General features: G+C 64.3%; 59 protein-coding genes (1 of these 59 running past the window's edge). 31 read left to right on the top strand and 28 right to left on the bottom strand.

The annotated features are described in order from the left end of the window. Window positions 1-303: 303 nt before the first annotated feature. A complete protein-coding gene (locus AC4D2R_RS07975) occupies window positions 304-1,113 on the top strand; it encodes a GAF domain-containing protein (RefSeq protein ID WP_490939091.1) in 810 nt (269 codons plus the stop codon). A 52-nt stretch (window positions 1,114-1,165) separates the two neighbouring features. Here the strand turns inward: AC4D2R_RS07975 and AC4D2R_RS07980 are convergent, their stop codons facing one another. Beyond that, the gene (locus AC4D2R_RS07980; protein ID WP_490939093.1) at window positions 1,166-1,552 is read right to left on the bottom strand and encodes a VOC family protein; all 387 of its coding nucleotides are present in this window, start codon (window positions 1,550-1,552) and stop codon (window positions 1,166-1,168) included. Window positions 1,553-2,391: 839 nt separating this feature from the next. On the opposite strand from AC4D2R_RS07980, the gene AC4D2R_RS07985 reads away from it, so the two are divergent. From AC4D2R_RS07985 to AC4D2R_RS08005, 5 genes are all read left to right on the top strand, one after another. Then, complete coding sequence (locus tag AC4D2R_RS07985) at window positions 2,392-2,604, top strand: hypothetical protein (RefSeq protein ID WP_490939095.1); 213 nt, start codon at window positions 2,392-2,394, stop codon at window positions 2,602-2,604. A gap of 209 nt (window positions 2,605-2,813) precedes the next feature. Beyond that, the gene (locus AC4D2R_RS07990; protein WP_490939097.1) at window positions 2,814-3,746 is read left to right on the top strand and encodes a glycosyltransferase family 2 protein; all 933 of its coding nucleotides are present in this window, start codon (window positions 2,814-2,816) and stop codon (window positions 3,744-3,746) included. A 441-nt stretch (window positions 3,747-4,187) separates the two neighbouring features. Beyond that, window positions 4,188-4,391 (top strand): hypothetical protein, encoded by a 204-nt coding sequence (locus AC4D2R_RS07995; protein ID WP_490939099.1) that lies wholly within the window; start codon window positions 4,188-4,190, stop codon window positions 4,389-4,391. Between the two features lie 386 nt (window positions 4,392-4,777). Next, window positions 4,778-4,963 carry a hypothetical protein gene (locus AC4D2R_RS08000; RefSeq protein WP_490939101.1) on the top strand — a complete coding sequence of 62 codons (186 nt, stop codon included), beginning with the start codon at window positions 4,778-4,780 and terminating at the stop codon, window positions 4,961-4,963. A 26-nt stretch (window positions 4,964-4,989) separates the two neighbouring features. Then, a complete protein-coding gene (locus AC4D2R_RS08005; protein ID WP_490939103.1) occupies window positions 4,990-5,187 on the top strand; it encodes a Mu transposase domain-containing protein in 198 nt (65 codons plus the stop codon). On the opposite strand, the gene AC4D2R_RS08010 is transcribed toward AC4D2R_RS08005, so the two are convergent. The 3 genes from AC4D2R_RS08010 to AC4D2R_RS08020 all read right to left on the bottom strand — a co-directional run bounded on the left by AC4D2R_RS08010 (window position 5,180) and on the right by AC4D2R_RS08020 (window position 8,747). Beyond that, entirely contained in the window at window positions 5,180-5,671 is a 492-nt protein-coding gene (locus tag AC4D2R_RS08010) for a class F sortase (protein WP_490939105.1), read from the bottom strand. The two genes, AC4D2R_RS08005 and AC4D2R_RS08010, sit on opposite strands and share 8 nt — an antisense overlap. Window positions 5,672-6,465: 794 nt before the next feature. Next, on the bottom strand, window positions 6,466-7,236 hold the full coding sequence (locus AC4D2R_RS08015) for a hypothetical protein (protein ID WP_490939107.1): 771 nt from the start codon (window positions 7,234-7,236) through the stop codon (window positions 6,466-6,468). 863 nt (window positions 7,237-8,099) lie between these two features. Then, window positions 8,100-8,747 carry a polysaccharide deacetylase family protein gene (locus AC4D2R_RS08020; RefSeq protein WP_490939109.1) on the bottom strand — a complete coding sequence of 216 codons (648 nt, stop codon included), beginning with the start codon at window positions 8,745-8,747 and terminating at the stop codon, window positions 8,100-8,102. Window positions 8,748-9,230: 483 nt separating this feature from the next. Here AC4D2R_RS08020 and AC4D2R_RS08025 point away from each other — a divergent pair, with 483 nt between their 5' ends. From AC4D2R_RS08025 to AC4D2R_RS08035, 3 genes are all read left to right on the top strand, one after another. Beyond that, window positions 9,231-9,878: a cupredoxin domain-containing protein gene (locus AC4D2R_RS08025; RefSeq protein WP_490939111.1), complete on the top strand. Its 648-nt coding sequence runs from the start codon at window positions 9,231-9,233 to the stop codon at window positions 9,876-9,878. Between the two features lie 269 nt (window positions 9,879-10,147). Continuing rightward, window positions 10,148-10,597: a cupredoxin domain-containing protein gene (locus tag AC4D2R_RS08030; RefSeq protein WP_490939112.1), complete on the top strand. Its 450-nt coding sequence runs from the start codon at window positions 10,148-10,150 to the stop codon at window positions 10,595-10,597. Further along, a complete protein-coding gene (locus AC4D2R_RS08035) occupies window positions 10,594-11,085 on the top strand; it encodes a hypothetical protein (protein ID WP_490939114.1) in 492 nt (163 codons plus the stop codon). The genes AC4D2R_RS08030 and AC4D2R_RS08035 overlap by 4 nt, the downstream gene beginning before the upstream one ends. A gap of 124 nt (window positions 11,086-11,209) precedes the next feature. On the opposite strand, the gene AC4D2R_RS08040 is transcribed toward AC4D2R_RS08035, so the two are convergent. The 3 genes from AC4D2R_RS08040 to AC4D2R_RS08050 all read right to left on the bottom strand — a co-directional run bounded on the left by AC4D2R_RS08040 (window position 11,210) and on the right by AC4D2R_RS08050 (window position 13,122). Continuing rightward, window positions 11,210-11,524: a winged helix-turn-helix domain-containing protein gene (locus AC4D2R_RS08040; protein WP_490939116.1), complete on the bottom strand. Its 315-nt coding sequence runs from the start codon at window positions 11,522-11,524 to the stop codon at window positions 11,210-11,212. Next, window positions 11,521-11,976 (bottom strand): hypothetical protein, encoded by a 456-nt coding sequence (locus AC4D2R_RS08045; protein WP_490939118.1) that lies wholly within the window; start codon window positions 11,974-11,976, stop codon window positions 11,521-11,523. Before AC4D2R_RS08045 ends, AC4D2R_RS08040 begins: the two co-directional genes overlap by 4 nt. Window positions 11,977-12,879: 903 nt before the next feature. After that, entirely contained in the window at window positions 12,880-13,122 is a 243-nt protein-coding gene (locus tag AC4D2R_RS08050; protein ID WP_490939120.1) for a hypothetical protein, read from the bottom strand. 29 nt (window positions 13,123-13,151) lie between these two features. Here AC4D2R_RS08050 and AC4D2R_RS08055 point away from each other — a divergent pair, with 29 nt between their 5' ends. The 6 genes from AC4D2R_RS08055 to AC4D2R_RS08080 all read left to right on the top strand — a co-directional run bounded on the left by AC4D2R_RS08055 (window position 13,152) and on the right by AC4D2R_RS08080 (window position 21,445). After that, window positions 13,152-14,567: a hypothetical protein gene (locus tag AC4D2R_RS08055; protein WP_490939122.1), complete on the top strand. Its 1,416-nt coding sequence runs from the start codon at window positions 13,152-13,154 to the stop codon at window positions 14,565-14,567. A gap of 1,070 nt (window positions 14,568-15,637) precedes the next feature. Then, entirely contained in the window at window positions 15,638-18,379 is a 2,742-nt protein-coding gene (locus AC4D2R_RS08060) for a winged helix-turn-helix domain-containing protein (protein WP_490939124.1), read from the top strand. Between the two features lie 128 nt (window positions 18,380-18,507). Next, window positions 18,508-19,185: a hypothetical protein gene (locus AC4D2R_RS08065; RefSeq protein WP_490939126.1), complete on the top strand. Its 678-nt coding sequence runs from the start codon at window positions 18,508-18,510 to the stop codon at window positions 19,183-19,185. Between the two features lie 22 nt (window positions 19,186-19,207). Then, the gene (locus AC4D2R_RS08070; protein WP_490939129.1) at window positions 19,208-19,930 is read left to right on the top strand and encodes a DUF2306 domain-containing protein; all 723 of its coding nucleotides are present in this window, start codon (window positions 19,208-19,210) and stop codon (window positions 19,928-19,930) included. Continuing rightward, window positions 19,927-20,184, top strand: a complete 258-nt coding sequence (locus tag AC4D2R_RS08075) for a DUF8691 family protein (RefSeq protein WP_490939131.1) — start codon at window positions 19,927-19,929, stop codon at window positions 20,182-20,184. The genes AC4D2R_RS08070 and AC4D2R_RS08075 overlap by 4 nt, the downstream gene beginning before the upstream one ends. Before the next feature lie 130 nt (window positions 20,185-20,314). After that, the gene (locus AC4D2R_RS08080) at window positions 20,315-21,445 is read left to right on the top strand and encodes an SDR family oxidoreductase (RefSeq protein ID WP_490939133.1); all 1,131 of its coding nucleotides are present in this window, start codon (window positions 20,315-20,317) and stop codon (window positions 21,443-21,445) included. Here AC4D2R_RS08080 and AC4D2R_RS08085 read toward each other — a convergent pair. Then, window positions 21,384-22,610 carry an ROK family protein gene (locus AC4D2R_RS08085; protein ID WP_490939135.1) on the bottom strand — a complete coding sequence of 409 codons (1,227 nt, stop codon included), beginning with the start codon at window positions 22,608-22,610 and terminating at the stop codon, window positions 21,384-21,386. The genes AC4D2R_RS08080 and AC4D2R_RS08085 overlap by 62 nt on opposite strands. Window positions 22,611-22,753: 143 nt before the next feature. On the opposite strand from AC4D2R_RS08085, the gene AC4D2R_RS08090 reads away from it, so the two are divergent. The 5 genes from AC4D2R_RS08090 to AC4D2R_RS08110 are packed head-to-tail and all read left to right on the top strand — an operon-like array spanning window position 22,754 to window position 27,137. Further along, complete coding sequence (locus AC4D2R_RS08090; protein ID WP_490939137.1) at window positions 22,754-23,761, top strand: substrate-binding domain-containing protein; 1,008 nt, start codon at window positions 22,754-22,756, stop codon at window positions 23,759-23,761. 32 nt (window positions 23,762-23,793) lie between these two features. Further along, complete coding sequence (locus tag AC4D2R_RS08095; RefSeq protein ID WP_490939139.1) at window positions 23,794-24,831, top strand: ABC transporter permease; 1,038 nt, start codon at window positions 23,794-23,796, stop codon at window positions 24,829-24,831. Next, window positions 24,828-25,586 (top strand): ATP-binding cassette domain-containing protein, encoded by a 759-nt coding sequence (locus tag AC4D2R_RS08100; protein WP_490939141.1) that lies wholly within the window; start codon window positions 24,828-24,830, stop codon window positions 25,584-25,586. The genes AC4D2R_RS08095 and AC4D2R_RS08100 overlap by 4 nt, the downstream gene beginning before the upstream one ends. A 19-nt stretch (window positions 25,587-25,605) precedes the next feature. Then, entirely contained in the window at window positions 25,606-26,484 is an 879-nt protein-coding gene (locus AC4D2R_RS08105; protein ID WP_490939143.1) for a sugar phosphate isomerase/epimerase family protein, read from the top strand. After that, entirely contained in the window at window positions 26,481-27,137 is a 657-nt protein-coding gene (locus AC4D2R_RS08110) for a nucleoside/nucleotide kinase family protein (protein ID WP_490939145.1), read from the top strand. Before AC4D2R_RS08105 ends, AC4D2R_RS08110 begins: the two co-directional genes overlap by 4 nt. 96 nt (window positions 27,138-27,233) lie before the next feature. On the opposite strand, the gene AC4D2R_RS08115 is transcribed toward AC4D2R_RS08110, so the two are convergent. Then, window positions 27,234-27,695, bottom strand: a complete 462-nt coding sequence (locus tag AC4D2R_RS08115; protein ID WP_490939147.1) for an iron chaperone — start codon at window positions 27,693-27,695, stop codon at window positions 27,234-27,236. A 168-nt stretch (window positions 27,696-27,863) separates the two neighbouring features. Between AC4D2R_RS08115 and AC4D2R_RS08120 the strand changes: the two genes are divergently transcribed. Next, window positions 27,864-28,082 (top strand): three-helix bundle dimerization domain-containing protein, encoded by a 219-nt coding sequence (locus AC4D2R_RS08120; RefSeq protein WP_490900138.1) that lies wholly within the window; start codon window positions 27,864-27,866, stop codon window positions 28,080-28,082. A 980-nt stretch (window positions 28,083-29,062) separates the two neighbouring features. Here the strand turns inward: AC4D2R_RS08120 and AC4D2R_RS08125 are convergent. The 8 genes from AC4D2R_RS08125 to AC4D2R_RS08160 form a co-directional block, all read right to left on the bottom strand. Continuing rightward, complete coding sequence (locus tag AC4D2R_RS08125) at window positions 29,063-29,485, bottom strand: hypothetical protein (protein WP_490939149.1); 423 nt, start codon at window positions 29,483-29,485, stop codon at window positions 29,063-29,065. A 389-nt stretch (window positions 29,486-29,874) separates the two neighbouring features. Then, the gene (locus AC4D2R_RS08130; protein WP_490939151.1) at window positions 29,875-30,942 is read right to left on the bottom strand and encodes an LLM class flavin-dependent oxidoreductase; all 1,068 of its coding nucleotides are present in this window, start codon (window positions 30,940-30,942) and stop codon (window positions 29,875-29,877) included. Between the two features lie 122 nt (window positions 30,943-31,064). After that, window positions 31,065-31,268: a 2-hydroxymuconate tautomerase gene (gene thmT / locus AC4D2R_RS08135; protein ID WP_490939153.1), complete on the bottom strand. Its 204-nt coding sequence runs from the start codon at window positions 31,266-31,268 to the stop codon at window positions 31,065-31,067. Between the two features lie 3 nt (window positions 31,269-31,271). Further along, window positions 31,272-32,759, bottom strand: a complete 1,488-nt coding sequence (locus AC4D2R_RS08140; protein WP_490939155.1) for an aldehyde dehydrogenase — start codon at window positions 32,757-32,759, stop codon at window positions 31,272-31,274. Continuing rightward, the gene (locus tag AC4D2R_RS08145; RefSeq protein WP_490939157.1) at window positions 32,749-33,489 is read right to left on the bottom strand and encodes an alpha/beta fold hydrolase; all 741 of its coding nucleotides are present in this window, start codon (window positions 33,487-33,489) and stop codon (window positions 32,749-32,751) included. The genes AC4D2R_RS08140 and AC4D2R_RS08145 overlap by 11 nt, the downstream gene beginning before the upstream one ends. 11 nt (window positions 33,490-33,500) lie before the next feature. Further along, window positions 33,501-34,055: an amino acid synthesis family protein gene (locus AC4D2R_RS08150; RefSeq protein WP_490939159.1), complete on the bottom strand. Its 555-nt coding sequence runs from the start codon at window positions 34,053-34,055 to the stop codon at window positions 33,501-33,503. Beyond that, complete coding sequence (locus tag AC4D2R_RS08155; protein ID WP_490939161.1) at window positions 34,052-34,660, bottom strand: amino acid synthesis family protein; 609 nt, start codon at window positions 34,658-34,660, stop codon at window positions 34,052-34,054. Before AC4D2R_RS08155 ends, AC4D2R_RS08150 begins: the two co-directional genes overlap by 4 nt. A gap of 80 nt (window positions 34,661-34,740) precedes the next feature. Then, window positions 34,741-35,433 (bottom strand): GntR family transcriptional regulator, encoded by a 693-nt coding sequence (locus AC4D2R_RS08160; RefSeq protein ID WP_490939163.1) that lies wholly within the window; start codon window positions 35,431-35,433, stop codon window positions 34,741-34,743. A 186-nt stretch (window positions 35,434-35,619) separates the two neighbouring features. On the opposite strand from AC4D2R_RS08160, the gene AC4D2R_RS08165 reads away from it, so the two are divergent. The 4 genes from AC4D2R_RS08165 (at window position 35,620) to AC4D2R_RS08180 (ending at window position 39,751) form a co-directional block, all read left to right on the top strand. Continuing rightward, the gene (locus AC4D2R_RS08165) at window positions 35,620-37,248 is read left to right on the top strand and encodes a BCCT family transporter (RefSeq protein WP_490939165.1); all 1,629 of its coding nucleotides are present in this window, start codon (window positions 35,620-35,622) and stop codon (window positions 37,246-37,248) included. Beyond that, window positions 37,245-37,688, top strand: coding sequence for an ester cyclase (locus tag AC4D2R_RS08170; RefSeq protein ID WP_490939167.1), 444 nt, complete (start codon window positions 37,245-37,247; stop codon window positions 37,686-37,688). Before AC4D2R_RS08165 ends, AC4D2R_RS08170 begins: the two co-directional genes overlap by 4 nt. Then, window positions 37,685-38,200: a flavin reductase family protein gene (locus AC4D2R_RS08175; RefSeq protein WP_490939169.1), complete on the top strand. Its 516-nt coding sequence runs from the start codon at window positions 37,685-37,687 to the stop codon at window positions 38,198-38,200. Before AC4D2R_RS08170 ends, AC4D2R_RS08175 begins: the two co-directional genes overlap by 4 nt. Window positions 38,201-38,269: 69 nt before the next feature. Continuing rightward, window positions 38,270-39,751 (top strand): NAD-dependent succinate-semialdehyde dehydrogenase, encoded by a 1,482-nt coding sequence (locus tag AC4D2R_RS08180; RefSeq protein WP_490939171.1) that lies wholly within the window; start codon window positions 38,270-38,272, stop codon window positions 39,749-39,751. Between the two features lie 56 nt (window positions 39,752-39,807). On the opposite strand, the gene AC4D2R_RS08185 is transcribed toward AC4D2R_RS08180, so the two are convergent. Further along, window positions 39,808-40,194, bottom strand: coding sequence for a VOC family protein (locus AC4D2R_RS08185; protein WP_490939173.1), 387 nt, complete (start codon window positions 40,192-40,194; stop codon window positions 39,808-39,810). Between the two features lie 291 nt (window positions 40,195-40,485). On the opposite strand from AC4D2R_RS08185, the gene AC4D2R_RS08190 reads away from it, so the two are divergent. Together AC4D2R_RS08190 and AC4D2R_RS08195 are read left to right on the top strand one after the other, a co-directional pair. Continuing rightward, window positions 40,486-41,877: a glycosyltransferase family 2 protein gene (locus tag AC4D2R_RS08190; RefSeq protein ID WP_490939175.1), complete on the top strand. Its 1,392-nt coding sequence runs from the start codon at window positions 40,486-40,488 to the stop codon at window positions 41,875-41,877. Continuing rightward, window positions 41,874-42,095, top strand: a complete 222-nt coding sequence (locus tag AC4D2R_RS08195) for a hypothetical protein (protein ID WP_490900142.1) — start codon at window positions 41,874-41,876, stop codon at window positions 42,093-42,095. Before AC4D2R_RS08190 ends, AC4D2R_RS08195 begins: the two co-directional genes overlap by 4 nt. A 46-nt stretch (window positions 42,096-42,141) precedes the next feature. On the opposite strand, the gene AC4D2R_RS08200 is transcribed toward AC4D2R_RS08195, so the two are convergent. The 5 genes from AC4D2R_RS08200 to AC4D2R_RS08220 form a co-directional block, all read right to left on the bottom strand. Continuing rightward, complete coding sequence (locus AC4D2R_RS08200; RefSeq protein ID WP_490939177.1) at window positions 42,142-42,345, bottom strand: hypothetical protein; 204 nt, start codon at window positions 42,343-42,345, stop codon at window positions 42,142-42,144. Between the two features lie 97 nt (window positions 42,346-42,442). Next, the gene (locus AC4D2R_RS08205; protein WP_490939180.1) at window positions 42,443-43,309 is read right to left on the bottom strand and encodes a phytanoyl-CoA dioxygenase family protein; all 867 of its coding nucleotides are present in this window, start codon (window positions 43,307-43,309) and stop codon (window positions 42,443-42,445) included. A 219-nt stretch (window positions 43,310-43,528) separates the two neighbouring features. After that, window positions 43,529-44,011, bottom strand: a complete 483-nt coding sequence (locus tag AC4D2R_RS08210) for an immunity protein CdiI family protein (RefSeq protein WP_490939182.1) — start codon at window positions 44,009-44,011, stop codon at window positions 43,529-43,531. Between the two features lie 57 nt (window positions 44,012-44,068). After that, a complete protein-coding gene (gene erm, locus AC4D2R_RS08215) occupies window positions 44,069-44,884 on the bottom strand; it encodes a 23S ribosomal RNA methyltransferase Erm (RefSeq protein WP_490939184.1) in 816 nt (271 codons plus the stop codon). Between the two features lie 204 nt (window positions 44,885-45,088). After that, window positions 45,089-45,877 carry an SDR family NAD(P)-dependent oxidoreductase gene (locus tag AC4D2R_RS08220; RefSeq protein WP_490939186.1) on the bottom strand — a complete coding sequence of 263 codons (789 nt, stop codon included), beginning with the start codon at window positions 45,875-45,877 and terminating at the stop codon, window positions 45,089-45,091. Between the two features lie 288 nt (window positions 45,878-46,165). Here AC4D2R_RS08220 and AC4D2R_RS08225 point away from each other — a divergent pair, with 288 nt between their 5' ends. Further along, complete coding sequence (locus AC4D2R_RS08225; protein ID WP_490939188.1) at window positions 46,166-46,621, top strand: hypothetical protein; 456 nt, start codon at window positions 46,166-46,168, stop codon at window positions 46,619-46,621. 58 nt (window positions 46,622-46,679) lie between these two features. Here the strand turns inward: AC4D2R_RS08225 and AC4D2R_RS08230 are convergent, their stop codons facing one another. From AC4D2R_RS08230 to AC4D2R_RS08250, 5 genes are all read right to left on the bottom strand, one after another. After that, window positions 46,680-47,246, bottom strand: a complete 567-nt coding sequence (locus AC4D2R_RS08230) for a hypothetical protein (protein WP_490939190.1) — start codon at window positions 47,244-47,246, stop codon at window positions 46,680-46,682. 148 nt (window positions 47,247-47,394) lie between these two features. After that, window positions 47,395-48,474 (bottom strand): glycosyltransferase family 4 protein, encoded by a 1,080-nt coding sequence (locus tag AC4D2R_RS08235; RefSeq protein WP_490939192.1) that lies wholly within the window; start codon window positions 48,472-48,474, stop codon window positions 47,395-47,397. Next, complete coding sequence (locus tag AC4D2R_RS08240; protein WP_490939194.1) at window positions 48,471-49,409, bottom strand: alpha/beta fold hydrolase; 939 nt, start codon at window positions 49,407-49,409, stop codon at window positions 48,471-48,473. Before AC4D2R_RS08240 ends, AC4D2R_RS08235 begins: the two co-directional genes overlap by 4 nt. After that, window positions 49,406-50,245 carry an aldo/keto reductase gene (locus AC4D2R_RS08245; protein ID WP_490939196.1) on the bottom strand — a complete coding sequence of 280 codons (840 nt, stop codon included), beginning with the start codon at window positions 50,243-50,245 and terminating at the stop codon, window positions 49,406-49,408. The genes AC4D2R_RS08240 and AC4D2R_RS08245 overlap by 4 nt, the downstream gene beginning before the upstream one ends. 67 nt (window positions 50,246-50,312) lie before the next feature. Then, on the bottom strand, window positions 50,313-51,230 hold the full coding sequence (locus AC4D2R_RS08250) for a sugar-binding transcriptional regulator (protein WP_490939811.1): 918 nt from the start codon (window positions 51,228-51,230) through the stop codon (window positions 50,313-50,315). A gap of 213 nt (window positions 51,231-51,443) precedes the next feature. Between AC4D2R_RS08250 and AC4D2R_RS08255 the strand changes: the two genes are divergently transcribed. The 3 genes from AC4D2R_RS08255 to glpK all read left to right on the top strand — a co-directional run. After that, window positions 51,444-53,192, top strand: a complete 1,749-nt coding sequence (locus tag AC4D2R_RS08255) for a glycerol-3-phosphate dehydrogenase/oxidase (protein WP_490939199.1) — start codon at window positions 51,444-51,446, stop codon at window positions 53,190-53,192. Between the two features lie 135 nt (window positions 53,193-53,327). Continuing rightward, window positions 53,328-54,074, top strand: a complete 747-nt coding sequence (locus AC4D2R_RS08260; RefSeq protein ID WP_490939201.1) for an MIP/aquaporin family protein — start codon at window positions 53,328-53,330, stop codon at window positions 54,072-54,074. Between the two features lie 69 nt (window positions 54,075-54,143). Beyond that, window positions 54,144-55,151: the 5' portion of a glycerol kinase GlpK gene (glpK, locus tag AC4D2R_RS08265; RefSeq protein WP_490939203.1), read on the top strand. It continues 507 nt past the right edge of the window; the window shows 1,008 of its 1,515 coding nt (coding positions 1-1,008); its start codon is at window positions 54,144-54,146; its stop codon lies beyond the right edge, outside the window.

Below are 55,151 nucleotides of genomic sequence, written 5' to 3' on the forward strand. Positions count from 1 at the left end.
ATTTCCCAATCGTGCCACCACTTCCGGATGAACACACGCCGGAGTCAGCTGCTGAATCCGTCCGGGAACCGACCTGCTTCCTTTAGCCGCAGTCCACGGGCAACCGGGGACAGCCCAGGATCACGTTCAGGAACGATGCCCGTCGCGGATCCTGGCCGTTTCGGCAGCCTGTTTCGGTTTCCCGCACCGGCCGAGCCTCCGCTAGCCTTGTTCGTAAGCATGCTGATTGATTGCCGCCCAGGGATACGATTTCTCCGCTTCTCCGAAGATATCCTGTCCCGCGAACCCGGTTGAGGTTTCTTCGTGGATGAACAGACACAGCAGGAACGCACTGTTGCCGCAGCCTCCCGCGTCGGGATGGAACCTGCGGAGCTGTGGGTCGAGTACTTCGCCCTCGGCGGGTCCTTGTCACAGCTGGAGATCGAGTCCTACCTGCTGGGGCTGCAGGTCCTGCCGGCGCTGCAGCGTGACATCCTGGCACTCGCCCTGAACGAACTGCTTGAGGACATTGCCTCGGAGCTCCGCGTCCCCTACACCACCGACCACCCTGAGGTGCCCCGGAGAAAGGTCGCCGACGGATTTACGGAGGTGGATCCGCCGCAGGCTCTACAGGACCTCGGCGCCGCGGGCGCATCATTCCTCACCGCCGCGGAGGCCGAAACCCAACGGGCGCGCGCCGTTGAGCGGACCGGACTGCTGGACACTCCGGCGGAGGAACGCTTCGATGCGATCACCCGGCAGGCGCGGGAACACTTCGGGGTCAGCTCCGCCATCGTGGCCCTGATCGCGGGGCACCGGCAGTTCCTCAAATCGGTCACCGGCCCGGTGGGCCAGAACATTGCCCGGGAAATCTCCTTCTGCAACGAAACCATTCGCAGCGCAGGCCCGCTGATCATCAACGACACGCTCGAAGATGCACGGTTCAAGGCCAATCCCCTCGTTGTGGGCGAGCCCCACATCCGCTTCTACGCCGGCCACCCCCTCATCGGGGCCGGCGGCTGGACCGTCGGCACGCTGTGCGTCATCGACCAGAACCCCCGCACCTTCACCGTGGAAGACCGGCAGATGCTCAAGGCCCTGGCCCAAGCCGCCCAGCACGAAATCATTTCCTGAGCCGCCGACGGCCGCGCATCGCGGCGTCTGTCTTGCGGCGGCGCCCCGGCGGTCAGCCGCCGTCCGGGGCCCGCACGCCGCCGGGCTGCCACAGCTGAACGAGGTTGCACTCCGGGTCGCGCAGCGAGGCAAACCGGCCGTTCGGATACAGCTGCGGGTCAACCTCGACCCACACGCCGGCACGACGCAGCTGGGCAGCCATCACATCAAGGTCGGCCACGCGGAAATTCAACGCCCACAAGTGGCCCACGCCGCCCACGTGCTCCGAGTCAGGGGGCATCACGGCGAAGACCGTGGGCCCGGGATCCTGCCACCAGGGATTCATCTCGTAGGACTGCGGTGGAGGATCCACCCCGAGCATGTCGCTGTACCACTGCGCCAGCCCGGCAGGGTCCGCGGCGGTCACAAACACTCCACCAAATTCCGTCACCCGTTCCATGAATCTCCCATCCCGTCCGGTTTATAGGAGGCGCCCCCAGCCCGGCCCGGCGGTCATGGGGCTCAGCGTAGGCGCGAACCCTCACCGGTTCAACACGCTGCCCATGCAGGAGCCACACAAAGAGGGTCGATACCTCCCCCCGGGTTAGCGCGGTCCCAGCAGCTGCAACTGAGTGCAGATTGCTCGTGCCTCGGAAATGGCAGCGCAGTGAGCGATCCTACGGGACAGGGAAAAGCCCCTCAGCCAACCGTGGGGTCCGCCGGACCACGGATGCCCCTTTGAGCACTTCCCCCGCATGACCCGCCCGCGTCGGCTGCCCCTTGTCCGCGTACGCGCGTCCTGTTCGAGCACTGCACCGGGGCAATCACTGGAGATTTCCCTGCACGGCAACGCTTCCTCCATGGAGGTATCCGCATGCAGCACACAGTGATCGGTGGTGCGCTGGCCGACCGCGCAGGACCGGATCACCGATTGACGGCGCAGTGATTCCACGCCCAAGGCCAGGCCGCGTGAAGGGAGAACCCCGAGCCCTGCTGGGGCAGAGTTTCTTGCGGCACTTGACGGTCTGTGTTCGCCGCGGCGAGGGCTTCGGCGAGGCGCCGCCCAATTCCTCGTCCCGGCCGTCGAGCTCAACGCGGAGCTCGTCGTAACGGCCCGCGGTTTCCGGATCGGGGTCCCGTCGTCGGCGTACTCGGCGTCCAACTGCCGGTGTACCTTGCTGTCGAGCACTCTCACCTCGTCGGTGGGCATATCGCCCAGATCCTCGGGGAAGTCATCTTCAGGTTCAATCCTGGTGCGGGTCATGGTTCACCCTCCATCGACCCGGCACCGTGAACACGATGCCCCGAAATTCTCTGGAAGCCTTCGCCGAGCACGGCGATGTCGGTGCAGATTCCATTCCCGAACGGTACGGGCGGGCCCGGGAAGTCGTCCGTGACATTAAGGACCTCGGTATCGACCTCGACGCGGTCACCCGTGACCTGGAAACTGGAGGGCTGGGGAAACTCGATGACAGTTGGGCCAGCTTCCCCGCCGCCGTCCAGACGCCATGACAGGAAAAGACGAACCAACCAGGTGACGCTGCTAGAAGATGAACGCCCGGCCGGTGAGGCCGGATGGCACCGCGCGGGCAGGGCATGGTCCACGCGCCTCCGGGCAGCTTCTCAATTGGTGCAGCTTGGGAGGTTTCACGGTCCATGTGAGTGGGCATGGTGCGTTTCAGGCTGCGGTGAGAGCCGGAAGGACTGCTACCGTGGGCGGGATGTCCGTTCATGACCAGGCTGGGCTGCCAAGCGTGTCGTTGGTGATACCGGTATTCGATGAAGAAGCCGTGATCAGGCGTTGCCTGCTGGCGGCAATTCATCAGACGGTTGCGGCGCAGCAGATCATCGTGGTGGATAACGGTTCCACCGACGGCACCGGCGCGGTGGTGGGCCGGATGCAGCAGGAACACCCCGACAGCGGGATCCTCCTGCTCGAGCAGAACGCCGAGCAGGGAATAATTCCTACACGGGACCTCGGTTTCAGCGGGGCCGTGGGTGAGGTGCTGGGTCGAATCGATGCGGATTCCCTTTTGGAACCGGACTGGGTGGAGCAGGTCCAACAGGCCTTCATGAATCCTGAGACCGCCGCCGTTACCGGTCCCGTGATCTATTACGATATGCCGTTGCACCGGTTCGGGCTGAAGGCAGATGACGCCGCCCGAAGAGTGGTGATGAAAGTGGGGTCAGGCCGGTATCCATTCCTGTTTGGATCCAATATGGCGCTCCGCAGATCTGCATGGGAACAAATTCGATCCCAGACATGCCGGGATGAATCCGATGAGATGCATGAAGATATTGACCTGTCCCTGCACCTGAGTGACAACGATCTGAGAATCGCATACCTGCCAACCATGGTGGCCGGGGTTTCCGCCCGCCGTCTGGAGGACTCTCCCGGATCCTACCGGTACTATGTTGACCGCTTTGAACGTACCTACCGGGCCCACCAGGTGAACAGACGGGCTCTGAAGATTCCGGCCCTGATTTTCCGGTTCATTTACCTGCCGTTGAAGCTGCTTCGGACTCTGTACGCGACCAGTGCCGGAGACAACATTCCCCGCCAGGCAGCGGGCGGCGTCAGCGGTCCGACCCCCATCCACGTGCCGGACCAGCCCTTCAACCGACACCCGGGCAGGAACACCGGGCGGGACTGAAACGAGATCGAGAAGTTCCTGATGCGGGTTCGCCGGAGGGAGCTGCCGGACCTGGTCAATACTTGCCGCCTACGAAATCTCGCGGGTATCAGAGGTTGAATACCACATTTCAGTAGGCTCCACGAAGGTCCCGGACTGGTTTCCGTCTTCGGTCAAGGGGCTCGTATACTGCGAACAGCTCCCATATTGTTTGGAGCCGGTATCGCATGGTGCTGGGCTGGTCACACAAGCCCTTGGTGATGATGCGGAGGATGCCGCCCGGTCAGACGCCACCTGGGGAAGCGGGCACGACGTGACAGTAGGGCAAGGTGCGAACGATGGCCCTCTACGGGGATGTACCGCGGTCCGGATAGGTGTCAACGGCAATGTCGTTTGCCAATTCGGGCTACCCTGAAGGCAGGCCGCTGCACCCAAGCAAGCACCACGCGAGAAGGATGGACCGTGAGCGAATCTGTCGAACGCCCAGCCCATGATGAATCAGCTGATGGAGAGTTCTCCGCGTCCTTGACGGGTCACAGAGAGCTGGCCGATCACGGCGACGATAGGTCGTCGACGCCAGACGAGGACCCAGCAAGGGACGCGGACGAGGACTCGCCTGTTCTGGAGGAGATTGAGGACAGCCCCGTGCGGACCAAGAACAGCTAGGGTGAGGTTGGCGTGGTGAGGCGGAGTGCCCGCCCAGTAAGACCGGGGTTATGAAGACCTGCAGTTCATCAATCAAGTCGTGCTCGCGTGACTGGCGGGCGATTTCGGCGCTGATGATCTGCACGTCCCGATCGCGGAGAACTATTCAAGCAGCAGCCAGATGGGCATTCCGAGATTGATCGCGGCGGGACCGATCCTCCTGATCCGGTCACGGATCTGTATCCAATCACGGTGTCCGCGATCTGGACAACCACCATGGAACCCGCAACCGCTGCAAGGAAATCGATCGATCCGGTGAACGATGCGATGACGGCCACCGTGAGCAACGTGGGACTCCTGGCGTCGAGAGGGAAGTTGGCCGGTTCCGCCGCACCCTCCTGTCCCCGATGCCCGTCGTTGATTCCCTTGCCGAGATCAATAAGCAGATCAGGCAGTGGGACATGGACGACGAGGACCGCCGTATCGATAGTCGTCTTCTTACTGTCGCCCAGGACTTCGCCCTTCAGCGGCAGCTGATCGCGCCGATTACCGCAGAACGGTTCGAACCGGGCCTGACAGTGACACCATGGTGAGCCGGTCAAGCCTCATCCGGGTACGGATGGCGTCCTACTCCGTTCCGGTCCGGGTGATCGGGCGCCCGGTGCGGGTTTTTCTTCGTGCATCCGAAGTGGTCGTTTTCGACGGTCGTACCGAAATCGCCAGACATCCCGGCAGCACCCGTGCAGCCCCGCCATCGGTTAGCCGTTTCCGTGATCGCGGAAGCAGAAATGGCTATCGGATCCCCGGTTTTAGGTGACGAGTTTTGCGTAGACGACGTAGTTGTCGTCGAATTCTCCGGTGGTCGGGTCGTAGCCGTCGCAGGTGATCAGGCGCAGTTCGGATCCCTCGGTGTTGCCGTAGACCGTTTGGGTTGGGAACTTGTTTTTGGGGTATTGCTCGCCGCGGTCGAAGACGAAGGTTGCCGTGGTTCCGTCTTTCCGGGTGACTTCTATAGTGTCCCCTGCCTTTAGACTGCGCAGGTCGGCGAAGACCCCTGGTCCGCCGTCGGTTGCGTTGACGTGGCCGAGGAGGACAGCTGGTCCGCGTTCGCCGGGAGTGGGAGAGTCGTTGTACCAGCTCGCAGGAGCGCCAGGTCCGTCCGGGGGAACCTCAAGTGAGCCATTGCCGCGCAGTCCGAGGTTCAGCAGCTCTGATCCGGCGCCGATGGAGGGAACACTAAATGAAACCGGGGCTGACGCCGGAAGGACCGGCAACTGGGCCGGAGCCGAGGCCGGCGCCACCGGATTTTCAGGTGCGGGCTGGGCAGTGGTCTGGGTGGGAGCTGGCGCCGCGGGTGAGGAGGAAACCGTTGGCGGCGGCGCCGTTCCTTGACTTTGGGCCGGGGCCTCTGTCGCGCAGCCTGCGAGGATGAGGGCCGCAACTGCTGCTGAGGCAAAGCAGCCTCCGCGACGTCCGCTGGGTGAGCTAAGCATGATGGGCTTTGTCCAATCAGTTCGCGGGAGCTTGGAGGGCTGTTCCCTGGCGTTGCTGCTGCGGGCCCCAACCGGCGTGCTTGACTATTCTTCGGAACATCCGTCCTGACGGATGGGTTCCTCGTGAACTCACTGGCCAGCACGATTGCTGGGTCACATTCTCGCTGCGAAGCTGTATGAGGAACCCAGCGATGATTCACGCGTGCCTTGAGGCTGACGGTCAAAGTGATTCGTGAATCCTCCGGCTATGAACAAATTGCATGAGCCTGATACGCGGCAGCAAGGCCAGAGGCGTCAATTCAGAGGCGATGGCTTAATCCGGTCATCGTGCAGACCAACGCTCTCCGAGCTTGAACGGTCGTAAATCTATCCCCACGCTGATGCGGTAGCTACCGCTGCACCGCGCTGTCTGGCCGGGGCAGAAATTCTGGGCCGGTTCCCGTCGTCGGAGCACTTGAAAAATAGGGGGTTGCTCGTGGCGGGTCGTTGAAAAAGCGACCGCCGCAGATACCAGGTGGTGTCTGCGGCGGTCGCATCGGTGGGCTAATCGTTGGAGGAGTTAGATCCGATCAGTCCGTGTTGCTGGTACCTCGTTGGTATGGTTATGCTTTGGAGTTGCTGCGGCGGACGATGAACGTTCCGCCGGCTGCTGCTGCCAGGACCAGGCCGCCGCCGAGGGCCAGGGCGCCCATGTTGGTGCCGGTTTCCTGGGTGGCGCCAGTGTCGGCGCCACCGGCAGGCATGTCGCCCATCTGCGACTCGACGAGGGTTCCACACAGGGCTGGTGAGGTGGCCGCCAGCGGAAGGTCCTCGGTCAGGTCGCTCTTGGCCGCCTGGGCCTCGGCGCTCAGGGTGGCTGGGTCCAGGCCGTGGACAACGACGACGGCGGTGCCGGCAGCGAGGGCCTTTTGGGTGGCTTCGTCAACCGTGATGGTGCGCTGGATGGTGTAGCTTCCACCCTGGCCGCCGAGGGCGGTGTTCAGACCCTCCGCAGGAGTCGTGGCGCCGGAGGTGGTCAGCGTGGTGAGGATTCCTCCGTAGGAGGGCGCGCCTTCGGTGGTGTTGACGACGCCGTCACCATTGGTGTCATCTGCCGGAGTGGGGCAAACGCCCTGGGCGCCGCCGTGGATGTGCTGGACGTGGGGGTAGGGTCCGTCCATGAAGGTCTCGGCGAGACCTGACACCTGCAGGTTGACAGTGGCCTGGTCGCCGGTGATGTCGAGGGTGATCGTTCCCGAGCCGGTCGAGCCGTTGAGCTGTCCCAGTGTGGATGAGTAGGTTCCATCGTGTGCAGCCATCGCGGAGCCGCCCGAGAGAGCCAGGGCGCCGAGGGCGAGGGTGGGTACTGCCAGAAGCCGCATGGTCTTGTTCATGGAGATCGTTTCCTTCACTGTGCGGTGAAGGCACACAAACGTTGTGTGCCTATCGCGTTGTTCGTTACGCTCTGCTGTTTGGATGGGTTGGTGGTAAAAAAAGATCAGCAACCTTATTTTCTTCTCTGAGTGCCTACTCCGGCAGGCGGGAACCTGTCTGGGAGGGGGGCTGATGTGACGAAACTTATCGTTGCGGTCAAGCTCTGTGATGCCTGTGACGGTTGGTGCGGGGGCCTGTGAGGTGCCGGAGCATATTCCTGTGAAAACGCGTGGTGTGAGCCTGGTTGATGTGTTTTCGCCGGGAAGCGGCCCGATGCAGGGTCGGGGTCCGACGGAGATTGAAACCTGGAGGATCTTGAGGACCAGCGCCCGCCGTTGGTGCACCGACTCCTGGCAGCGGGCCCGGCCTGTGAGCAGGCCGAAGCCCTTTCGGCGCCCGGCAGAGCCGAAGAAGATGGTCCCGGTGCAGCCCAAGCGCGGCTGTCCGCGGCGGTTCGGGATCTTGAGGAAATCGATGACCTGCTCCACCGGGCCCGTACCCGGACCCGGGCCGGGACCCGGAGTGCGGAGTCTGTCAGCCGATTCCCAGGAACCCGGGGCACTGTTTAGCCCACCTCCTGTGCGGGGGACCGGTTGGTTGGCCGGCGAGTTGTTATCCGGGGAAAGCGCCGGGGAAGAAGCCCGGGGTGTAGCCGGTGCTTCTTCCTCGGCGCTTTCCGCATCCCGGCTCCAGCGTTCAGCACCTCCGGCATGGGTCGCCCGTCGAGTCCACCGTGGCACTGTGATCCCTGAATCCTGACCGTTCATCCGTGGATATGGGATTCAGCGACTTGGGGTTGCGGTCGTTGGGTCGTGATCCGGGTTCAGTGGTGCGCTGCTGTGGCCGGGGTGGCGGCGTTGAGGGTGGTGAAGGTCCTGCCTTGGGCGGTCAGTGAGGTAAGGATCTCTGTCAGGTCCGGGCTGGTGCCATGGGCGATGATGATGTTCTTTGGCATTGAGGCGGTGGTTTCGGCTGCGACTGCTGCTGCGGCGTAGATGGCGCCGTCGTTGCCGTTGACGCTGAAGCTAGCCGGAACCAGGCCCAGATTCAGGCAGATGTGTGCTGCGGCGTCGGCCAGGTAGGCGGTTCTGGGCCGGAAGAAGCGGGGGCGCTGACCGGTCAGTTCCGACAGCAGTTCGTCGTTGGCCATGATTTCGTCATGCACGCTGCCGGCGCCTTCGGTTCCGGAGATCCCGTAGGCCCCCGAACGCCGTTGACGCTCAGCGGGTAGTGATTCCTGCCGTGGTGGGCGATCTCGAACAATGGGGCCGCCGCGAAGTCCGGGCCAAGCCGGGTTGGCGCGGACCCAGCGGCCATTGAGGAACAGGGTCGCCGGAACCAGCATCCGGCGCAGCGCCGCGGCCAGGTGCGGATCGGTGTCATTGCCGCCGGGCCCACCGCAGAAATCACGGGTCAGTGCGGTACCGGCCCAACCGACAGGAGGTCTTGTCAGGACCTGCCGGGGTTCCAAATCCCCAATAGGACGAGCTGCGTGCGGAGGGCCGGTCGATTACCTCCGCACGGGACGGTGCCACCGGTTCCGGGGCTTGGGTGGAAATCCGTCCCAGGGGATCGGAGGGGGGGGATTCGGTGCTGGACCGGCAGGACCCGCAGTCGTGGGGCTGGTTCCTGCCCCTCCCTTGGTGACGGGCAAGGGGGCGCGTCCGGTCATGGCCAGCGCCACCGCATCAAGGAGGAACCCGCCACGGCCCGGACTGTTCAGCTTGAAATCGCCCATTTCTTCCCCGTGACTTCTCCGCACCCGGGATTCACCATGGACGCCCCACCGCGTCCGGAGCGGCCCGCTGATTCTCTGCCACCGGAACTGTTGGGAAGGTTTAGCCATCCGGATTGCCGTGTGTGACGAATCCCATATGGCAGGGTTTTTGGCAGGCGCGCCTGATGGGCAGGCCGCCGGCACGGGCCTCTATCCGCCCCGCCGGAGGGTCTGATCATGATCACCAGCAAAAAAGTTCTCGGCGCCGCTTTCACCGCGGTCCTGATTGGAGGAGCCGGCCTCGGATCCGCCGGGGCAGCTGTAGCTGGCCCCGGCCCGGTCTCCCAGTCGGTGCCGGCCATGACCGCCGGGCAGATGTCCATCAGCATCGATAACTTCGCGTATTCGGGACCGGGTATCGTCAATCCGGGCGGTGAGATCATGGTGACGAACAATGACACCGAGGCCCACACGGTCACCGCCGATGACGGTTCCTTCGATGTCACTATTCCCGGCGGTGCCAGTGCAACTTTCACCGCGCCCAGTGCCGCCGGGACCTACGGGTTCTTCTGCAAATTCCATGGCAATATGAAGGGCTCCCTGACCGTCGGAGCTGAAGCCATGGCACCAGCCCCGGCCGCACCAGCGACGCCGGCAGTACCAGCCCCGGCTCCCGGGACTGCAGGACCCGGCAGTGCAGGACCCGGCACTGCAGGACACAGTGGGATGGATCAGATGGGTTCTGTCCCTCAGGGAGGTGCCGACACCGGAGTAGTGAACGGCAGCATCAACGACGGACCAACCATTTTTGCCTTGGGTGGGGGACTGGTTCTCCTGGCCGCAGCCGGCGGAACCTATGTCGTCCGCCGCCGCAGCACCAACTGATCAGCCGCTTCTTCCCGTGAAGACCGCAGGGCCGCAACCTCGCACTGCAGATCTGCGGACCTCACAGTTCCATTCCGGACCTGGAACACCAGAACCGGTAACCCCGGGGCGGAGAACACCAGCACTTGGTATGGGCGCCCACCACGCACCCCCGGCAAAAATCCCGCCCGTTCACAGTTCCTGAACAATCACAGTTCCTGGACAGGGCGTGGTTTGCCGGCGGGTTACAGCTCATAGTTCACTGGCTCGAAATTTTTGGAGGTACGACCATGAAGGTACGTTACGGAATATCGGCTTTGGTACTCGCGGGGATCCTTACGGTCACCACGGCCTGCGGTTCCCAGACCGGCCCCACCAGCACCGAGACGGTCGCTACGCCGGGTGAATCCGCGGCACCGGAATCCATGACGGCGACAACTGGAGCCGGAACCTCGTCGTCGGGTTCGGCTTCTGCCGAAGCAGCACCTGCGGAGGAAGCCATGATCACCATCAAGGATTTTGAGTACGAAATGCCTGAATCCATTGCCCCGGGTGCGGAGGTGACGGTGGCCAATGAAGACGACGCCCCGCACACGGTTACCGCGAAGGACGAGGGCGGATTCGACGTTGTTGTTCCGGCCGGTGAGACAGTGACCTTCACCGCACCCGAGGAGGCCGGGGACTACGCGGTCATCTGCACCTATCACCCCGAAATGTCCGCCACCCTGGTCATCTCATGAGCCCGGGGCACAGTCCCGCCGGCAACGGGAGGACAGTTCCCGCCGGACAGGGGCAGGCCGCAGGTGCGAAAGAGGCGCGCCAGCGGCCGCTGATGATAGTCCTGCGCGTTCTGGTTGTGGTGGGCCTGATCATCAGCGCTGTCATCCACTTCCAGCTGGCACCCGGGTTTCAGCAGGCCGCCCCGGATGGAATCGGCGGGGGCAACCTGTTTCGGATCCAGGCGGTGGCCGCTGTCCTGGCGGCACTGTATGTCCTGATTCGAGGAGACCGGGCCGCATACCTGCTGGCCGCGGTAGTGGCGCTGACTGCGCTGGCAGCGGTGATCCTCTACCGGTACGTCCAGGTCCCAGCCATCGGCCCCATTCCGTCCATGTATGAGCCCGTCTGGTATGCGAAGAAAACCCTCACCGCGGTGGCAGAAGCCGCCGCCGGAATCCTCGCCCTTATCGGCTTCTTCCTCCTACGCCGGCCCCCGCACAACACGTAACTGATTGGTCGGAGATTTGTTCTCCCCGCCGCTTACCGCGTTCCGGACCGTTTTCGTCCCGGCCCCCCGGCAGGGGCCTTCGGGCAGGCGCTGCATTCCGGCGCAGGTTTGGCAGGGCGGACCGTCAGAGGCCCTGGATCAGGGTGTGCAGAGCCTTCAGATGCCGGTCAAGTGCAGCACGCCCGTGGTCGGTAAGGCTGAGCCAGGTCCGCGGCCTCTTGCCCACATAGCCCTTGACCACCTTGACGTACCCCGCGCTTTCCAGCACGCCGACCTGTTTGCTCAGAACCGGGTCGCTGACTTCGATGGCGTCCCGGACAACACCGAATTCGGCCTCCTCCACCTTGGCGAGTGCGGCGATAACGCTCAGCCGCACGGGCAGGCTCAGGTACTCGTCGAGCTGCAGCCGTGGGTGGACGGGGGCGTCGCCGGAGCTCACCGGGGAACCCGGACGAGCGCGGAGGCTGCGAGGGGAAGCACCACCAGCGCCGCGTAGGGAACCCACAGCCACCAAGTGCGGTTGTCAACGCTGTCAAGCGTCGCAATTCCCACGGCGAAGAGCGCTGCGGTAAGCCCGAAGGCCCTCGAATACCGGCTGCCCCAGCCGGGGCTGGAGGCGAGCCTCCGCCGCGCGTACCAGCGACACGCTCCCACGATGCTGACCACGAAGGCCACGGTGGCCGCGGTGCTCAGCCAGGGAACGTTCTGGGGATAGATGTACACGACGACGAGAAGGTACAGGGCAATGACCGCTCCCATCAGGACGGCGTAGCGTGTCCCGAACGCGCTGGCCGAGTTGGAGATGCGCGAGCCCACGCCGCCGCCCCTCTCGGCGGCCTGCAGCTGTTCATGGATGTTTCCGGGTTTATCGCCGGCACGGTCGTTGATCATCGGAGTCTCCTTGATAGTTCAAGCATGGGTTTCTTCCTGTGCCTGCCACTTTAGGGAAATTGTTTCCAAATGGAAAGTACTTTCTATGAGTCGTTCTCAAGTGTGTCGGTTTGAAACCGGGGGAGGGATGAGGTGGCCTCCGAGGTTCAGGATGCGCAGCACCAGAACTGTCCTGCAGTCTAATTCGCAGTCACGAATGAGCACCCCTGCTTGGGACACAGAGTTCCAAGACATAGAGGGACCAGCAATGCCGGGGGAGTGGTGCTGTCTAGTCCTGTTGCGTGCAGCCAACGCCCCCGACCTTCCCTGGATCAGGAAGCTGGGACTGGCCGTGACTGGCTCCATCACGCCCGAGTGATATGCCGATGCCCGCACCCTTACCGGCGCTTCTTGCCCACCGGATGCCGCTCGGCTGGTATGAGTGCCGGTCCTGGGATGCGGCGGGTTTCTAGCCGCCCTCCTGCCCGGGCAGCGCCGTTCCGGAGAGGAAGGGTTCGTAGTCCCCGCGGGCGTCCTCGTCGATCGCCGGTTGCGTCTGCCGTAGCGGCCGTCCGCGCGGTCGCGCTTCGGGCCGGACAACCAATACTTCTGGCCGGTTTCCACGTCGCAAAAATTGGCGCCGAGATTCGCCCCGGCGGTTCCGGTGACCCGGTGCAGGGTGCGTCCGTGGAAATAGGCCGTTCGCCAACTCTTGCTGAAACGGTCGCGTGAAATTCAGGACGGCCCTTTGTCGGTGTCGTACCCAGTCTTCAACTGGATGTATAAGCTCGATCGGCCACGCCAGTCTAGCGGGACCGAAAACACCATAATGTCAAACCGGACGGGGCAGGTTCAGGTACTCAATGCATTGCGAGGAGTGTTTGCTCCAATGCCTAACTGCATTTGCTTGTTATGCAGTCTTATTTAGGGCTCTGCCAAAGTCACCACAGGCAGGATCAGCCCAAGCGGCTGGAGCCATTCATGGCCGCGATTAAGGCTGTGCTTATGGTAGACACGGCTGCGCCTCTCTACTGTTGCCGATGGATAAAGAATGCCCGACAAACAGATAATATCAATCCGGTTGCCCGTGGAGATGAGATTATCGACCGGGGCGGCACACGCAGGTTGGGGGGACAGGCGGCTCATGGCTGCCTGCTGCATGTCCATCTGCGCGCACCTACAACGCAAGGATAGGCATGAGGAAACAGTTAGTACGAGCAGTCGCGAAAACAGGCATCGGAATTATTGCCGTGGGGCTTTTGGCCGGATGTGGTACCGAGGAGAAGGCAATTTTTGGTGCGGTGGAGGTCTCAGACTTAAGCCAAACCGTGGACGATCTTGATGCAGCCTGGGCCAATTACCGCGCGAACAATCTTATAGGTTCGGCGATTCATGAAGATTCACGGTGCTACCTGCAGGCAGCCGAAGAGACTCTGGCCGAAAACGCGCTCTGTGGGCCGATCCGCTACATGGCCAGCGAAACGATCACTTGGGACTCGATTTCCCTGGCGGTCGCGAACGCGCCGGACGGAAAGCCGATCTTGGCGTACACGGGGCAGTTCACTGGCGGGGCCACGCCGTCTCCAAACACCGAATTGTTTCGCACCGATAAAGCCACCGCGCCGGAGAACGTCGAACTGGACGAGCCCGACACCGAGGCGCTGGGGTCGTTGAACATATTCACAGGCACCTACCCGGTCAAGGGAAGCTTTGAGCCAGTTGAGGTCCGTACCCCCAGTGCCGTGATCACTGTTTCGCAGGCCGTGATTGGTCAGCGCGCCGGAGGCGCAGAGGACCGGGTGAAGGCACCGGAGGGGCATGTGATCGCCTCGGCCGCGTTCACGATTGACCCGGCCGCGACCCACGAGGAGTCCGCGGCGCAACTGTCCGGGGGGTCCCAAGACGAGGAAGAGGCTGTGACCGGCGCGGGGACGGAGCTGGCATTCCTGGTGGATGAGAAGGAATTCCCCATTGCAAGCGCCGCCGAGACCGGACCGGAGCTGTCCGCTTCCATCGCTGTCCCCGGAAAAGGAGGAAACGTAAGGCTCGCCATCACCTTTGACGGTAAAACCCAAACCGTGAACATGACCGACGGCAGCATCGGCGACCGCATCGATGCCCTGTACAGCGGTGATACGGCGATGGCAGCTGCCGACGGCCAGGAGATTGTTTACGGAAGTTCGACAGAGAACGGCGTCACCGCGAGGGTCTCCTTTGACAGTTTTAGCGCAATCCGAACTGTCTGGGACAAGGAACACGGATGGGCTGGAGACGGCAAGGTGTGGGTCAAGCTTCCATTGGCATTCAGGGTCTCTTCAGACCTGTACTTTCATGACTACGACGAGGTTTTCAACAGCAGCTACTACGACGACGTGAAACTCCGCGTTGCCGGTGCCAGCGTGGGCGTTGGTGGGCAACAAATCGAAGCTAAGTCCACCGGAGGTGAAGGTCCTGTCGAGCTGCTGTTCGCGGTGCCGACAGATCCGGACCGGATGAATCTTGATCTGTCGTTCTCCCTGAGCGGTGCCTTGCGGAATCAGGACAGTACGGGGCCCGCCACGGTGTCCCTGGAGCTCGAGGCCCGGACGATTTCGCTGGAGTTTGCTGACTGAATCCGGTCCACTCGCTCAAGGGCCCCAACGACCGAATTCGAGTGTGGACGCGATGCCCATGCGTGTGCACACCGTGGCACCAAGGTGGATGCGTCACTGAGCAGGCACGGTCATGCGCCTCAGCTGCTGCAGCGGACGTTGGTGCCACGAACGGTTCTTTCCGCTCCAGTCCTCGTGGTCAAGCCAGTCGTTGTGCGCTGCGTCGACGTCATCCTGGTTCGCCGCTCATTCCCGTTCAGGAGCCCCGCCGCCGGTCCAGGCGGTGGGGCTCGCCGGCAGGACTCTTCCCTGATCTCCACACCCACAGCGGGCGAGGTCAGGTTCGATCCTTCTGGCGCTGCGCCAGAGACGCGATGTCATACAGGCTCATTGGACGGTTCCAGCGGTTCACCGCGTTACCCGCACCTTTAGGGCCACAAGCGTGCGGGTCATGTTTCCCGATCCCTAACGCCGGGCACCCATTTCGTTCGTGCTTACTGCGGCATGAAGGTGCATATCGTGCCACCCGTCGTGGTGCCTGGAGGCACCGCGATTGATTCCCCCGAAGGCGAGGCCCGTCTTTTCGGTGATCAGGCTCGAGGTGCTGTTCTGCAGCGAGTGGCTGGGTTCAAGGCGGTGAGCCCCACGGTGTTGACTGCCCAGTCGCACATCACAGCGAACGCTCGGGGTGCAACTCCTCGTCCGCGCGCGCGGAACGGTCCCCAACGGATCTCCCCGTAACCTTCGACGAGGGTGATTCTGCTCACCATGGCCCGGCCAACGACAATTCCCTTTTAATCGCAGACCGCCCAACCTGCATCGGACTCCTTCTTCCACTGCCTGAGCTGCTGCTCAATTAGTGTCTGGGCGTGACATGAGCCCACTGCAGTGCACCGATGACGCCTTAACCGCTGCGTTCCTTCACCGAGGAGCGCCTCGGTGGAAAGCCTGATCCCGATTGGCCGCATTCCTCCTCCATGAAAGGGGAACCGGGATCGAAACCAGGCGCCCCGCCTCACCGTCAATCTCCGGGTATTCCACCTGGTCACCCGATTTTCCCGGCGGCCGCCGGCCCCTCGTATAGTTGCCAGATGTCCACGCGCCTGCTTGCCACAAAGCTCCACATCCCGGCGCCGCGACAACACGCTGTCCCCCGTACAAGGCTGGTCGAGCCGTTGCTTGCTGATCAGCCCGCCGACCGGAAGCTCACGCTCGTCTGCGCTCCCGCCGGCTTCGGCAAGACCACGGTGCTCAGCCAGTGGGTGGACCGCGCACGGATCTCCGATCCTGCCTTGAAAATTGCCTGGCTGTCTCTGGACGAGGGCGATAACGACCCGTCCCGCTTCCTGGCACATACCGCGGCAGCGCTGCATGGCGCCGGGACAGGTATCGGCGTGGGGGTGATGAGGCTTCTCGACGGCGCCCAGGCTCCCGCCGCTGAAACGGTTCTGACGGCGCTCATCAACGACGTGGCGCAGGCCAGCGGCCGCATCGTTCTCGTACTCGATGACTATCATGTGATCGAGGCGCAGCCCGTCCACGACGCCGTCGCCTTCCTGCTTGAGCATTCCCCACCACAGCTGCGCCTGACCCTCGCGGGCCGCTCTGATCCGCCGCTTCCATTGTCACGGCTCAGGGCGCGGGACCAATTGACCGAACTGCGGGCCGCGGACCTTCGCTTCTTAGGCGAGGAAGCCGGAGCCTTCCTGACCCAGTGCATGGGATTAAGCCTCTCGCCCGGGCAGATCTCCGCCCTCGAAGCCCGCACGGAAGGCTGGATCGCTGGCCTGCAGCTCGCGGCGCTCTCGATCCGCGGGCACCATGACGTCCCCGGGTTCATCACCGACTTCGCCGGCAGCAACCGCTTCGTCCTGGATTACCTGGTGGAGGAGGTGCTGCAGCGCCAGCCCGAACCGGTGCGCAGCTTCCTGATGCGCACTGCCATCCTCGACCGGCTCTCAGGTCCACTGTGCGACGCGGTGACGGGGCAGACCGACGGCAGTGAAATACTGGAGCGCCTGGAGCGGGACAATCTGTTCGTCGTCCCCCTGGATGACCGGCGGCAGTGGTACCGCTATCACCATCTCTTCGCCGACGTGCTCCGGGCCCGTGGTGCGCACGGCGGGGCGGAACTTCAGCACGCGCTGCACCGCCGGGCCAGCGGGTGGTACGAACACAACGGCCTGCCCGAGGACGCGCTGAAACATGCCCTGGCGGCCGGGGACTTCGATCGGGCCGCGGCCCTGCTGGAGACGGTGCTGCCTGCCATCCGGCGCAGCCGGCACGATGCCACACTGCGCGGCTGGTTGAGGGCCCTTCCCGACCCGGTCGTGCGCGGCAACCCGGTGCTCAGTGTGCATTACGCATGGATGATGCTCACCTCCGGCGATCTGGAGGCCGTCGAGGACCGGCTGCAGGACGCCGAACGGGGTCTGGCCGCGGCTTCCGACACGGCTGAGTCATCACAGGACCTCACTGGTAAGCCGGACACCCCGGGCGAGGAGCTCCGCATCCTGCCCATGACCATCGCCATCTACCGGGCGTCATTGGCGCAGGCGCTGGGCGATGTGAAAAGGACAGCCGCCCACGCCGGTCGCGCATTGGAACTCAGCGGGCCCGGTGACCATCTGCCGCGGGCCGCGGCAGCAGGATTCCTCGGACTGGCCGCGTGGGCGCGCGGAGACCTGGACACCGCCCTGCCCGCCTTTTCCGAAGCGGTGCCCAGCCTGCGTGCGGCCGGGAATGTGGCCGACGAGCTAGCCACCACCATCGTGCTGGCCGACATGTGGGTCGCCAGGGGCAGACCGTCCAAGGCGCGGCGCCTACTCGAACGAGCCCTCCTCGACGCAGACTCCAGAGGCGACCACACCGGCCCCCCGGTGGCAGATCTCCATGTGGCACTGAGCGGACTGCTTTGTGAGTCCGGAGCACTGGATACTGCCATAAAACACCTGCAGATCAGTGCCGCGCTCGGTGAGACAGCCTCCCTGCCGGAAAACCGGTACCGCCGGTTCACCGCAATGGCACGCGTCCGGCACCTCTCCGGAGACCCGGACGGAGCCATTGAATTCCTGGAGGAGGCCGAGCGCCGTTACCGGCGCGGGTTCTTTCCCGAGGTGCGGCCCATCGCGGCCATCAGGGCGCGGATCCGGATCGGGCAGGGAGCGCTGCAGGAGGCCTCCGACTGGGCGCACGAGCGCCGGCTGAGCCCCGCGGATGAGCTCGACTACCTGCGGGAATTCGAGCACCTCACATTCGTGCGCCTGCTCATCGCCCAACACCACTCAGACCCTGCGCACGGCAGCATGGGCGGTGCGGTCGATCTGCTCGACCGGATGCTCGAGGCCGCCGACACCTCCGGGCGCGGCGGCAGCGTCAACGAAATTCTCATGCTGCAGGCGGTGGCCTACCAGGCGCTGGGGCGCCCAACTGAAGCGCTTGAATCTCTGCAGCGCGCCCTGGTCCGCGCCGAACCCGAAGACCAGATCCGGCTATTCCTCGATGAAGGCGCGCCCATGGCGGCTCTGCTGCAGAAAGCCGCCACGGAGCGGATCGCCCCCCGTTTCGTCAACCGGCTGCTCCGCGCCTCCGACACGAAGGGCGGACCGGCCGCCGCTCCGCGCCGCGCAGAGACCGACTCCGTGCAGTTGAGCGCGCGGGAACTTCAAGTGCTCCGGCTGCTGGGTTCGACCCTCAACGGCCCGGAGGTGGCCCGGCACCTGTTTGTTTCGCTGAACACTCTCAGGACGCACACCCGGCACATCTTCGAAAAGCTCCAGGTAAACAGCCGAGCGGACGCCGTCCGCCGTGCACGCGAGCAGGGACTCATCTGACCCATCAGTTCCGGGGAATCACCACACCAGTCACCACATGTGGTGATGCCCGGTCATCACACGCATCCGTAGCGTGGAACGGTCCCCGGCGCCCGCCGCGGACCCATTCCACCAAGGAGCGCGAAGAAATGACCATCACCACCCCAGGACTGACCAGAGCGGCAGGCGTGTGCGCCGCGGCGTCCGGAGTGCTGTACGCATCCATCCAGTTCATCCACCCCGCCGAGGAGGTCGCCAACGTCACCGGCGGCACCTGGGCGGTCGTGCACTACCTCACCGTGGCGATGGCCGTCCTCGGCCTAGCCGGAATCACGGGAATCTACCTGCGGCAGGTCAAACAGATGAAGGTTCTGGGTGTGGTCGGCTTCGTCCTGCTCGCCCTGTTCTACCTGGCCGCCACAGCGCACTCCTATGTGGAGGCATTCATCCTGCCGCCGCTTGCCGAGCAGGCTCCACAGGTGGCGGCGGACATCCTTGAAATCTTCGGAAGCGCCCCGGCCGACGGCAGCCTGGGCCCGGTCGAAGGGATCAGCCTGTTCGCCTTCGCCGTCTATCTCCTCGGCGGGTTGACGTTCGGCACCGCCATCTTCCGCGCCCGGATCCTGCCGCGCTGGGCGGGCATCCTGCTCGCCGCGGGATCGGTTTCCACCGTCATGCTTCCCCTGCTACCCCACGCCGCCGGACGCTTCGCCGCCCTTCCCGTCGGCATCGCCCTGGCCTGGCTGGGGTATTCGCTATGGGACGATCACCACCCGCGGACACCCGCGCCGGCGCCCCGTCCCGCCAACGCCCGGGCCGCGGTCTGACCATCGTGAGACGGAGATCCTCATGAGCGACAACATGGTGATCCCCGGGGCCGTGATGACCACCCCGGAGGGCGGAACCAAGCGGGGGCGGACAACACCGCCTGCCTGGCTTCTGCCCGCCGGGCTCATCACCCTGGGCGTCATTCCCCTCCTTGCCAACATCCTCCGGCGCATCGCGCTGTCCCTGGGCGCCGCAGATCCGTCCCTGAACGGCGGAACCGAGGCCATACCTGGCCCGGCGGTCATCCACATTCTCGGCGCCACCGTCTACGTCATCCTTGGCGCTGTGCAGTTCTCCCCGGGCTTGCGCCGGCGCAGGCCCTCCTGGCACCGTTCCGCCGGGCGGGTCCTGGTGGCAGCAGGGTTGTTCACGGCGCTGTCGGGGCTGTGGCTGAACCACTTCGTTTCCTTTCCGGCCGGTTCGGGTAACCTGCTGTATGTTTTCCGCCTGCTGGCCGGTACGGGAATGGCGGCAAGCTTCGTTCTTGGTTTCTCCGCCATCCGGCGCCGGGACATTCCCGGCCACCGCGAGTGGATGATCCGGGCCTACGCCCTCGGACTGGGAGCCGGCACCCAGGTGTTCACCCTCGGATTCGGGGAGGCAGTATTCGGAATAAGCGAACCGGGCACGGCGCTGCTGAACGGCGCCGGCTGGGTGGTTAATCTCGCCGTTGCGGAAACGGTGATCCGCAGGCAGACCCGGCAGCGGATAAGCCCCGCCGCACCCGGAGGGCCGGTGCCGTGACGGCGTCCACGCCCAACACACACGACCTGCAGCACTACGAGCTCCGGGTCGGGGGACACCTTGATGATCACTGGGCTGAATGGTTCGGGAACCTTCAGCTCACCCGCGCGGGCGACGGGACGACGACCCTTCACGGGCCGGTGAGCGACCAGTGCGCCCTGCACAGCCTCCTGGCCAGGATCCGCGATACCGGCATGGTCCTGGTTTCCCTACGGATCATCGACAGTCCTTCCGGGCCGGCCGGAGACCACTGAAACGGCGCGGGCCTCCGCGCCTGCGTCGCTCCACCGGCAAGGAGGCGCCTGCCTCCTGGGCACCCTTTCCAGAAGCAGCCTGCTCCCCAACACCCCTGAACGGCAGTACCCCACCAGATAAGGAAAAGTCTTGAACACCAATCGTCGCGCCCTGGTCTTCGGTGCCACCGGCTTCATCGGGCGGTGGCTCGTCAAGGAGCTGCTCGACCAGGGCATTCCGACCACCGCCGCCGTCCGAAACACCACCCGGTTTAGGACCCTGCGCCACTGGCAGGCCGCCCGTGGTGTGAATGTTGAATTGCTGGGCGCGGTGGAGGCTGGCCTGGCGTCGGAAGGAATCGGGCTGGACGGCGACACCTTTACCCATGTCGGTGAAATCTATAACGTTGCCGGCGCTTACGCTTTCGGAATGACCGCGGGTGAGGCCCGTGCCGCAAACGTCGACACGTCACGGCGCGTGGTCGAGTTCGCGGCCGACATTCCGGGCGATGTTCGCCTCATTCACCTGTCCGGCTACCGGGTCGGCGGACAGGAACCCGGCTCGGTCCCGTGGTCGGAGCAGAAGCTCAGGAACGAGTACAAGCGCCTGGGCGCCTACGAAGCGTCAAAGGTCGAAAGCGACGCGGTCGTACAGGCAGCCGCGGAGGATCTCGGAGTGGCGCTGACTATCGCCAACCCGGCTTCGGTTATCGGACACTCGGTCACCGGTGAGTCGGACCAGGTCCTGGGCCTGGCGACCACTGTCCGCGACCTGGTCACCGGCAGGCTGCCCGCCGTGCCGGGCAACTCGAAAACGTTCGTGCCCGTGGTCATCGTTGACTACCTTGCCCGGTTCCTGACGCTGTTGCCGGTGCAGGAGGAGACCTGCGGAAAGTCCTACTGGATTCTCGATGACAGCACCCCGGTGCTCCCTGAGCTGCTGCGGCTGATCGGCCGGCACCATCACGTGCGGGTGCCGCGGCTGCGCATTCCCGTCGGGATCGTGAAGCGGCTGCCGCGTGCCATCACCGGCGCAGACCCCGAGACGCTAAGCTTCCTCGCCTCGGACAGATATCCCACCGGACCGGCCAACGGGTTGGCGGAGCAGCACGGACTCGCGCATCCGGAGGTCACCCAGGCCTTGAAGCGATGGAGCGACTATCTGATTGCCGGCAGGTCCGGCGGCCGGAACCGGGCCCACCGCAGGAGGGAACTCCTACCTAGACGGCCACTTTTCGCCCGGCGCCCACAGGGCGAAGTTCGGGAAGCGGCAACCCGCTGAAGACGGACTGGGCGACGAGCAGGGCAAGTCCAATGATGCCGGCCTGCTTTCCCTGGGTGGCACCGACGATCTGTATCTTGCGCGTGGCCAGGGGCAGGGACCGACGGTAGACGGCGCCTTTGATACCTGCGAAAAGGTAGTCCTCGGCTGCTGCGAGTTGCCCGCCGATGACGACAACCTGCGGGTTGAAAAGGTTCACGGTCACCGCAATCGCTTCGCCCAGGAGTTGGCTGGCGTTGCGGGCCAGCCGGACCGCTTCCCGGTTGCCGCCGCGCAGCAGACGGACGGTGTCGTCGACCGATTCAGCCTCGATGCCCAGAGCCTGCAGGTCGCGCAGGAGGGCCCATCCGCCCGCGTAGGCCTCGAGACACCCGATGTTGCCGCACCGGCATTCCGGTTCGTCCTGCACGTTGGCGGGCTTCGGCACATAGTTGTGGCCTATGTCGCCCGCAGCGCCGTCGGCGCCCCGGTGCAGCCGGCCATCGGAGATGAGGCCCGACCCGACACCGGTGCCGATCTTGACCATGAGGAGGTGCCGGGCGTCCGGGAAGGAGACCTGCTGCTCCCCGAAAGCCATGGCATTGGCGTCCTTGTCCACGATGACCGGGCAGTCATAGGTACCACTGAACCATCCTGGAATGTCGTACTGGTCCCATCCGGTCATGATCGGCGGGTGCACCACCTGCCCGGTGGCGGTATCAACGGGCCCGGGAACGCTTACGCCGATGCCCACCACCGACGCGGCAGGCGCATCCGCCGCGGCGAGCAGACACGAGAATTCCTTACCCACCAAGCCAAGGACGGCGTCCGGTCCTTCGGTGACCGGGACGGTGAGTTCAACTTCTCTGAGGATGGTTCCTGAGAGGTCGCACAGACCCACCCGCATTCCGGTGGCGCCAATGTCAGCGACAAGGAGGTGCCCGCCGGTGCGGTTGAAGGCGTAGGACTTTGCAGGGCGTCCCTTGGTCGATTCCGCCCCCGACGGCACGACGAGCCGCGATTCAAGCAGCGCGTCCAACCGCTGGTTGATCGTGGAGCGGGACAGCCCGGTCCGGGCCGCAACCTCGGATTTTGTCAGCACGAGACCCGAGCGCAGAAGCCGCAGTATCTCCAAGGTGCCGCCCGCCGGTCCCTCGGGGGCAACTTGTATGGATTGCGGATTCATGGCTTCTCTGCCCCTTCGTCGTTGGCCTGCCTGCCATATTAACCCGGGCGGGGCAGGGGTTGCGTGCGTCACGTCCCATAGTTATGCTAACACTCAACGTTACTTCGACGTACATATGGTTTTCAAAGTCAGAAGGGGCAACGATGCCACAGCTACGCAACACCTTGATTGTTATTGCCACAACCGCTGCAGGGGCCCTCACACTGGCTGGCTGCAGCACCACCGCCACGACACCGGCCTCCGGCGAGGGTGGAGAAGCGAAAACTGCTGCCGTCATCAAGGGGCTGGACAACCCGTTCTTCCAGTCCATGGAAGACGGCATCAAGGCGGCGGATAGTTCAATCACCGTTCAGGCCGCACAGGACATCACCGACACGAGCGGCCAGGCTGACCGGCTCTCCTCCCTCGCAGGCCAGGACTTCAACTGCTTCATCATCAACCCCATCAGCGGCAACAACCTGCTCCAAGGTGTCGCACAGCTGAAGGCCAGCGGAAAGACCGTCGTGAACATCGACAGCCCTGTTGACCCGGAGGCCGCCGCTTCCGCGGAAGCCACTCCGGACACCTACATCGGCACCGACAACGTCTCCGCCGGCAAACTTGCGGGCGAGCACATGGCCAGCCTCGTCGATGACGGTGCAAAGGTCGCCGTGATCGGCGGCATCGCGGGCGACGTGACCAGTGGTGATCGAGTGACCGGCTTCACGGAGGGCCTAGGCACAAAGGCCCAGGTGCTGGAGACCGTCTCCGCAGACTGGGACCGCCAGGTGGCACTGACTAAGGCGGGGGACCTGCTGCGTGCCAACCCCGACATCGCCGGCTTCTTCGTGGCCAACGACGTCATGGGACTGGGTGTGGCCCGGGCCGTCGCCGATGCGGGCCTGACCGGCAAGGTCTCCATCATCAGCGTGGACGGAGTCCCTGAGGGACTTGCCGGCGTTGAATCCGGCGAGCTGACCGCGACCGTCGCACAGTACCCCTACGCGATCGGCGAGATGGGGGCACAGGCCTGCGCCGCAGCTGTCGCCGGCGACGATCTTCCGGAGAACGTCGAGGCACCGGTGGCCCTTGTCACCAACGACAATGTCGCCGAGGCAATCGAGGCCGCACCCGCCCCCTTCGAAGACTACGAGAACCCGTTCGCCAAGTAGCAGTTCAGGCCCGATCAAGGAAGCCAGGCGCCATGTCCTCCGTTTCGCACACACCCCCAACTCCGGTGGGGAACACTCCGCCGGCGACCAGGCCTAGCCGCTCCGGCCCCCCGGCCACGGCCCAGGGCGACCGCTGGTACTCCAACCTGCGGCGCATCGGATTCTGGGCCGACCACGCCGCCATCATCGGGCTGGTGCTGCTGGTGATCGTCTTCACCGCGCTGAACCCGGTGTTCCTGACCCTGGGGAACGTCCAGTCGATCCTCGTGGCGTCGTCCATCCTGATGGTGCTGACCATCGGGCAGGCATTCGTGATCCTCAGCGACGGTATCGACCTGTCCGTCGCCTCAACCATGACGCTTGGAGTAATCGCCTTCGGCATTGCCTTCTCCCAAGGGGCCGGACTGGTTGTGAGCATGCTCGCGGCCGTCGTAGCCGGCACGCTGATCGGGTTGCTTAACGGCATCCTGGTGGCCAAAGGCAAGATTACGGACTTCATCGTGACCCTCGGATCCCTTTCGGTCGCGTCCGGGCTGGCCCTGGTCCTGTCCGACGGGAAGCCGATCTCCGTGTTCAGCGTGGACCTCATCAACTTCTCAACACACGGGCTGCTGATCTTCGGCTTTCCGTTCCTTGTGGCCGCCGTGATCGCCGTAATAGCGCACGTGGTGCTCTTCCGAACCCGCTTCGGCACTCACCTCTTCGCCACCGGCGGGTCGAAGGAAGCAGCGCAGGCCACCGGCATCAGCACGGCACGGATCAAGATCGCGGTCTACACCATCTCAGGTGTACTTGCCGGCATCGCAGCAATCATGCTCATCGCTCGGGTGGGGGCGTCCGAACCGGCAGCGAACACCACCTTCCTGCTCAACTCCGTCGCCGCCGTCGTCCTCGGGGGCGTCAGCCTCACCGGAGGCCGAGGCAACATCTTCGGGCCGATCGTGGGCGCGCTGCTGCTGACCGTCCTCACCAACGGGCTCACCCTGATGAACGTCTCGCAGTTCTACCAGCCACTGGCCGTCGGCATCGTCGTCATTCTTGCCGCACTACTCTCGAGGTTCCAGAAATGACCACCACCATCACCGAGCCCATCGTCGACGTCCGTGATGTGTCCCTGTCCTTCGGGAGCGTCAAGGCACTGCAAAACGTCAGTGTCACCCTCGCGCCGGGGGAGATCACCGCACTCGTGGGAGACAACGGCGCCGGGAAGTCCACCCTGGTGCGCTGCATCGCGGGCATCCACCGTGCACAGTCGGGATCGATCCGTTTCGACGGCGAAGAAATACACTTCCGCAATCCTGAGGACGCCAGGGAAAAGGGCATCGAGACCGTGCATCAGAATCTGGCGCTCGTCGACGATCTCACCGTCTGGCAGAACCTGTTCCTCAACCGTGAAATAACCCGCGGCGTCGGTCCCATTCGTTTCCTGAACCGCAAGGCCATGCGCGAGGAAGCCGAGAGGATGGTGTCGACGCTCGCGGTGAACGTCCCGGCCGTGAAATCGAAGGTCCGTCGGCTGTCCGGCGGGCAGCGGCAGGCGGTGTCGATCTGCCGGGCCGCGGGCTTCAGCTCGAAGCTCGTCATCATGGACGAACCGACCGCCGCCCTTGGCGTGCAGGAGACCGCCAAGGTGGAGCAGCTGATCCTGAAGCTGCGTGACGACGGGCATTCAGTGCTCCTTATCAGCCACAACTTCAGCCAGGTCATGCGCCTTAGTGACCAGGTCTGGGTGATGCGGGCCGGCCGCTGTGTTGCGGGCCGGCGCACCAACGAGACCACCGGCGACGAAATCGTTGCCCTCATCACTGGCTCCCGTGAGCAGTAGACCAAAGGAACACATGACTATGACAACAACAACCAACGCACTCGGCGTCCACGCCCTCGTCTGGGCAGGGGACACCTCGCGGGAATCGGTCGAGACCGTCATCACGCGCACGGCCACCGCCGGTTACGACCTCGTCGAGTTCTCTCTGCACGACTCCCTCAACCTCGACGTCGACCACGCTCGGAAGCTGCTCGCGGACAACAACCTGGACGTGGTGTGTTCACGCGGCCTGGCCTTCGATGCGGACGTCTCCAGTGAGGACACGGCGACGGTGGACCGCGGCGCAAAACTGCTGCAGGACTCCCTGCGCATCACCCACGAGATGGGAGGCACGCATTTCACCGGAGCCCTCTTCAGCGCTCTGGGCAAATACGGGGCGCCCATGACAGCCGCCGGCAGGAACAACGTGGTGAGGGTCCTGAAGGACCTCGCCGCCGAGGCGCAGTCCCGCTCCATGACCCTCGGGCTGGAGATCTGCAACAGGTACGAAACCAACGTCATCAACACCGCACGGGACGCATTGCGGCTGGCAGACGACATCGGCGAGGACAACGTCCTGATCCACCTCGATACCTACCACATGAACATCGAGGAAAATGACCTTGTCACCCCCGTGTACGAGGTGGGGGAGCGGCTCGGTTACGTTCATATCGGGGAAAACCACCGGGGTTACCTCGGCTCGGGACACCTTGACTTCACCTCGTTCTTCCACGCCCTCGCCGGCATCAACTACACCGGCGCCATCACCTTCGAAAGCTTCTCCTCGGCTGTCGTCGCCCGGGGGTTGTCCAACGACCTCGCGGTGTGGCGGAACCTGTGGACCGACAGCGAGGACCTCGCCGTGCACGCCCGGACCTTCATGCAGAACCAGCTCCACGCAAGCCAGGCGGCGCGGTGACGCTGGAGGATCTTCTCGAACGGATCGCGCTCCTGCAGGAATCCCATCCCGCACCGGTCATTATCGGGGTGGTCGGGGCCCCCGGGGCCGGCAAGACCACGCTCGTTGAGCAGCTCATGGTCCGGCTCAACGCCGAAGAGACCGCGCCCGAGCGCCAACATCACGCGCATGTGCCGATGGACGGCTACCACTTGGCCGACGTCGAACTGGCCCGCCTCGACCGGCTCGACCGCAAGGGAGCGCCGGATACCTTCGATGCGTACGGTTATGCGGCCCTCCTGGAGAGGCTGCGTGGACCGCGGGAGGCCGTGGTGTACGCACCGGGCTTTGAACGCACCATTGAACAGCCCCTCGCAGGGGCCATCCCGGTTCATCCGTCGGCAACCACAATCCTCACCGAGGGCAATTACCTCCTGCTTGACGAACCCGGCTGGCGCGACGTCCGATCCCAGTGCACCGAGATCTGGTACTGCGAGCAGGATGACCAGCTCCGGGTGGAACGGCTCATCGCCCGGCACATCCGCTTCGGGAAAAGCCCGGCTGCTGCCACTGACTGGGTGGCGAACGTGGATGAACGCAACGCCCGTCTCATCCGCAACACGAGAGACCGGGCGGACCTGATCGTTACGCTCGAGGATGTCGCCCGACTCTGACGCAGGCGGCCAGCAGCCTGGGGTGGAGGCGTGGGAGCGGCGTGCGGTGGCTGGGGCATGGAAACCCACAGTGTTCAGTGTTAGGACCGTCCTGCCCTAGCTTGCGGCCTTCTTGACCAGCGCGCTGATCGTTGCCTCATCGGCGGCGGTCAGCTTCGTCAGGGCGAAGGACGTGGGCCACATCGTGCCGTCATCGAGGTTCGCCGCGTTATCGAACCCCAACGTCGCATACCGTGACTTGAACTTGTGCGAGCTTTGGAAGTAGCAGACGACCTTGCCGTCCTTGGCATATGCGGGCATCCCGTACCAGGTTTTCGGTACGAGTGCCGGTGCGCTGGCCTTGACGATGGCGTGGATCCGCTCGGCGATGACGCGATCAGGTTCGGGCATCTCGGCGATCTTCTCGAGCACGTCGCTTTCACCATCGGCCTTGGCGCCCCGCGGCCGGCGTGATGCCGCCTTGAGCTCCCGAGCGCGCTCCTTCATCGCGACCCGTTCCTCGTCCGTGAATCCGTCCTGCGCCTTGGTGTTTTTGTCGGCGCTTTCCGTCTCCTTCATGGCAAGTTCCTCTCTACGATCTGATACCACAATCCTCATCATAGGAAGCGGCGGCTTATGTGGAACTACTTGATTGCGCCGGTTGAGTAGGCCTGCGAGGGCGCCCCTAGCCGTCTGAGCGCTTCGTAATGATCCGCCGCCCCGCCATGGGCTGGCTACACTGAGCCGATGAACGAGGACAGCAAGGACCATATCGTCATGCGTATCGTTGACCGGCTGGCCGCCCGCTACCCGGAGGCCCCGCGACCGCAGGTCGAGGTCATCGTCGAGGAGGAGTACGACACCTTGGACGGAGGCCGGATCCGGACGTACATACCGACCCTCGTCGAGCACAGCGCCCGGAACCGGATCCACCGCGAATTCACCGGCCAGCACCACGACCGCTAGCCGGCCCGAAAAGGCTGAGCTTCAGTCGATGGAAGCCAGGATCGCGTCCAAGGCATGCTCGGACGTGGACCCGGGAACGTTCACCAAGGCGGCGGTGAAGTAGTGACTGTCAGTGCACAGCGTTGCCTGCTGAGCGGGGCCATTGCTCCCAGTCCAGCCAGACCAACCGCGGGACTGGATCCACTCCGCACTGATGCGGGTGTCACCCGGTGAAAGTTGTCCGCCTTCGTCGCAGCCTTGTCTGATCATGTCGAGTTCATCACCGCCGCCGGACAGGCTCAGGGCACCAAGGGTCGCGATGGGTGCGTAGACTTCCCCGACGGAGGCCGTGTATACACACATGCCTTCCAATGGCAGCGGGGTTGTTCCCGCCGGAGGATCCACTCGAGGAAGGTCAGGGAACTTTCCGAGGTACGCTTCGCCGGCCCCGCAAAAGTCCGCGGACGGCAGACCTGTTGTTGGCACCGACGGCGGCGGTTCGCGGGAGGGGCCTGCTGGGGCCGGTGTTGAAGTGACCGAAGGGGGCAGGGGGCCCACCGCCTTGGTGGCGGTCTCATCCGCCGGCGGTTGCTGATGCCCGCACGCCGACAGGGCAAGTACTGCAAGGGCCGCGGTAAGCACATTGGCTAAGGACTGCTGCATCTTTCCCCCATAGATCGCAATGGTTCATTGTAGAAGCATGAATCGGTCCGACGGCGGGCGCCGTTGGTCCTTTTTCGATTCAATGGTCCGCTGCAGCCGGGACCCGACGCGCCCAGACACCACAACCGCGCCTCCTCACCATAGGCTCAACTGGCGCTTGCTGCCGATCCAATGCCTGTTCCCCTCCGGCATTTGAAGGCCTGCCCGCGCTTGTGGAGCGAGGGCGGGCCGACGCCGTACATAGGTGGTGGGCCATTGCATCAGCCCTCTGCCTGCTTGGATTTTCCTGCCGAGGCGTCCGTTATGAGGCCAGAAGACGGTGATGGATACTCCTTGCGCTAGTGACCGTCCTTGCCGCAGTCGATCTTGACCTTATTGCTCTTGTCCCAGCCGTCCTTCTTGCTGTAGCTGTGAGCCCGGTAGTCGTTGCCGCACTTGGCCTTCTTGCTGTCGAACTTGAACTCGCCGCGATGCGTGCGCACGTCACGCTCGTCGATCACCTTGTCCTTGCCCTTGTGATTGGTCTGGACGATCTTCACATAGACCTTTTTGGCCTCGTAATCCTTGCCGATGACCTTCAGCTTGCCGTCGCGGTCGACCTTCAACGTAAGGTCGCCGCTGTTGTCCCGGTTATGATCCGCAGCGGTTACGGCCTGGACGGGGGCAGCAACCACGGGAGCTGAAAGGCCCAGGCCCGCAAGCAAGCCAAGCAGCGTCCCGGCAACAAGAATCAACAGCCGCCAGCTGAGCGACTTTTTCATGATGGGTTTCTACTTCCATGAACGCCGGATCGATGATGGGGACGGGCGCGCTTCATCGGCGCTGCGGCCGGATGTCCGGCGGGTCCGTCCGCTTTTGCCCAGAGCGGATGCAGCTGAGTTCGAGCAGACCCCAGCCTCAGTGCCGGGAGCCGTTTTGTCTCCGGTGCATTCGATGCGGTTTTCAAGTGGTCGGTCCGGCTTCCCCAGCGGAGCCATTCCTGCACGGCCTCGAAAGGCACGGCTTAAGCCTAGACGACGGCCGGCCACCGCAAAAGAGCCGGCACGGTCCGCCCAGTGCACTGCAGGCTGGATCCGTTCCGGCCACCCGGGAATTGAAGCCCGGCCTGTGCCGTCCAGGGGCGCCAACGTAGCTTCGCGACCGGTTGACGTCAGCGTGCCGCAGTAGCGTTCTGCTCCTGGAAGGCCGGCACGACGTGCTCGATGAAGAGTTCGAGCGAGCGCTTTTTATCCTCATGGGTCAGGCTGTTATCGGACCAGAGGCTGAACTCATCAACGCCCAGTGCCTCGTAGCGTCGGAGCCGCTCGATCACCTCGTCAGGCGTCCCAATGAGCGCCGTCTGGTGGAGGGACTCGGGCGTGAATTCCGGGCGGTCGGCGAACTTCTCTGCAGGGCTGGGATCGAGGAAACCGTCCTTCGGAGTGGTCTTGTTCCCGAACCAGGCATCGAACGTCCGGTAGAACTTTTGGATGCCCTCGGCCGGACGCCGCCATCCCTCAGGCTCGTTCGCGGGATGGACATGCGTGTGGCGCAGCACCATGAGATCGGGGCGGGGGACGCCGGGGTTGTTACCCACAGCGGTGTCGAACTTGTGCGCAAGGTCTTCGACCTCCTCGTCGCCTTTCATGAGCGGCGTCACCATCACATTGCATCCGTTCGCGACGGCGAACTCGTGCGAGGAGATGTCACGGGCGGCAATCCACATGGGCGGGGTCGGCTTCTGCAGAGGCTTGGGTACGCTGGTGGAGGTCGGGAACTGCCAGATCTCGCCGTCATGTGCGTAGTCGCCTTTCCAGAGCGCGCGCACGGCCGGAACCAGTTCCCGCAAGTGCTTGCCGCCATCGACTGCGGGCATGCCGCCCATGAGGCGGTCGAACTCGAACTGGTAGGCGCCGCGAGCCAGGCCCACTTCCATCCGACCATTGCTGATGACATCAAGCAGGGCCGTTTCACCGGCTACGCGGAGCGGGTTCCAGAAGGGTGCGATGATCGTTCCGGCACCCAACCGGATGCGCGACGTGCGTGCCGCCAGGTATGCAAGCTGGGGCATGGGGCTGGGAGAGATCGTGTATTCCATCGAGTGGTGCTCACCAATCCACACGGTGCTGAACCCGCCGGCTTCCGCGATGAGGACGAGTTCCGTTAGGTTCTCGAAGCATTCGCGGTGCGAGACGGTTTCGTCCCAGCGCTCCATGTGGGTGAAGAGGGAAAAGCGCATGAGTGACTCCTTCGTTGTGCGGCGGCGTTGGTCGACGCCTCGTTGTCGGGTGCTGCTTTCGGGCTGCTGCGTTTCGTTCGGCGCTGGCTTTTCTGGTTCCGTGCGAGCCCGAAAGGCACTCGCTAACCTTTGGTCGCTTTGTCTCGCTCGGCGAGTGTTGTGTCGCCGACGGCCCAGCGGCTCCGCGGGATTTCGCGGAGCAATACGGTGATGTGTTCGGGGCGGGCGTCGACGGTCTCGAGAACAGCCGTATGGACTGCTTTCACGAGCGCGCGCAACTGCTCGGGCGTGCGGCCCTCCGAGATGGAAATATCGATGATGGGCATGCCTTAGCTCCTCATGATGAAAGGATCGGCGAGCGGGGATTCGTCGGTGTTGATCCACACACTCTTGACCCGCGTGTATTCACGGATGCTTTCAATGCCGTGTTCGACGCCGACACCGCTGGCCTTGAAGCCTTCACGTGGTGATTGGGGTGACATCGTGCGGTAGGTGTTCACCCAGATTGTCCCGGCTTCGAGGCGGCTGGCCATGCGATGAGCCCTGAAGAGGTTGCTGGTCCAAATACCAGCGGCCAGCCCGTAGTTGGTGTCATTTGCCAGGCGGAGCACCTCCTCCTCTGATTCAAACGGCATGATCGCCGCGACGGGGCCGAAGATCTCCTCACGGACCACGCGCATGGAGTTGTCGACGTCGGTGAGGACGGTGGGCTCGAAGAAGTATCCGCCGAGGCCGGTGTCGGGCCGGCTGCCGCCGGTCAGAACCGTGGCCCCTTCAGAGACGCCGAGATCGACATAACTGGCCACCTTGTCCCTCTGATCCGCGAAGGCCAGCGGCCCGAGTTCCGTTGCGTCCAGGAGCGGGTCCCCAATGACGATGCTTCGGGCACGGTTGGCTACCCGCTCGAGCAGTTCGTCATAGACGGCCTTGTGGGCAAACACGCGGCTGCCGGCGATGCAGGTCTGGCCGGCAGCGGCGAAGATGCCGGCAACCACTCCCATCGACGCATTGGCTATGTCCGCGTCGGCGAAGACGATGTTGGGGGACTTGCCGCCCAGTTCCAGCGTCGACCCGATGAAGCGGGACGCGGTTGAGGAAGCGATTCGTGCACCTGTGGCGGTGCTGCCTGTGAACGATATTTTGGCCAGGCGGCGGTCATCGACCAGCGCGGCTCCGGCTTCTGCGCCGAATCCGGTAACGACGTTGATGACGCCTGGCGGGAAGCCGGCTTCCTCAGCCAGCGCGGCCAGCCGCAGAACGGTGGCGGACGTGTATTCGGAGGGCTTGATCACGATGGTGTTGCCGGTCGCCAGTGCGGGGGCGAGTTTGCTGGTGGTCAGCGTGAGCGGCGAGTTCCATGGCGTGATCGCTCCCACGACGCCGAGGGGTTCGCGCAGGGTGTAGTTCAACATCGCGCGGCTGGAGCCCGGAATGGTGTCGCCCTGTATCTTGTCCGCCAAACCGGCGTAGTAATAGTAGTACTCGGGCATCGCGTTGAGCTGGGCGCGCATTTCCCTCAGGAGCTTGCCGTTGTCTTCGGATTCCATGCGGGCGAGTTCGTCCGCATGCTCGCCCACGAGGTCCCCTAACCGGCGGAGCAGGTGCCCGCGCCTGGTCTGGCTTAGGTCCCGCCACGCGGGATTCTCGAAAGCAGCCGCTGCGGCTGATACCGCCCGGTTGATGTCCGCTGCGTTGCCTCGCGCAGCGCTGTAGAGCACGTCCAGGGTGGCCGGGTTGGTGCTGTCAAAGTATTCCCCGGATGACGGCGGGACCCAGTCTCCGTTGATGAAGTGCTCGTAGCGGCGGTCAGTCGACATGTGAATGCTCCTTGAAGAAAGCAGTGAGGGTGTTGGCGAGCTCTTGGGGGCGCTCCACAGGCATCATGTGACGGGCCCCGCTGATGACGGAATAGGTTCCGCCGGGGATAGCCGCGGCGAGCCGGGAGCTCATCTCAGGCGTCGACCCCGGGTCCAGTTCTCCGGTGACTGCATGGGACCGAACGGTGATCCGGGGGAGTTCGGGCGCCATTTCCGCGTCTGCGGTTGCGAAAACGCGGTAGCAGGCAAGGAAGGATCGGGGGTCGTTTCGAAGCAGGACTTCCCTTGTTCCCTGGACCAGTTCCACCGGTACGGGAGATCCTTCGGGGTACCACCGGCGGATTGACGCCTCCACTGTTGACGGGAAGTCCGATTCCGCGGCGGCCAGCCGCTTCATCACAGCCGCCTGCTCCCCAGCGGTACGGGCGCACACCGATCCGACCGAAACCAGTGAGGCAACGAGATCGGGACGGAACCGGGCCAGGTGCTGTGCGACGAGGGCGCCCAGCGAGAACCCCACCACATGGGTGCCCGGTTCCATGCGCTCTGCGGCGTCGGCCGCGAGCTCGGCAAGCGTCACCCCTTCGGGCGCAGCTTTTCCGCGGTGTCCGTGCCCTAGGAGTTCGAGGACCTGTACGTCGTATTCCGGTTCAAGAAACTCACGCAGCGGTCCCCACATCGACCCGTCGAGGCCGACGCCGTGGATCAGTGCTACGCGCTCGCGGCTCACGGGGGATTCTCCTACTTCGTTTCGGTGGCGAACGCGGCGAGACGCTGTTGTGGGCGTCCCTGCGCGGCCGCAGCGAGGGCGATCACAATTTCATCAGGGTGCGGTGCGTCATTGATCCGCACTTCAATGCTCTGGTGGTGGGAGCGGATGGTCGCGTCAGTGATGTGCTTGAGCGGAATGTCGAATACAACGCCCGCCGGCCCGCGCTTTTCCACGGCCGGCAGGAGCGTAGTGGCATTGGCGGCGTCGCGGAAATGGTTCCCGAAGGCAAGGGTGTGAATCAGGGCCGAGCCGTGCTCGATTTCGCCGTTTAGGCCCACGATGGCAGCCTTGCCGTACGCTTCGGCGGGGGCGCCGAGGGCCTCAAGTACGCGGGGGGCGAGCAGGGCGCCAATGTCGGAGGCGTTGCCGTCGATTCCCGCTGAAAGATCCTCGACGAATCCCTGGCCGGCCCAAGGGTTTTTGATGACGGCTGCGACGACGGCGACCCGTGCCGCCGGGCTGACTTCGCGGCCGCCCTCGATGAGGATGTCATCGGTCAGTGTGACGATTTTACGAATGCTCATGAGATCAGTTCTCCTAGGGTCGCTGCTTTGACATCGGGGTCGGTAAGCCGGTCCCCGATACGCGGATGTGGGCGGGGCCCGGTTGACGCACCCAGTACGACGACAATCTCTCTGGCCCGCGGCGCATCGCTGATCCGGGTGGTGATGGTCTGGTAGTGCGTGCGGGTGGCGGCAGCATTCTTGTGCCAGAGCGGCACGACGAGCGAGGCGCCGGCGTCTGCCCGGTCGTCGGCGAAGCAGATGATGGATTCACCGTCGAAGTACTCCCGGACGAGGTTGCCGAAGAATGGGGTGTGGATGAGGGCTGCACCGTGTTCAATCTCACCGTCGGTGCCGACGATCGCTGCTTTCCCGAAGGCCTGGATTGCGTCAATACCTCCGAGTTCCTTGATGAGTACGTCGGTGAGTCTGCGGGCAAGGGCCGGAGCTACCTGGATTACCTGCTCGTTCAGGTCGTCGGTGGCCTTGCCCTCCAGCCAGGGGTTGGTGACCACGGCCGCTGCCGTAGCGCGAATGGCCGGGACCGCGGGGGATAGGCCGTTCTCGAGCAGGATTTCCTCGCTGTAATAGACGATCTTGCGGATGGCCGGGCCCTGATTGTTCATCATTTAGTCCCGGCCAGGGGGGTCAAGATGGAAATGAGCATCACTAGCTCCTTGTAGTGGTTGCGGAAGAAGAAGGCATTTCAGCCGTCGGCGTTGTGCTGATCCAAGGCGACTTCACGTGCTGCCGTGACGACGTGGTCGCGCATGGCCCACTCCGCGCCCATGGCGTCCTTGGCGCGGATCATGGCCACGACCTTCCGGTGCTCGGCGACGGAGCGCGCGATGCGTCCGGGGTGGGCGATGGTCGTCGCCACGAGGCGCTGGTAGTACGCAAGTTGGTTCATGAGGGTCCGGTATTGCTCTGCGAGCTTGTGGTGGTCGCTGCCGTCGACGATGAGCTGGTGAAACTCGTGAACCAGCGATGCATAGGCCTCGGAGTCACCGTTTTGCGCCGCCTCCTCCGAGGCTTCAATGTTCGTGTCCAGTTTGGTGAGTTCCGGCACCGCGCCGCGGCGCGCCATGAGTCCGGCGGCCAGGCCTTCCAGGATTTCCTTGAGTTGGAACATCTCGACGATCTCGCGGCGGCTTGGTTCCCGCACGAATGTCCCGACCTTTGGCCTGATTTCCACAAGCCCTTCGGCCTGCAACTGCTTCAGGGCCTCCCGCACCGGGGTGCGGCTGACGTTGAACTCCTGGGCCAGGATCGTCTCACTCAATGCTGTTCCTGCGGGGTAGTCACCGCTGAGCACCAATTGACGGAGCCGGTCCAGCAAGGGGGGAGCCGGCAGCTGGATGACGTCGTCGGGGGATGTCCTTCGTGAACTCTGTTGCATGGTAGATAAGCTACACGGTGCCTTTCCAACGCGTCAAGAACCTTGCATACATCAGCGGCGAGGTCTGAGTGATTGCCCGACGAACACGCGTGATCACTGGTCTCAAGATACTCCTTTGTGAGGTGAACCACATTTTTCTGCCCTCAACTATTGACTCGGTCACACCAGCAATCTACCGTCTGTTGTATGGAACAGACATCCACCAGCGTTCCGCCGGCGCCCGTCGAGGCCCTGAGCGACGCTTCTCATTCGGATTCTCCCCAAGGTGTCGGATCTGTCTTCTGGATCTCCCTGGGGCTCATCGCTGCATTCGTCATCTGGGCGACGGTGTTCACCGACAACCTCAACACCACAATGACAAGCGCCCTCAACTGGGTCACCGCATCCGTGGGATGGGGTTATCTGGTCGTCACCCTCGGGCTCGTCGGGCTGCTCGTCTACATCATGTTCAGCCGGTACGGAGCCCTCCGGCTCGGTCCTTCCACCTCCCGCCCTGACTATCCGACCTACGCCTGGCTGGCGATGATCCTGTCGGCGGTGATGGGCGTGGGACTGATCAGCTATGGGGTCGCCGAACCGATCTCCCACTTTGCGGCCCCTCCCCATGGCCTTGCGGAAGCCGGCTCGCGGGAGGCAGCCGTTCGTGCCATGCAGTTCAGTTTCTTTGACTGGGGGATCCATGCCTGGGCGGTGTTCGCCGTCTTCGGCCTCGCCATTGGGTACTCGACACACCGGCTTGGCCGAAGCACCCTCGTTTCCACGATGCTCCGTCCCATCCTTGGCAAGAGCGCTGACGGCTGGGCCGGCAGGGCCGTGGACGTCCTCGTGATCATCGCCACCCTGTTTGGCACCACCACTTCGCTCGGACTTGGTGCAGCGCAGATCGACAATGGGATTCAAAGTGTGTTCGGGCTGCCCGGCGGCACCGCCATGCAGATCGGTATTGTCGCGGTGATCACCGTGCTGTTCACAGCATCGGCCCTCAGCGGCGTCCACCGCGGCATCCGCTACATCAGCCAGACCACGATGGTACTGGCCGTCGGCCTCCTGGTTTTCGTCCTGATCGCCGGCCCCACAAACTTCATCAGCAACCTCTTTTTCGAGTCCATCGGCCGCTATTTCAACGACTTCATTTCGATGAGTCTCATCACCCCGCAGGGTGACTCTGAATTGCAGTGGATGCAGTGGTGGACCTACTTCATGATGGCCTGGTGGATCGCCTGGGGCGCCTTTGTCGGCGTCTTCCTCGCCAAGATCTCGCGCGGCCGCACCATCCGTCAGTTCATCGTCGGCGTCCTCGGAGTCCCAAGCCTCGTCTTCTTCATCTGGTTCACTGTCTTCGGCGGCACCGCGATCCACAGTGACATGACCGGCGACGGCGCCATCGGCGAAGCGGCCGCCAGCGACGTCAACTCCGCATTCTTCGCAATGCTCGCAGAGCTGCCCCTGGCCGGCATCACATCCGCCATCACCATCCTCCTCGTCGTACTGTTCTTCATCTCCGGCGCAGACGCCAACACCTACGTCCTGAGCATGCTCTCCAGCAACGGTGTTCTCACGCCGAAGCGTCCGGTGCTCGTGGTCTGGGGCACGGTTACAGGAATCACCGCGATCGTGCTTCTGCTCGCCGGAGGGCTCGCCGCCCTCCAACAGGCAGTCATCCTCTCTGCCGCACCTTTCACCATCATTGTCGTGCTCCTGGCCATATCGCTGATGATCGAGCTGCGTCGTGATCCGGAAATCATGGCCATGAACCGACGCGCCCGTTCCGTAGTAGCCACCCCGGCTGATACCCGAAGCGAGGAGGAAAAATGAGCAGGGCATCGACCACCGGAGTCTCCACCAGGGCGGCCAAGGTGACCGAGGCCTGGGCGGCAGCATGGAATGAGGGCGACACGGCCCTCTTGGAGGAACTGCTCGATACCGGGTACGAGCGACACTCCGCTGGTTCCACAAGCGCTCAATCGTCTAGTGAGCTCATCGAGGCCATCAAGAACTCACGGGCTGCTTTCCCTGATCTGCACACCACGATCGATGCGATCATCGAAGAGGGCGACCACATGGCCATCTTCTGGCACAGCACCGGAACGCACCAGAACGAATTCCTTGGCGTTCCGTCCACCCGGCGTTCCGTCGAGACCTATGGATCCAATCACTGCATATTCAGCAACGACAAGCTCGTCGAAGAACACGTGACCTGGGATCCACGCCAGCTACTCACTGCACTTGGCATCATTTATTTGGAGTCAGAATGAACGACACTAAACCCGCACTGGCCCACGACGTCGACCCGACACTGGTCCGCGCCTTCAACAAGCAGTTCGTCACCGGCGTCACCGTGGTCACCGTTGACGACGACGGCGAACCCCGCGGACTATGCGTAAACGCCTACGCGTCCATCTCCTACGATCCGCCCGTCGTCATGGTCTGTGTCCAACACAGCTCAACGACCCACCCCTCGCTGTTCAGGGCCACCCACCTCGGTATCAATATCATGGCGACCGACCAAAAGGATGTGGTCGGTGTGTTCGCAGGCAAGAGCGATAACAAATTCGCCCAAGTGGACTGGGCTCCGGCGCCGCACGGCTCTCCAATGCTTACCGGCGCCGCAGCCTCGCTCGAAGCGGAGATCAGGGAACGCTTCCAGGCGAAAACCCACACCGTATTCATCGGGCGCGTCCGCCACGTAACCGTCGCCGACAAACAGCCCATCCTTTATCGGGCCGCGCACTTCTACGACGGCGGAGCCCTCACAGAGCTCCCATGATCAGCGGATGCTCAACAAGGTCCCGCTAAGTCGTAACCATTGATTCAATTCCCCGAGGAAGAAGTACTGATGAGCATTTCAAGCAAGCAGGAAAACAGCCTCCTCGCCTCCGTGCCGACGGGCCTGCTCATTGGCGGGCAGTGGCGGGATGCCTCCGACGGCGGCACCTTCGATGTCCACGACCCGGCCACCGGCGGGGTGCTCGCGACCCTTGCCTCGGCCACGAGCGATGACGCTGTGGCGGCACTGGACGCAGCCGATGAGGTTCAGGGCTCCTGGGCGCGCACGGCGCCGCGGGCACGGGCCGAGATCCTGCGCCGGGCCTTTGACCTGGTCACTGAGCGCGCCGAGCACTTCGCCCTGCTGATGACCCTGGAGATGGGCAAGCCGCTGGCCGAGGCCCGCGGTGAGGTCGCCTACGGCGCCGAGTTCCTGCGCTGGTTCTCCGAAGAAGCGGTCCGGGACTACGGCCGCTACCTGACCACCCCCGAGGGTAGGAACAAGATTCTCGTGCAGCACAAGCCCGTGGGACCGTGCCTGCTCATCACCCCGTGGAATTTCCCGCTGGCCATGGCCACCCGCAAGGTCGCACCCGCTGTGGCAGCCGGGTGCACCATGGTCCTCAAACCCGCCAAGCTGACCCCGCTGACATCCCAGCTGTTTGCGCAGACCATGATGGACGCCGGCCTGCCCGCCGGCGTGCTGAACGTCGTGTCCTCCTCGTCGGCGTCGGGGATTTCCGGGCCCCTGTTGAAGGACTCTCGGCTGCGGAAGATTTCCTTCACCGGCTCCACCCCGGTGGGCAAGCGCCTGATCGCCGACGCCGCCCAGAACGTGCTGCGGACCTCCATGGAGCTCGGCGGCAACGCTCCGTTCATCGTCTTCGAGGACGCGGACCTGGACAAGGCGGTGGAAGGGGCGATGGCCGCGAAAATGCGGAACATGGGCGAGGCCTGCACCGCGGCCAACCGCTTCCTCGTCCACGAATCGGTGGCCGAGGAGTTTACCGTTAGGTTCGCCGCCGCCATGGGCTCCCTGACCACCGGACGGGGCACCGACCCGGCCTCCCAGGTGGGCCCGCTGATCGACGCCGGCGCCCGCGGCGACGTGCACGCCCTGGTCAGCGCGGCTCTCGACGCCGGCGCCACCGCCGTCACCGGAGGCTCACCGGTGGAGGGTGCCGGCTACTTCTACCAGCCCACCGTCCTGGCCAACGTCCCGAACGACGCAGCTATCCTCCGCCAGGAAATCTTCGGCCCCGTCGCCCCTGTCACTACCTTCTCCACCGAGGAAGAGGCCATCGGTCTGGCCAACGCCAGCGAGTACGGTCTTGCCTCCTACCTCTACAGCCGGAATCTCAACAGACTCCTGCGCGTGGCCGAACAGATCGAATTCGGCATGGTCGGCTTCAACGCCGGCGTCATTTCCAACGCCGCCGCGCCCTTCGGCGGAGTTAAACACTCCGGCCTCGGACGCGAAGGCGGCACCGAAGGCATCGCCGAATACACCACCACCCAGTACATCGGCATCGCCGACCCCTACACAAGCTGATTCCGGCCCCGCCTGCCAGGGGCCATCCGTGGGCAGCAGCGGCGGCCCCCCGCCGGTCAGCTGCTGCCCTCGGCCTCCGCACCACCGGGCTGCCACAGCTGAACCTGGTTGCCCTCCGGGTCGTGTAGTGAAGCGAACCGACCGTTTGGATACACCTCCTGGTCAACTTCAACCGATACACCGCCACGACGCAGCTGGCCGACCATTGCGTCAAGATCGGCTACGCGGAAATTCAGCGACCATGAATGTCCCTTGCCGCCCATGTTCTCGGAGTCAGGCGGCATCACGGCGAAGACCGTAGGTCCGGCGTCCTGCCACCACGGACTCGCATCGTATGACTCCGGTGGAGTGTCGATACCGAGCATGTCGCTGTACCACTGCGCCAGCTCGGCAGGTCGTGTGCCGGTCACGAACACCCCGCCAATTCCCGTTACCCGTTCCATGAGCCCTCCCCTTCAGTTCGGTTCACAGAAGCCGCCCCCAACCTAGCCCGGCAGTGATGGGGACCAGCGTAGGCGCGTGCTCCTACACGTTCAACCCGTTGTTCACCCCGAACACCTCGTCCTGCGGCCTCCAACGCCAAATGGGACCAAAGTGGGAATTACGTTCGGCATGAAAAAACATTTGCATAATCCTTAATTCTGTTGTGGCAGAAGTGAATCACGCACACTGGTAATGTCTGGCAAATGGGCAGGGGACGATTTCATCGGACAGTAGGTCTCGTAATAGCGCTATTGGCCGGAGGCGCGGCCGCTCTGCTGTGGATCGCCGTTGCGGCCGGGGGCCCTTCGCCGTCTGACGGTGCAACCCCCGGCGTCGTCCTCGGCGCCTGGAAGGTGCTTTACAACACTGATGCGCCACCCGTCCGGGTACTGGTTGTCGCCGTTGCGTTGGCCGTGCTGCTGGCCGCCGGGGTGGCGTTGCTTGAACAGCGGATTGCCACCCGCTCCCGGCGGTCGGCTAACGCCGACATTGCTCCGCTGGCCCCCAGGATCGTCATGGCGGCCACCCGGGGAGTGTACGACGGGCCGGTGACGGTTACCGTGCTGATCCCCGCGCACAACGAGGAAGCATCGCTGCCCTCAACGATTGCTTCCCTTCAGGCCCAGTCCCATCCGCCGGAGCGCATCGTCGTCGTGGCGGACAACTGCACCGATGCCACTGTCGCGCTGGCCCGCCGTGCCGGCGTGGAAGTGATCGAATCGGTGAACAACACGAAGAAGAAGGCAGGCGCGCTGAATCAGGCGCTCAAGCAGATCCTTCCGTCGCACGGGCCAAACGACGTCGTCATGGTGATGGATGCGGATACCCAGCTCGACGACGGATTCCTCGCCGCAGCAGTGCGGCGTTTCGCCGACGACCGGGGTCTCATGGCGGTCGGCGGACTGTTCTATGGAGAACCGGGACACGGCATTCTGGGCCAGTTCCAGCGCAATGAGTACATCCGGTACAGCCGCGAGATCAGGCGCCGCCGCGGGCGCGTTTTTGTCCTGACCGGGACGGCATCGCTTTTCCGGCCGGTCGCCTTGCGGACCATTGCGGACGAGAGGGGGCGGACGATCCCCGGAACTCCCGGTGATGTCTACGACACGGCGGCACTCACTGAGGACAATGAGCTCACCATTGCCCTCAAATCCCTAGGCGCACTCATCATTTCCCCGAGCGAATGCACCGTGGTCACGGAGCTGATGCCAAACTGGTCCACCCTGTGGGCGCAGCGGCTCCGGTGGCAGCGCGGTGCCCTCGAGAATATCGGCGCTTACGGGGTCACGCCTCAGACAATGCGCTACTGGGCGCAGCAGTTGGGCATCGGATATGGGGTGATCGCGCTCAGCGCGTACGTGCTTCTCGTTTTCCTCATGGTGTTCTCCCTTGATGAATGGGTTTGGTTCCCGTTCTGGGTGGGACTGGGTGCCCTGTTTATCGTTGAACGCGTCGTTACGGTGTGGAAGGGAGGCTGGCGCGCCCGCCTGTTGGCCGCGCCGCTTTTCCCCGAACTGTTCTTCGACATGTTCCTCAACATCGTCTACGTCAAGGGGATCATTGATATCTCGCTTGGCCGCACGGCCAGCTGGAAGCACGTGACCCGCGTCCGGGAGCAGGAGAAGGCGGAGCCAATATCATGACCAACGGGCTGCACATCTCGATGGGAATCCTGTTTCCCGAATCGATCCTGCATAGCGAGGTGTTCGCCATCCTGGCGACGGTCGTGGCAATCAACACCGTCATGTACACCGCACTGGCCGTGGTGAAGGTGCTGCCGAAGGCCCACCCTCCGGCGTGGCTGCGGACACGCCGGGAGCGCCAGGAAACCCGCAGCATCTACCCGGACGCCCCCTACTAGTCGTCAGCGCAGCTTTTCCATCACCACCGCGTCCGGCCCATCCGTCTTATTTCTGGCGTGCCCTCAGCGCAACGACCGCCCGCGCGCAGAGCAGCGCGGCTGCCCCAAAGATGAGGAAGCCGCCGGCAATGCCAACCCCCGACTGAGAACCGGAGATTAAGACGACGGCGACCAGGGCAAGGAATGCGCTGGCCAGGCCCCAGCCGGCCGCGGTCCAGTTCACCCTTTGGCCGGGCTTCGCGGTGCTCAACTAGCCCGACTCTCCGGGCAGCGGAAGCCGGTACCACCGCGGCCCGCCATGAGGCCCGGGCCGCGGAAAGGCCGAATCAGGGCGCCGTCGGCGCGGATCAGGCATCACCCATCATGAGGCCTTCAATGGAGTGCTTCTGCGTGATTGGCGTCAGCTCATCCACGATCGGGCAGCCGAGGTGGCGGCGGACCCGCTCAGGAAGCGAATCGTAGAACCCGCGGGTGACCGCCATGTCATGGTGCTCCGCGTTCCCGGCTCCAGGGGCGTCTACCCCAAGCACCAGCACGGGGCGGGACTTCTGCGAATGATTCTGCGTGCCTCGGTGGATGGTCAGTGCCGACCGTGCGGAGATGTCGCCCATCTGCGGGTATTTCCGCTGTGCGAGCGCCTCATACCGGCCATATGCGGATTTCGGGGGGAACATTTCGTGGTCGAACCCCTCCGGAAGGTCCCACTGGGTGGTCGGTGCCACCTCGAAGGGGCCCATGTCTTCCTCCGTGTCGACGGCGGTGGCATTGAAGGCGAGCGAGTTCAGCCGCCGTCCCACCCGGGTTACCTCCGGCATGGGGAAGTCCCGGTGCCATGGCTGGTTGACCGCGCCGACGCCCGGGATGTCAAAGCCGAGTTCCACAAACTGGTAGTCCGGGCCCAGGACGGACTCGCACACCATGCGAACCCAGGGGTGGTCGACGAGCTCGAGCCATCCGCGCATCTGCTCCGGGTGGATCTCGACATAGTGGCGGTTGGGGCCGCGCCCGACGGCGCCGTTCGGGCGCGAGAGGGCCTCCTTGAACGCGACGTCGATGTCCTCGCCCATCTGGCGGGCCCACTCACGGGACAGAGCTCCCTTTCGACCGATGATGCCCTCGGTGTACAGCCCGGTCACGGCGGCGGCCGTCTCTTCATCGGCTCCAACGGGGATCGGGATTTCCACGGGGGCAACGTTGCTGGTGTGAGTCGTCATGATTTCCTTTCCTTCGACGGATTCCGCAGCCTTTGGGACCAACGATGTCCAAAGCGCTTCCTTCGTCGATTCGCCCTGCTGTGCAGGGAATTTTCGGTGGCGCGAATCAAATCACACCATCCTAGCCCGTCAACGCCTTGAGGTCGCGGTCAGGCTGGTCAATCAGGGCGGTGTGCCACTGGAAATCCGGGAGGAACGTGATCGTCCAGAAATCGCAATTCAGTCCTCCTCATCCGAGGGCGTGAACGTCGCATCTGCCGAGGGGATATGGGCCGTGAACGGAGCGCGCCCCGCGCTGAAGCCGGCTCTTTCCTCCTCGCACAGCGCCACCATCTGCCAGAATGCCGCTTCTGCGTTTCGATTCAAAGCGGGAAGACCGCTTGTCACCCTCCGGTGGGGAACGCCTTCTTCGTAGGTGTGCAATTCCACAACGAACTCGTGTCCCACTTCCTGCGCAACGCGTTCGGCAAGCTCATTACCCCGCAAGGTGAAGGCGGCCGCGTGCTCCTCCGAAACAAATTTGAAATCGCGGTCCAGCGCACCGTAGTAGTACTCTTCCCAGGCTTTGAGGTCTTCGGTAAGTTCCCGGCTGAGACGGGCAATTTCGTAGGGCACGGGGCCGTCTACGAACCACAGCACTGTGTCCGCATAATCCGGAAACATGCGGATGGGAGGGGGCACATCGTTATCGGAAAAATCCATCGAATACCTCGCTGGTTCGGGCGAAACCCTCGTGCACCACAGGTTCCCTCGAACATATCAAGGCGGTGCAAGCCCCTTGCTTCGGAGGGCACGCGGCCGCGGGGTGGTGCCCAAGGGGACGGACGCGTTCCACAGGGAAGCCCACTGAGTGGCGCTGAGTTCGCGGGGGAGGGCGCGCGGGCTGATGTCCTGCTCCCGGAGCCACCGTTGTGCGCCAGCCTGGGTGAAGCGCCCGGTGCGCGCGAGGATCTGTTGCAGCCCGTTTCCCCTGCCGGTGAACACCTGGTGGACGAACCGACTATACGGGTCGGCATGGTCGACCAGAGGTTGGGGCCGACGGCGGACGTGGAGGATTCCGCCGTCAATCGACGGCCGGGGCCTGAAGGCGGATGCCGGCACCTTGGCCACGACCCTGTAGTCGAACCAGGGCCAGGTCGCCGCCGTCAGGAGGGTCGCTCCGCCAACCCCGGCCCGTCGCCGAGCTACCTCCCACTGCACTAGCAGGACGGCTTCCGTCCAGTTCTCTGTCGCCAGCAGGCGCCGCAGGATCGAAGTGGTCAAATGGAACGGGATGTTCCCCACGATGGTGAAGGGGGTTGCAGGGAACCGCACCTGCATTACATCAGCCTGGAGAATGTTCACGTGCGGCGGCATCGTCCGTTGCAGGGCCGCGATGTGGACTGGATCGATCTCGATGGCGGTCAACGGCCTGTTGAGAGCAGCCAGTCGGCGGGTTATGGCTCCGCGGCCGGCGCCCACTTCGATGATGGGCTCGTTCGCCGGTTCGAGTGCCCTGACAATCGAGGTGATGACGCTCTGATCGATAAGGAGATTCTGGCCGAGTTCGCGTCGGCCGCCGATAAAGGTATTCAACGTGTGCTCCGCTGTGAAGTAGCTGGAGCCGGGCAGCGAGGTCGGGCCGCACCGGCGTGGACCAGGTGGCGGCGAAGCTGCGGTTAGTGGATCAGCCCGCCGCTATGCGCGGCGCAGCCTCAGCGAGTTGATACCCATACTTCAAAATTACCACTCACCTGCCGGGGTTGACCCTGCCCCATGCAGGCCTGCGCGGGATGACGGCTACTTTCGGCCGGTGACCGTGCCGGAAATTTTCGCGACGGCCCGGCGCGGGAGAATCCGCGAAGCGAACGCCGTAAGTTCGTTGGCCCTGCCGGAGATGACGCTGGGTGCCGGGCGAGGCCGGTCAAGGGTGGCAAGCGCGAGTGCCACAACCTCGGAGGCGGTCTGCATTGTTCCCACCTGCGCCGCTTCGCCGGCGATGTCGAAGAACTCGGTGCGGGTCGCGCCCGGGGACAGGGCAAGCACCTTGAGGTCCGAGTGTCGGGCCTCGAACCACAGCGCCTCGGTGAAACTGAGCACGAATGCCTTCGTCGCCCCGTAGACCGCCATCAACGGAACGGGCTGGTAGGCGGCCGTGCTCGCGATGTTGACGAGGGCACCCCTGCCGGACGCGAGCATCGCGGGGTAGAAGGTGCGGGTAATGCCCACCACCGCCGCGACGTTCAGGGCGATCTCCTCTTGGATCCGCGCGGGGTCCTCATCCTCAAACCTTCCGCGGGTGGCGAATCCGGCATTGTTTACGAGGGTGTCGACGCTGAGCCCCTTCGCCGCGACTGCCTCCGCCAGGGTCTGGCCAGCTCCGGCCTGTGCAAGGTCGGAGGGGATGACAGTGATTGTCCGTCCCGTGGTGGTGCGCAGTTCCCCTGCGAGGGCTTCGAGCCGGTCAGCCCGGCGGGCCACGAGGATCAGGTCTGCCCCGCGGCGGGCCAACTGCCGCGCGAATTCCTCGCCGAGGCCGGAACTGGCTCCTGTGATCAGTGCCGTGGTGCCCGCATATTCCCGCGTCATGCTCGCGCTCCTTCAATTGGTGAACGGCTGTCCACCCAGTATCTACACCCACGAGCCCAAACCCCCCATGTCCAACTGCAGAGCCGCACCGGCGGATGCGGGAACGCGGCGGCGCTCGCCGTTGGCCAGCCGGGAGCCGGCCTGAACGAGTCCGCCTTCACATATGCGCGATGGGGTTGAATTTTCCGCGCCGGATGTAGACGGCGGCGACGGCGGAAATGCCTAGCCAAATGCCCGGATTGGTGCTGTGATGAATACCCTCCCGGCTGTTCGCTGAGGGGAGTCACGGTGAGCGATACGAACTACGAACTGGTTCTTGCCCGTCCCGACCTGCGGAGGTTCGTTGTGGTTGTCGGGGGTTTCACGGCGGCGCTGTGCTGGTGGATCGGCATCACCGGCTTGGTGAACACCGGAGGTGGCGGGGCCGTGTTCCTGTCCGTGCCCGTGGTGGCGACGCTTGGGACACTCCTTGCCGCATTTCCGCGCAGGCGTCGAACGCCCCGGCATACAAGCGAAACCCGGAGCCGGGCTGAGCATTCCGACCCTCATCGGGTCACCAGGGCATCGGTTGTGGTTGTCGGGGGTTTCACGGCGGCGCTGTGCTGGTGGATCGGCATCACCGGCTTGGTGAACACCGGAGGTGGCGGGGCCGTGTTCCTGACCGTCCCCGTGCTGGCGACCCTCGGAACCGTTCTTGCCGCACGTGCAAGCCATCCTGCCCCAGGTCGGCAGCACCGGGGCTGAATCGAGGCAGCGGCGATGAACCGACGCCCTTTCAAAACGCGGGTCAACCCCTGCTGATTCAGCCCGGGGCACCCGGGCCGGTTCTACTCCAGGTCGGCGGCTCGGGCAAGCCGGCGATCATTGACTCGTACGCAGCGCTCCGGGTGATGGAACTGAACCCGAACTGGACCGTCGGCGCCAGGCCCAGATGGCAGTACAGCTCGATCGAGGTTCCCTGCACATGCCAGTCCGACGAGGCGCTTCCGCCTGGATGCGCTGCCTCGTCGCGGGGCGGCCCATACAGCGATACCAAACGCGCATGGACGGCTCGGTAACCGTGTTCCGTCCCCCCGGATTCCCCCGGCGTGCCTTCGTAGACGAAGAAGCCGAGGCTCACGAGGTTGCCGTTGTGCGACGTCCACGACCCTCCGGTCAGGGCGATCCCGAGCGCGACGAACCCACCTCCGGCAGCGGACGGCGGATCAGGGGCACGGGTTTCCGCCGCGCACTGCTGTAGTCCGAGCCGCAGGAAGTGGGCGTCCCGCTCCCTCTCCCCGGCCGGCCAGGGTAGGGACACGATTTGTTCGGTCAGTGCAACGACCGCTTCCGGAGCCGGTTCAAGCTTTACATCGTGTACGTCGTCCATGACCGAACGGTACTCCACCCGCGGCGGAGCCCGAAGGAATGCCGGGTTGAATGCCTAACGCACGCAGGGGCCGGCAGGGTGGGACCTACCTGCGGGTGGCAGGGCAGGGTTTTCGTCCGGTCTGGAGGCGAGGGGCTGGTCGATCGGTTCAGCGGCCGCGGCGCACCTTGATCGCCGTCTCCGCCGCCTCGAGCAATTGCCGGGCCGAGCGGTCCCACGTGTAGGTTCCCGCCTGCTCGCGGCCCTCGCGGGCCGCCTGCCGCCACCGTTCCGGATTGCTGAGCTGGCGCACGGCCGCCGTCAGTGCCCGGGGATCATCGGGGTCGACGAAGAGGGCCGCCGACCCGCCTACCTCCCTGAAGATCTCCGTGTCGCTGGCGATCACCGGAGTGCCGGTCGCCATCGCCTCAATTACCGGCAGGCCGAATCCCTCGGCCTTCGACAGGGTCACGAGGGCGGTGGCACGGCCCAGCAGCGTGTTGTACTCCTCATCGCTGACACCGTTGTGGAAGACGACCGTGGCGCCCGGCGGGACCAGTTCTTCAAGGCTGGCCCGGCGCTCATCGCTGATCCTGCTGAGCAGGTGCAGTGTGTAATCCTCAAGCCCGGCCATTCCCGCAATGAGCGTTTCAACGTTCTTGTAGGGCATGAACGAACCCATATAGAGGAGGGACTTTTCGGGTGCCACCTCCGGATCCCGGGTGAACGCCGTTTCCTGGGGGGCATTGCCGACGATGTGCACCGGGCGCCGCGTCAGGCGGTGCTTCCTGATCAGGGCTGCCGTGAACTCGGAGATGGTGGCGACGACGTCGGCCCGGTTCAGCAGCAACCGCTGCGGCCAATAGGCAAGGTGGTAAAGGCGCCACAGCGCCCGCACCGGCAGCGGAAGGAACGGCGGGGGAGTGGGATTGGTGTAGTAGATGAGGTCGTGAAGGGTCAGGATCAGCGGGTACTTCCGACCCCAGGTGCCCATCGTCTGCAGTGGGCAGACAACGACGTCGGGGTGCAGCTTGTTCACCGACCGCGCCACCAGGAGTTCGGCGGGCGAGAGGGGGCTGTTGGCAAGGACGTATGGCACGTCGGGCAGCAGCTTCAACTGGCGGGGATCGCTGATGAGCATGGTGACGTCGGCCAACCGGGAGACGGCACAGATCAGGCTCGCCCCGTAGCGGCTGATTCCGTCGTGGTGGTCCGTCCTAGTGAACCTGGCGTCGATGAGGATCCTCACTTCGAGTGCTCCTCAAGGAATTCGGAGATCAGGACCGCGGCTTCGACGGGTTTTTCGTAGTGCACGAGGTGTCCTGTTCCTCCAAGGATCTCAAGGCGCGCCCCGGAGATCATTTCGGCGAGGCGGCGCTGGCCCTCCACCGACCCCAGGTCGTCGAGTTCGGCGGCAATCAGCAGCACCGGGCCCGACAACGCGGCGGCGCTGTCGCGCACCGTGCCGGAGATTGAGGCACGGAAGGCTTCAAGGACAACCCTGCGCTCCGCAAAGGCGCTGAAGTAGCGTGCGTGCTGGTCGTGGATGTGTGCCCGTAGTGCCGGATCCTTCGTCTTGGCCATGAAGGCACTCATGGCGCGGACAATCATTGGGTTGGTAAGCAGCGCCAGACCGGGCCGTTCCGGGAGGCTCGCCCCGGCGGCGTAGTAAAGCCCGGCGGCCCGGGACGCTGCCCGGCTGGATCCTTCAAGGGCGGGTTCGCAGATGGGGTTGACGAGGATCAGGGCTGCGGTCCGCCGAGGGTTCTCCGCGGCGAACCGCGCGGCAATGACCGAGCCGAAGGAATGCCCCAGCATCACCGTTTCGGTGCCGAGCCCAAGCACGTCGAGGCTGTGCCGCACGAACCGGGCGTAGGCGGCTGTGTCGTGGGAGCCGGCCAGTGCCTCGGAGGCACCGAAGCCGGGGAGGTCCGGCACCACCACCCGGTGGCGGGGGAGGTTCTCGACGATGCGCAGGAGCCCGTGGTGATCGCCCCGGAAGCCGTGGACCATGAAGATGGCTGGTGCGCTCTCCGATGAGCCGGCTGACTCCGCGGCGGGAGGAAAGTCCCAGTAACGCTGGAGTTTCCCGTCCCAGGCGATGGTGATCTCCTCGGCTGCCCGTTTGACTGCCGGCCCGGGGCGCCGGGGCGCGGCATCGGGCGTTATTCCGCGGCGTTTCACTTGTTCACCTTGTCCGGGTGGGAACCGAAGCGCTCGCCGCGGTCGAGCCCGTCGAGGGCCGCCCGCTGGTCCGGGCTGAGGCTGAAATCGAAAAGGTCGAGGTTCCCCTCGATGCGTTCGGCTCTGCTCGCCTTGGGAATCACGAGGTTTCCGCCGTCCACGTGCCACCTGAGGATCACCTGAGCCGGCGTCCGTTCGAGTTCAGCGGCAATGCGCTGAACGACGGGATCCCGGAGGACGTTTCCGCGTCCGAGGGGGCTCCAGGCCTGCGTGGCGATGCCGTGCTCCTCGTTGAACGAGCGAAGTGCGTGCTGCTGCAGGTAGGGGTGCACTTCGATCTGGTTGACCGCTGGAACCACCTCGGTCTCGTCGAACAACTGCTGGAGGTGGGTTTCCTGGAAGTTGGAAACCCCGATCGCCCTGACCCTGCCATCGCGGTACAGCCGCTCAAGGGCCCGGTACGTGTCGACGAACAGGTGGCGCGCCGGCTGGGGCCAATGGATCAGGTACAGGTCGACGTAATCCAGCCCGAGGCGTTCAAGCGACGCGTCGAAGGCGTGCAGGGCGGCGTCGTACCCGTGGTCGTTGTTGTGCACCTTCGTCGTGACGAAGATGTCGGTGCGCGCCAGTCCCGACGTCTTCGTGGCTTGCCGGACTGCCTCGCCCACGCCGGACTCGTTCTGATAGAGCGCTGCTGTGTCGAGCGTCCGGTATCCCGCCTCCAGCGCGAGCGCACACAGGGCGGCCGTGTCGCTGGGTGGCACCTTATAGACGCCGTATCCCACAGTATCGATTTCCACGCCGTTATTGAGCGGCGCTTTGGGGGCTAGTCGCATGGATCGACTCTACCGAGCGCAGCCGCGCCGCCCTGACACCGGAGCCCGGAATCGGGTCCCGCGCCCATCACCGTCCCTCCAGGTGGACGAGGCGCCGGGCGGACCCTTCATCGAGGATCAGGTCGGTGGCCAGCCCCGCCGCCAGTGCACCGCGCAGCCCGTTGATCTTCGATTCCCCGGAGACGACGCAGATCCGGCGCCGGACCTCCCGCAGCCGGTCGAGGTCGGGGCCGGTGCTTCGCTGGTTGAGCAGGATGTCGCGGTGGCTGCCGTCGGCGCGGAAGAACATCGTCGCCACGTCGCCCACAACCTCGTTGTCGGCGAGCTGCCGGAGATCCTCTTCGTCCAGATAACCGCCGCTGTACACGTGGCTCGGGATTCCCGCGTCGATCGAACCCACGCCGAAGATCGCCATGGTCATGCGGTGCTGGAGGTCGAGGATCCGCTTGACGCTGCGCTCGTTCCACATCGCCTTCTTGTTTGCGGCGTGGTCGAAGAAGGCCGGCACCGGGAACTGTTCAACGCGCATGCCGTAGGACTGGCCGAAGCGGCGCAGGATCTCGCTGGCGTAGGTGATGCCGGTGGTCTGCGTGTTCCCGGCGCCGTTCAGCTGCACCACCGTGCTGTCATGGACCACCTTGCGGGTGAGGTGGTGGCTCACGGCGCTCAGGGTGGAACCCCAAGCGACCCCGATGATCGCATTCGAATCGACGAGCGGGCCGATGGTGCGCGCCGCCTGGAGCGCCACCCGCCCCAGCGCCTCGGGCTCGCTCACCGTGTGCGCGACGGGCACCACGTGGGCCTCGACGCCGAAGAGGCGGCGGATCTGCTGTTCAAGGGCAGGGGCGCGTTCCGAGGGGTTGTTGACCTGGATCTGCACCAACCCGTTCTGCCTGGCCGCTGCCAGCAGGCGTGAGACGGTTGAGCGCGACGTGCGCATCTCGCGCGCGATCGTGTTCATCGTCAGATCCTGGAGGTAGTACATCTGAGCGGCGCGGAGGGCGTCCCTGCCCCGGTATCTCAAGCTTTCGCCGTCGTCGGTCTCGTCCGCGGAAGGTGTGGGCTCGATCTGGTGCACATCCCCATTCTCGCACCCCCGTGCACATTTGTGCAGATCGGTTGACTGCTATTCCCACTCTCTCCAGAATGGTCGGGCAGTCATCTACCAGAGCAGTTTCTCAAGTAATGGAGAAGTACCGTGAGTAATTCCATCGACCGCACCAACGGCAAGAGCAACGCCGCCACACCACGGGTCGAGGTGCAGGAGCTCCGGGACCGCCCCCGGGCATCGGTGCTCATTATCGGCGGCGGCATCAACGGCGTGGGCACGTTCCGTGATCTCGCGCTCCAAGGGGTCGACGTTGCCCTTGTCGAGCGCGGAGATTTCTCACAGGGCGCTTCGGGCGCCTCGTCACACATGATCCACGGCGGGATCCGCTACCTCGAAAACGGCGAGTTCCGCCTCGTGCGCGAATCCGTCGTCGAACGCAACCGCCTGCTGCGGGTGGCCCCGCACTACGTAAAGCCCCTCCAGACAACCATTCCCATTTTCAGCACGTTCTCCGGAATCCTCGCCGCGCCGCTGCGCTTCCTCACCCACAAGCAGGGCAAGCAGACGGAGCGCGGCGCGTTCCTCATCAAGGTCGGGCTCAGCCTCTACGACTCCTTCTCCCGCGACGGAGGGTCGGTTCCCCGCCACAAGTTCGTCGGACGCAAGAAGTCCCTGGCCACCATGCCGGACCTGCGCCCCGACGTGAAGTACACGGCCACCTACTTCGACGCCTCGGTCCACAATCCGGAGCGGCTGATCCTGGACGTCCTCCGCGACGGCATGACCGCCAACCCGGCGCTCCGGGCCGTCAACTATGTCAGCGCCGTGGGTGCCACCGACGAGGGCGTCGTCCTGCGTGACGAGCTCACCGGTACGACCTTCACCTTCGACGCCGACGTCGTCATCAACGCGACGGGCGCATGGGTGGACGGCACCAACGCCGCCCTGGGCGCAGCAACCCGCTTCATGGGAGGGACCAAGGGCTCGCACATCGTGCTCGACTCGAAAGCCCTCCTCGAGGCAACGGCCGGACGCGAGATCTTCTTTGAGCACTCCGACGGACGCATCGTGCTGATCTACCCCATGGGAGACCGAGTCCTCGTCGGCACGACCGACATCGATGCCGACATGGACGTCCCGGCCGTCATCACCGACGAGGAGATCGATTACTTCTTCGACCTCGTCCGGCATGTGTTCCCTCAGGTTGAGGTTGGACGGGACGACATTGTCTACAGCTTCTCCGGCGTGCGGCCGCTGCCCCGCCACGACGATACCCAGCCGGGCTTCGTTTCCCGTGACTACCGCATCGAGAAGCGCGAGGTCCGCACCAAGGAGCGGACAGTGACCACCCTGAGCCTTGTCGGCGGCAAGTGGACCACCTTCAGGGCGCTCGCCGAGCACCTTGCCGACGAGGCGCTCGCCGCCCTTGGCAGCAAGCGGACGGCGTCGACTGCCGATCTCGCAATCGGCGGCGGCAAGGGCTTCCCCAAGGACGCCGCGGCCGAAGCGGCGTGGGTCAAGGGAGCCGTCCGCCCGGGGTTCGACGAAGCGCGCGTCCGGGTGCTGCTGACGCGATACGGCACGCGGGCAACCGAGGTCCTCGGGTTCCTTGCCGAGGGAGAGGACACGCTGTTCAGTTCCACAAGTGAATTGAGCACGCGGGAGATTGCCTACATGGTGCAGAATGAGCAGATCGGCCACTTGGTTGACGTTCTGATCCGGCGGACCTCGCTCGCTTTCCGCGGCCTGGTCAGCGGGGAACTGCTCGCGGAGCTTGGCGATGCCCTTGCCCCGCTGCTGGGTTGGGACGCCGCCAAGACCGCCGAGGAGATTGCGCATGCCGAGGGCGTTCTTGCGGAGTACCACAGGGTGAACGTTTCAAGCCTGATCGGCTAGCGGAGCTCCGCAGGCAGGTCGGGGCCGCTGGCAGGAAGCAGCGGCCCAGTCCAACGGCACTGGTTGCCGGGGGGAACCAAAGGGTGCCGCTGAGGCGGCGGCACCCTCACAAATGAATAAACAAGGGAGTCAAAGATGTCTCTGGAAGTATTTGTTGCCGAAGCTTTTGGCACGATGCTGCTGTTGTTGCTCGGTTGTGGTGTCGTAGCCAACGTTGCCTTGGCGAAAACGAAGGGCAACAACGGCGGATTTCTGATGGTCAACTTCGGCTGGGGCCTTGCGGTCTTCGCCGGCGTGTTTGTTGCGGCCCTTTCCGGCGCGCACCTGAACTTCGCCGTCACCATGGGCCTGTGGGTCAACGGTGACGTTCCCAGCTTCGCCAATGGCGTTGATAAGAACTTCGTCAACGCCCTTGGCTACCTCGCCGCGCAGATGCTCGGCTCTATCGTGGGTGCCGTGGTGGCATGGCTGGCCTACAAGCAGCACTTCGATGCCGAGCCCGATCCGGCAAACAAGCTGGGCGTGTTCTCCACCGGACCGGCGATCCGCTCCTATGGCTGGAACCTCGTCACCGAAATCATCGGCACGTTCGTACTCGTGTTCGTCATCCTGTCCTTCGGATACACGCCCTCAGGCCTCGGCCCGCTGGCCGTAGCCCTCCTGGTCGTCGGCATTGGTGCATCACTCGGCGGTCCCACCGGCTACGCAATCAACCCGAACCGAGACCTCGGCCCCCGCATTGCCCACGCCATCCTTCCCATCAAGGGCAAGGGCAGCTCCGACTGGGGCTACGCCTGGGTGCCGGTGGTCGGCCCGATCATCGGGGGTGTCCTCGCCGGTCTGGTTGTCCAACTGGTGCAGTTCCCGGCGCCGCCGGCCTGACGCAGACCGTTCACCCCGCCGGCGCGCACCTGGCACGCCGCAATTCGACATTCCACAAAGGAGTAAGACATGTCGCAGTACGTTATCGCCATCGATCAAGGCACCACGTCGAGCCGCGCCATCGTGTTCGACCATAAGGGGGACATCGTCTCCTCCGGTCAGAAGGAACACGAGCAGATCTTCCCGAAGGCCGGCTGGGTCGAGCACGACCCGGCGGAGATCTGGGACAACACCCGCGAGGTCATCGGCAACGCCCTCTCCAAGGCGAACCTGACCCGGCACGACATCGCCGCCGTCGGCATCACCAACCAGCGCGAGACCGCGGTTGTCTGGGACAAGACCACAGGCAAGGCCGTCTACAACGCCATTGTCTGGCAGGACACCCGCACCCAGAACATCGTTGATGAGCTCGCCTCCAACGGTGGAGTCGAACGCTACAAGGCCAAGGTCGGCCTGCCCCTGGCCACTTACTTCTCCGGCACCAAGATCAAGTGGATCCTCGACAACGTTGAGGGCGCCCGCGCCAAGGCCGAGGCCGGGGACCTCCTCTTCGGCAACACCGACTCCTGGGTCACCTGGAACCTCACCGGCGGCACCGACGGCGGCGTGCACATCACCGACGTCACCAACGCATCTCGGACCCTGTTCATGGACCTCGAGACGCTGTCGTGGGACGAGTCGATCCTCGCGGACTTCGGTGTTCCGCTGTCGATGATGCCCGCCATCAAGTCCTCCTCGGAGGTCTACGGGACGGTCCACGGTTCCCAGCTGCTGCGCGAGGTTCCGGTGGCCGGCATCCTCGGCGACCAGCAGGCGGCGACCTTCGGCCAGGCCGCCTTCGCCAAGGGCGGTGCGAAGAACACCTACGGCACCGGCAACTTCATGATCGTGAACACCGGCGAGGAGATCGTCCACTCGAAGAACGGCCTGCTCACCACGGTCTGCTACCGCCTCGGGGATGCCAAGCCGGTCTACGCGCTCGAGGGTTCGATCGCCGTCACCGGGTCCCTCATCCAGTGGCTCCGCGACAACCTCGGCCTCATAAAGAGCGCTCCGGAGGTGGAGCAGCTCGCGACG

The sequence above is a fragment of the Arthrobacter sp. TJ-217 genome (genome assembly GCF_058269255.1).

Bases quoted from the DNA above. Each gene is read 5' to 3' on its own strand.
- AC4D2R_RS07980 (WP_490939093.1), bottom strand. From the start codon at position 1,552: ATGGAACGGGTGACGGAATTTGGTGGAGTGTTTGTGACCGCCGCGGAC.
- AC4D2R_RS07985 (WP_490939095.1), top strand. From the start codon at position 2,392: ATGCCCCGAAATTCTCTGGAAGCCTTCGCCGAGCACGGCGATGTCGGT.
- AC4D2R_RS07990 (WP_490939097.1), top strand. From the start codon at position 2,814: ATGTCCGTTCATGACCAGGCTGGGCTGCCAAGCGTGTCGTTGGTGATA.
- AC4D2R_RS08000 (WP_490939101.1), top strand. From the start codon at position 4,778: ATGCCCGTCGTTGATTCCCTTGCCGAGATCAATAAGCAGATCAGGCAG.
- AC4D2R_RS08005 (WP_490939103.1), top strand. From the start codon at position 4,990: ATGGCGTCCTACTCCGTTCCGGTCCGGGTGATCGGGCGCCCGGTGCGG.
- AC4D2R_RS08015 (WP_490939107.1), bottom strand. From the start codon at position 7,236: ATGAACAAGACCATGCGGCTTCTGGCAGTACCCACCCTCGCCCTCGGC.
- AC4D2R_RS08025 (WP_490939111.1), top strand. From the start codon at position 9,231: ATGATCACCAGCAAAAAAGTTCTCGGCGCCGCTTTCACCGCGGTCCTG.
- AC4D2R_RS08030 (WP_490939112.1), top strand. From the start codon at position 10,148: ATGAAGGTACGTTACGGAATATCGGCTTTGGTACTCGCGGGGATCCTT.
- AC4D2R_RS08035 (WP_490939114.1), top strand. From the start codon at position 10,594: ATGAGCCCGGGGCACAGTCCCGCCGGCAACGGGAGGACAGTTCCCGCC.
- AC4D2R_RS08045 (WP_490939118.1), bottom strand. From the start codon at position 11,976: ATGATCAACGACCGTGCCGGCGATAAACCCGGAAACATCCATGAACAG.
- AC4D2R_RS08050 (WP_490939120.1), bottom strand. From the start codon at position 13,122: ATGGACATGCAGCAGGCAGCCATGAGCCGCCTGTCCCCCCAACCTGCG.
- AC4D2R_RS08055 (WP_490939122.1), top strand. From the start codon at position 13,152: ATGAGGAAACAGTTAGTACGAGCAGTCGCGAAAACAGGCATCGGAATT.
- AC4D2R_RS08060 (WP_490939124.1), top strand. From the start codon at position 15,638: ATGTCCACGCGCCTGCTTGCCACAAAGCTCCACATCCCGGCGCCGCGA.
- AC4D2R_RS08065 (WP_490939126.1), top strand. From the start codon at position 18,508: ATGACCATCACCACCCCAGGACTGACCAGAGCGGCAGGCGTGTGCGCC.
- AC4D2R_RS08070 (WP_490939129.1), top strand. From the start codon at position 19,208: ATGAGCGACAACATGGTGATCCCCGGGGCCGTGATGACCACCCCGGAG.
- AC4D2R_RS08085 (WP_490939135.1), bottom strand. From the start codon at position 22,610: ATGAATCCGCAATCCATACAAGTTGCCCCCGAGGGACCGGCGGGCGGC.
- AC4D2R_RS08090 (WP_490939137.1), top strand. From the start codon at position 22,754: ATGCCACAGCTACGCAACACCTTGATTGTTATTGCCACAACCGCTGCA.
- AC4D2R_RS08095 (WP_490939139.1), top strand. From the start codon at position 23,794: ATGTCCTCCGTTTCGCACACACCCCCAACTCCGGTGGGGAACACTCCG.
- AC4D2R_RS08100 (WP_490939141.1), top strand. From the start codon at position 24,828: ATGACCACCACCATCACCGAGCCCATCGTCGACGTCCGTGATGTGTCC.
- AC4D2R_RS08105 (WP_490939143.1), top strand. From the start codon at position 25,606: ATGACAACAACAACCAACGCACTCGGCGTCCACGCCCTCGTCTGGGCA.
- AC4D2R_RS08115 (WP_490939147.1), bottom strand. From the start codon at position 27,695: ATGAAGGAGACGGAAAGCGCCGACAAAAACACCAAGGCGCAGGACGGA.
- AC4D2R_RS08120 (WP_490900138.1), top strand. From the start codon at position 27,864: ATGAACGAGGACAGCAAGGACCATATCGTCATGCGTATCGTTGACCGG.
- AC4D2R_RS08125 (WP_490939149.1), bottom strand. From the start codon at position 29,485: ATGAAAAAGTCGCTCAGCTGGCGGCTGTTGATTCTTGTTGCCGGGACG.
- AC4D2R_RS08130 (WP_490939151.1), bottom strand. From the start codon at position 30,942: ATGCGCTTTTCCCTCTTCACCCACATGGAGCGCTGGGACGAAACCGTC.
- thmT (WP_490939153.1), bottom strand. From the start codon at position 31,268: ATGCCCATCATCGATATTTCCATCTCGGAGGGCCGCACGCCCGAGCAG.
- AC4D2R_RS08140 (WP_490939155.1), bottom strand. From the start codon at position 32,759: ATGTCGACTGACCGCCGCTACGAGCACTTCATCAACGGAGACTGGGTC.
- AC4D2R_RS08150 (WP_490939159.1), bottom strand. From the start codon at position 34,055: ATGAGCATTCGTAAAATCGTCACACTGACCGATGACATCCTCATCGAG.
- AC4D2R_RS08155 (WP_490939161.1), bottom strand. From the start codon at position 34,660: ATGAACAATCAGGGCCCGGCCATCCGCAAGATCGTCTATTACAGCGAG.
- AC4D2R_RS08160 (WP_490939163.1), bottom strand. From the start codon at position 35,433: ATGCAACAGAGTTCACGAAGGACATCCCCCGACGACGTCATCCAGCTG.
- AC4D2R_RS08165 (WP_490939165.1), top strand. From the start codon at position 35,620: ATGGAACAGACATCCACCAGCGTTCCGCCGGCGCCCGTCGAGGCCCTG.
- AC4D2R_RS08170 (WP_490939167.1), top strand. From the start codon at position 37,245: ATGAGCAGGGCATCGACCACCGGAGTCTCCACCAGGGCGGCCAAGGTG.
- AC4D2R_RS08175 (WP_490939169.1), top strand. From the start codon at position 37,685: ATGAACGACACTAAACCCGCACTGGCCCACGACGTCGACCCGACACTG.
- AC4D2R_RS08180 (WP_490939171.1), top strand. From the start codon at position 38,270: ATGAGCATTTCAAGCAAGCAGGAAAACAGCCTCCTCGCCTCCGTGCCG.
- AC4D2R_RS08185 (WP_490939173.1), bottom strand. From the start codon at position 40,194: ATGGAACGGGTAACGGGAATTGGCGGGGTGTTCGTGACCGGCACACGA.
- AC4D2R_RS08195 (WP_490900142.1), top strand. From the start codon at position 41,874: ATGACCAACGGGCTGCACATCTCGATGGGAATCCTGTTTCCCGAATCG.
- AC4D2R_RS08205 (WP_490939180.1), bottom strand. From the start codon at position 43,309: ATGACGACTCACACCAGCAACGTTGCCCCCGTGGAAATCCCGATCCCC.
- AC4D2R_RS08210 (WP_490939182.1), bottom strand. From the start codon at position 44,011: ATGGATTTTTCCGATAACGATGTGCCCCCTCCCATCCGCATGTTTCCG.
- AC4D2R_RS08220 (WP_490939186.1), bottom strand. From the start codon at position 45,877: ATGACGCGGGAATATGCGGGCACCACGGCACTGATCACAGGAGCCAGT.
- AC4D2R_RS08230 (WP_490939190.1), bottom strand. From the start codon at position 47,246: ATGGACGACGTACACGATGTAAAGCTTGAACCGGCTCCGGAAGCGGTC.
- AC4D2R_RS08245 (WP_490939196.1), bottom strand. From the start codon at position 50,245: ATGCGACTAGCCCCCAAAGCGCCGCTCAATAACGGCGTGGAAATCGAT.
- AC4D2R_RS08250 (WP_490939811.1), bottom strand. From the start codon at position 51,230: ATGTACTACCTCCAGGATCTGACGATGAACACGATCGCGCGCGAGATG.
- AC4D2R_RS08260 (WP_490939201.1), top strand. From the start codon at position 53,328: ATGTCTCTGGAAGTATTTGTTGCCGAAGCTTTTGGCACGATGCTGCTG.